The 56,969-nt window shown below is 71.5% G+C and carries 50 protein-coding genes (2 of these 50 running past the window's edge); 20 read left to right on the top strand and 30 right to left on the bottom strand.

Annotated features, from left to right (window positions below; genetic code table 11):
* The 11 genes in view from DFJ67_RS18125 to DFJ67_RS18075 are tightly spaced (at most 50 nt apart) and all read right to left on the bottom strand, a layout consistent with a single transcriptional unit that may run on beyond the window.
* Positions 1-502: the start of an FtsX-like permease family protein gene (locus tag DFJ67_RS18125; RefSeq protein WP_116069071.1), read on the bottom strand. Its footprint begins 2,510 nt before the window's first position; the window shows 502 of its 3,012 coding nt (coding positions 1-502); its start codon is at positions 500-502; the stop codon falls past the left edge of the window.
* The gene (locus tag DFJ67_RS18120; RefSeq protein WP_116069070.1) at positions 499-3,621 is read right to left on the bottom strand and encodes an FtsX-like permease family protein; all 3,123 of its coding nucleotides are present in this window, start codon (positions 3,619-3,621) and stop codon (positions 499-501) included. The genes DFJ67_RS18125 and DFJ67_RS18120 overlap by 4 nt, the downstream gene beginning before the upstream one ends.
* Before the next feature lie 7 nt (positions 3,622-3,628).
* Entirely contained in the window at positions 3,629-4,495 is an 867-nt protein-coding gene (locus DFJ67_RS18115; RefSeq protein WP_116069069.1) for an ABC transporter ATP-binding protein, read from the bottom strand.
* Between the two features lie 50 nt (positions 4,496-4,545).
* Positions 4,546-6,219, bottom strand: a complete 1,674-nt coding sequence (gene icmA, locus DFJ67_RS18110) for a coenzyme B12-dependent isobutyryl-CoA mutase large subunit (RefSeq protein ID WP_116069068.1) — start codon at positions 6,217-6,219, stop codon at positions 4,546-4,548.
* A 32-nt stretch (positions 6,220-6,251) separates the two neighbouring features.
* Entirely contained in the window at positions 6,252-6,779 is a 528-nt protein-coding gene (locus DFJ67_RS18105) for an Asp23/Gls24 family envelope stress response protein (RefSeq protein WP_116069067.1), read from the bottom strand.
* A gap of 33 nt (positions 6,780-6,812) precedes the next feature.
* Positions 6,813-7,487 (bottom strand): ATP-binding cassette domain-containing protein, encoded by a 675-nt coding sequence (locus DFJ67_RS18100; protein ID WP_116069066.1) that lies wholly within the window; start codon positions 7,485-7,487, stop codon positions 6,813-6,815.
* Complete coding sequence (locus DFJ67_RS18095) at positions 7,462-8,361, bottom strand: ABC transporter ATP-binding protein (RefSeq protein WP_116069065.1); 900 nt, start codon at positions 8,359-8,361, stop codon at positions 7,462-7,464. Before DFJ67_RS18095 ends, DFJ67_RS18100 begins: the two co-directional genes overlap by 26 nt.
* Positions 8,358-11,411, bottom strand: coding sequence for an FtsX-like permease family protein (locus tag DFJ67_RS18090; protein ID WP_147315537.1), 3,054 nt, complete (start codon positions 11,409-11,411; stop codon positions 8,358-8,360). Before DFJ67_RS18090 ends, DFJ67_RS18095 begins: the two co-directional genes overlap by 4 nt.
* Before the next feature lie 4 nt (positions 11,412-11,415).
* Positions 11,416-14,520 carry an FtsX-like permease family protein gene (locus DFJ67_RS18085; RefSeq protein WP_116069063.1) on the bottom strand — a complete coding sequence of 1,035 codons (3,105 nt, stop codon included), beginning with the start codon at positions 14,518-14,520 and terminating at the stop codon, positions 11,416-11,418.
* A 48-nt stretch (positions 14,521-14,568) separates the two neighbouring features.
* Positions 14,569-15,540 carry a methylmalonyl Co-A mutase-associated GTPase MeaB gene (meaB, locus tag DFJ67_RS18080; RefSeq protein ID WP_116069062.1) on the bottom strand — a complete coding sequence of 324 codons (972 nt, stop codon included), beginning with the start codon at positions 15,538-15,540 and terminating at the stop codon, positions 14,569-14,571.
* Positions 15,537-16,721 carry an acetyl-CoA C-acetyltransferase gene (locus DFJ67_RS18075; RefSeq protein ID WP_116069061.1) on the bottom strand — a complete coding sequence of 395 codons (1,185 nt, stop codon included), beginning with the start codon at positions 16,719-16,721 and terminating at the stop codon, positions 15,537-15,539. The genes meaB and DFJ67_RS18075 overlap by 4 nt, the downstream gene beginning before the upstream one ends.
* 66 nt (positions 16,722-16,787) lie before the next feature.
* On the opposite strand from DFJ67_RS18075, the gene mce reads away from it, so the two are divergent.
* Positions 16,788-17,258 (top strand): methylmalonyl-CoA epimerase, encoded by a 471-nt coding sequence (gene mce / locus DFJ67_RS18070; RefSeq protein WP_116069060.1) that lies wholly within the window; start codon positions 16,788-16,790, stop codon positions 17,256-17,258.
* Here mce and DFJ67_RS18065 read toward each other — a convergent pair.
* Positions 17,255-18,187 carry a TIGR03621 family F420-dependent LLM class oxidoreductase gene (locus tag DFJ67_RS18065; protein WP_116069059.1) on the bottom strand — a complete coding sequence of 311 codons (933 nt, stop codon included), beginning with the start codon at positions 18,185-18,187 and terminating at the stop codon, positions 17,255-17,257. The two genes, mce and DFJ67_RS18065, sit on opposite strands and share 4 nt — an antisense overlap.
* A gap of 181 nt (positions 18,188-18,368) precedes the next feature.
* On the opposite strand from DFJ67_RS18065, the gene ccrA reads away from it, so the two are divergent.
* The 6 genes from ccrA (at position 18,369) to DFJ67_RS18035 (ending at position 26,289) form a co-directional block, all read left to right on the top strand.
* Positions 18,369-19,718 carry a crotonyl-CoA carboxylase/reductase gene (ccrA, locus tag DFJ67_RS18060; RefSeq protein ID WP_116069058.1) on the top strand — a complete coding sequence of 450 codons (1,350 nt, stop codon included), beginning with the start codon at positions 18,369-18,371 and terminating at the stop codon, positions 19,716-19,718.
* A gap of 137 nt (positions 19,719-19,855) precedes the next feature.
* Positions 19,856-21,094 (top strand): coiled-coil domain-containing protein, encoded by a 1,239-nt coding sequence (locus DFJ67_RS18055; protein WP_116069057.1) that lies wholly within the window; start codon positions 19,856-19,858, stop codon positions 21,092-21,094.
* Positions 21,095-21,222: 128 nt separating this feature from the next.
* On the top strand, positions 21,223-22,515 hold the full coding sequence (locus tag DFJ67_RS18050; protein ID WP_116069056.1) for a coiled-coil domain-containing protein: 1,293 nt from the start codon (positions 21,223-21,225) through the stop codon (positions 22,513-22,515).
* A 71-nt stretch (positions 22,516-22,586) separates the two neighbouring features.
* Positions 22,587-23,945 carry a carbohydrate-binding domain-containing protein gene (locus tag DFJ67_RS18045; RefSeq protein WP_239097205.1) on the top strand — a complete coding sequence of 453 codons (1,359 nt, stop codon included), beginning with the start codon at positions 22,587-22,589 and terminating at the stop codon, positions 23,943-23,945.
* An 89-nt stretch (positions 23,946-24,034) separates the two neighbouring features.
* The gene (locus tag DFJ67_RS18040) at positions 24,035-25,183 is read left to right on the top strand and encodes an AI-2E family transporter (protein ID WP_409362919.1); all 1,149 of its coding nucleotides are present in this window, start codon (positions 24,035-24,037) and stop codon (positions 25,181-25,183) included.
* 119 nt (positions 25,184-25,302) lie between these two features.
* Positions 25,303-26,289 (top strand): hypothetical protein, encoded by a 987-nt coding sequence (locus DFJ67_RS18035; RefSeq protein ID WP_116069053.1) that lies wholly within the window; start codon positions 25,303-25,305, stop codon positions 26,287-26,289.
* A gap of 3 nt (positions 26,290-26,292) precedes the next feature.
* Here DFJ67_RS18035 and urtE read toward each other — a convergent pair whose 3' ends face one another.
* From urtE to urtA, 5 genes are read right to left on the bottom strand one after another with little or no spacing between them, the layout of a single operon-like run.
* Complete coding sequence (gene urtE / locus DFJ67_RS18030; protein WP_239097204.1) at positions 26,293-26,988, bottom strand: urea ABC transporter ATP-binding subunit UrtE; 696 nt, start codon at positions 26,986-26,988, stop codon at positions 26,293-26,295.
* A complete protein-coding gene (gene urtD / locus DFJ67_RS18025; protein WP_116069052.1) occupies positions 26,985-27,740 on the bottom strand; it encodes an urea ABC transporter ATP-binding protein UrtD in 756 nt (251 codons plus the stop codon). The genes urtE and urtD overlap by 4 nt, the downstream gene beginning before the upstream one ends.
* Positions 27,737-28,858, bottom strand: a complete 1,122-nt coding sequence (urtC, locus tag DFJ67_RS18020; RefSeq protein ID WP_116069051.1) for an urea ABC transporter permease subunit UrtC — start codon at positions 28,856-28,858, stop codon at positions 27,737-27,739. The genes urtD and urtC overlap by 4 nt, the downstream gene beginning before the upstream one ends.
* Positions 28,855-29,742, bottom strand: a complete 888-nt coding sequence (gene urtB / locus DFJ67_RS18015; RefSeq protein WP_116076347.1) for an urea ABC transporter permease subunit UrtB — start codon at positions 29,740-29,742, stop codon at positions 28,855-28,857. The genes urtC and urtB overlap by 4 nt, the downstream gene beginning before the upstream one ends.
* On the bottom strand, positions 29,742-30,992 hold the full coding sequence (urtA, locus tag DFJ67_RS18010) for an urea ABC transporter substrate-binding protein (RefSeq protein WP_116069050.1): 1,251 nt from the start codon (positions 30,990-30,992) through the stop codon (positions 29,742-29,744). The genes urtB and urtA overlap by 1 nt, the downstream gene beginning before the upstream one ends.
* Positions 30,993-31,168: 176 nt before the next feature.
* Between urtA and DFJ67_RS18005 the strand changes: the two genes are divergently transcribed.
* Positions 31,169-31,711 carry a GNAT family N-acetyltransferase gene (locus tag DFJ67_RS18005; protein ID WP_116069049.1) on the top strand — a complete coding sequence of 181 codons (543 nt, stop codon included), beginning with the start codon at positions 31,169-31,171 and terminating at the stop codon, positions 31,709-31,711.
* 4 nt (positions 31,712-31,715) lie between these two features.
* On the opposite strand, the gene DFJ67_RS18000 is transcribed toward DFJ67_RS18005, so the two are convergent.
* From DFJ67_RS18000 to DFJ67_RS17985, 4 genes are read right to left on the bottom strand one after another with little or no spacing between them, the layout of a single operon-like run.
* Positions 31,716-33,263, bottom strand: coding sequence for a lipopolysaccharide biosynthesis protein (locus DFJ67_RS18000; RefSeq protein ID WP_116069048.1), 1,548 nt, complete (start codon positions 33,261-33,263; stop codon positions 31,716-31,718).
* Positions 33,264-34,160 carry a glycosyltransferase family 2 protein gene (locus tag DFJ67_RS17995; protein WP_116069047.1) on the bottom strand — a complete coding sequence of 299 codons (897 nt, stop codon included), beginning with the start codon at positions 34,158-34,160 and terminating at the stop codon, positions 33,264-33,266. It lies immediately after the preceding gene.
* Positions 34,160-35,338, bottom strand: a complete 1,179-nt coding sequence (locus tag DFJ67_RS17990) for a class I SAM-dependent methyltransferase (protein WP_116069046.1) — start codon at positions 35,336-35,338, stop codon at positions 34,160-34,162. Before DFJ67_RS17990 ends, DFJ67_RS17995 begins: the two co-directional genes overlap by 1 nt.
* Positions 35,326-36,354, bottom strand: coding sequence for an NAD-dependent epimerase/dehydratase family protein (locus tag DFJ67_RS17985; protein ID WP_116069045.1), 1,029 nt, complete (start codon positions 36,352-36,354; stop codon positions 35,326-35,328). The genes DFJ67_RS17990 and DFJ67_RS17985 overlap by 13 nt, the downstream gene beginning before the upstream one ends.
* 196 nt (positions 36,355-36,550) lie before the next feature.
* On the opposite strand from DFJ67_RS17985, the gene DFJ67_RS17980 reads away from it, so the two are divergent.
* From DFJ67_RS17980 to DFJ67_RS17960, 5 genes are read left to right on the top strand one after another with little or no spacing between them, the layout of a single operon-like run.
* A complete protein-coding gene (locus tag DFJ67_RS17980; RefSeq protein WP_116069044.1) occupies positions 36,551-37,780 on the top strand; it encodes a class I SAM-dependent methyltransferase in 1,230 nt (409 codons plus the stop codon).
* The gene (locus DFJ67_RS17975; protein ID WP_116069043.1) at positions 37,780-38,595 is read left to right on the top strand and encodes a glycosyltransferase family protein; all 816 of its coding nucleotides are present in this window, start codon (positions 37,780-37,782) and stop codon (positions 38,593-38,595) included. Before DFJ67_RS17980 ends, DFJ67_RS17975 begins: the two co-directional genes overlap by 1 nt.
* A 5-nt stretch (positions 38,596-38,600) precedes the next feature.
* Positions 38,601-39,227 carry a PIG-L deacetylase family protein gene (locus tag DFJ67_RS17970; protein ID WP_116076345.1) on the top strand — a complete coding sequence of 209 codons (627 nt, stop codon included), beginning with the start codon at positions 38,601-38,603 and terminating at the stop codon, positions 39,225-39,227.
* Between the two features lie 38 nt (positions 39,228-39,265).
* Positions 39,266-40,492 carry a polysaccharide pyruvyl transferase family protein gene (locus tag DFJ67_RS17965; protein WP_116069042.1) on the top strand — a complete coding sequence of 409 codons (1,227 nt, stop codon included), beginning with the start codon at positions 39,266-39,268 and terminating at the stop codon, positions 40,490-40,492.
* Complete coding sequence (locus DFJ67_RS17960) at positions 40,489-41,742, top strand: Coenzyme F420 hydrogenase/dehydrogenase, beta subunit C-terminal domain (protein WP_116069041.1); 1,254 nt, start codon at positions 40,489-40,491, stop codon at positions 41,740-41,742. Before DFJ67_RS17965 ends, DFJ67_RS17960 begins: the two co-directional genes overlap by 4 nt.
* On the opposite strand, the gene DFJ67_RS17955 is transcribed toward DFJ67_RS17960, so the two are convergent.
* Positions 41,726-42,481, bottom strand: coding sequence for an NAD-dependent epimerase/dehydratase family protein (locus DFJ67_RS17955; RefSeq protein ID WP_116069040.1), 756 nt, complete (start codon positions 42,479-42,481; stop codon positions 41,726-41,728). The genes DFJ67_RS17960 and DFJ67_RS17955 overlap by 17 nt on opposite strands.
* Before the next feature lie 21 nt (positions 42,482-42,502).
* The gene (locus DFJ67_RS17950) at positions 42,503-42,796 is read right to left on the bottom strand and encodes a hypothetical protein (protein WP_116069039.1); all 294 of its coding nucleotides are present in this window, start codon (positions 42,794-42,796) and stop codon (positions 42,503-42,505) included.
* 73 nt (positions 42,797-42,869) lie between these two features.
* Here DFJ67_RS17950 and DFJ67_RS17945 point away from each other — a divergent pair, with 73 nt between their 5' ends.
* Positions 42,870-45,557 (top strand): helix-turn-helix transcriptional regulator, encoded by a 2,688-nt coding sequence (locus DFJ67_RS17945; protein WP_116076344.1) that lies wholly within the window; start codon positions 42,870-42,872, stop codon positions 45,555-45,557.
* Positions 45,558-45,635: 78 nt separating this feature from the next.
* Positions 45,636-46,496 (top strand): SDR family NAD(P)-dependent oxidoreductase, encoded by an 861-nt coding sequence (locus DFJ67_RS17940; RefSeq protein ID WP_203783616.1) that lies wholly within the window; start codon positions 45,636-45,638, stop codon positions 46,494-46,496.
* Here DFJ67_RS17940 and DFJ67_RS17935 read toward each other — a convergent pair.
* Positions 46,478-46,834 (bottom strand): winged helix-turn-helix transcriptional regulator, encoded by a 357-nt coding sequence (locus DFJ67_RS17935; RefSeq protein ID WP_116069037.1) that lies wholly within the window; start codon positions 46,832-46,834, stop codon positions 46,478-46,480. The two genes, DFJ67_RS17940 and DFJ67_RS17935, sit on opposite strands and share 19 nt — an antisense overlap.
* 102 nt (positions 46,835-46,936) lie before the next feature.
* On the opposite strand from DFJ67_RS17935, the gene DFJ67_RS17930 reads away from it, so the two are divergent.
* Positions 46,937-47,740, top strand: a complete 804-nt coding sequence (locus tag DFJ67_RS17930) for an NAD(P)H-binding protein (RefSeq protein ID WP_116069036.1) — start codon at positions 46,937-46,939, stop codon at positions 47,738-47,740.
* Here DFJ67_RS17930 and DFJ67_RS17925 read toward each other — a convergent pair.
* On the bottom strand, positions 47,735-48,520 hold the full coding sequence (locus tag DFJ67_RS17925) for a GNAT family N-acetyltransferase (RefSeq protein WP_116069035.1): 786 nt from the start codon (positions 48,518-48,520) through the stop codon (positions 47,735-47,737). The genes DFJ67_RS17930 and DFJ67_RS17925 overlap by 6 nt on opposite strands.
* A 48-nt stretch (positions 48,521-48,568) precedes the next feature.
* Positions 48,569-49,072, bottom strand: coding sequence for a CGNR zinc finger domain-containing protein (locus DFJ67_RS17920; protein ID WP_116069034.1), 504 nt, complete (start codon positions 49,070-49,072; stop codon positions 48,569-48,571).
* Between the two features lie 33 nt (positions 49,073-49,105).
* Between DFJ67_RS17920 and DFJ67_RS17915 the strand changes: the two genes are divergently transcribed.
* Positions 49,106-49,969, top strand: a complete 864-nt coding sequence (locus tag DFJ67_RS17915) for an alpha/beta fold hydrolase (protein ID WP_116069033.1) — start codon at positions 49,106-49,108, stop codon at positions 49,967-49,969.
* Between the two features lie 22 nt (positions 49,970-49,991).
* Here DFJ67_RS17915 and DFJ67_RS17910 read toward each other — a convergent pair whose 3' ends face one another.
* The 4 genes from DFJ67_RS17910 to DFJ67_RS17895 are packed head-to-tail and all read right to left on the bottom strand — an operon-like array spanning position 49,992 to position 54,266.
* Complete coding sequence (locus DFJ67_RS17910; RefSeq protein WP_116069032.1) at positions 49,992-51,218, bottom strand: cellulase-like family protein; 1,227 nt, start codon at positions 51,216-51,218, stop codon at positions 49,992-49,994.
* Positions 51,215-52,054, bottom strand: a complete 840-nt coding sequence (locus DFJ67_RS17905; protein WP_116069031.1) for a carbohydrate ABC transporter permease — start codon at positions 52,052-52,054, stop codon at positions 51,215-51,217. Before DFJ67_RS17905 ends, DFJ67_RS17910 begins: the two co-directional genes overlap by 4 nt.
* Positions 52,054-52,992 carry a carbohydrate ABC transporter permease gene (locus DFJ67_RS17900; protein ID WP_239097203.1) on the bottom strand — a complete coding sequence of 313 codons (939 nt, stop codon included), beginning with the start codon at positions 52,990-52,992 and terminating at the stop codon, positions 52,054-52,056. The genes DFJ67_RS17905 and DFJ67_RS17900 overlap by 1 nt, the downstream gene beginning before the upstream one ends.
* Positions 52,989-54,266 carry an ABC transporter substrate-binding protein gene (locus DFJ67_RS17895; RefSeq protein ID WP_116069030.1) on the bottom strand — a complete coding sequence of 426 codons (1,278 nt, stop codon included), beginning with the start codon at positions 54,264-54,266 and terminating at the stop codon, positions 52,989-52,991. Before DFJ67_RS17895 ends, DFJ67_RS17900 begins: the two co-directional genes overlap by 4 nt.
* Before the next feature lie 162 nt (positions 54,267-54,428).
* On the opposite strand from DFJ67_RS17895, the gene DFJ67_RS17890 reads away from it, so the two are divergent.
* The 3 genes in view from DFJ67_RS17890 to dgoD are tightly spaced (at most 35 nt apart) and all read left to right on the top strand, a layout consistent with a single transcriptional unit that may run on beyond the window.
* Entirely contained in the window at positions 54,429-55,178 is a 750-nt protein-coding gene (locus DFJ67_RS17890; RefSeq protein WP_116069029.1) for an SDR family NAD(P)-dependent oxidoreductase, read from the top strand.
* Positions 55,179-55,213: 35 nt separating this feature from the next.
* The gene (locus DFJ67_RS17885; RefSeq protein WP_116069028.1) at positions 55,214-55,933 is read left to right on the top strand and encodes a FadR/GntR family transcriptional regulator; all 720 of its coding nucleotides are present in this window, start codon (positions 55,214-55,216) and stop codon (positions 55,931-55,933) included.
* On the top strand, positions 55,914-56,969 hold the 5' portion of the coding sequence (gene dgoD / locus DFJ67_RS17880; RefSeq protein ID WP_116069027.1) for a galactonate dehydratase. 93 nt of this gene lie beyond the right edge of the window; the window shows 1,056 of its 1,149 coding nt (coding positions 1-1,056); its start codon is at positions 55,914-55,916; the stop codon falls past the right edge of the window. The genes DFJ67_RS17885 and dgoD overlap by 20 nt, the downstream gene beginning before the upstream one ends.

Raw genomic sequence — 56,969 nt, 5'->3', positions numbered from 1 at the left:
AGGACACCCATCTGCGGGTGGCGTCGTCGTAGGTGGCCCAGCTCAGGGTCACCGACTGGCCGGGTGCCACGCCGAGGCGGTGCGCGGTCGACTCGCCGACGATTACCTCGCCGGCGGCCATCAGGCAGCGGCCCGCGACGATCTCCAGGTGCTCGCAGGCGCTGTCGCGGAATGTCATCCAGGAGATCTCGCCGCTCGCGGGCTCCAGGCCGAGCACCGGCAGGACGGCGGTCAGCACGGTGTTGAACCGGGGCAGGTCGGCCAGGTCGTTGGCGAGCGCGTCGAACCGGTCGCGCTGGGTGCTGTCGATCGCGCCGGTGAGGGCGACGGTGCGGGCGGCCGGGGGCGTGTTGGCCACCTCGGCGACGGTCGCCGCCCGGTCGACGGCGGCGGTGTAGGCCGGGCCGGCCACCGCGGCGGCCGTCGCGAGCGCGCTGAGCAGCACGACCAGCGCCGCCTGAAAGCGCCGGGCGGTGAGCATCAGAGCGACCAGGGCGATCACGCGGACTCCTCTGACCCGGCGTTGACGACGGCCCGCACGAGCAGCACCGCGGCGGCCGCACCGGCGGCGCCCACGACCACCACCGCGGCCAGGGTGGCCAGGCCGAGCGGCCCGTACTGCGGGCCGACTGCGACCGGCAGCACATCCCAGCCGTCGACGAACAGCGGGATCGGCCGGCGGGTCACCGCCTGGGCGAGCGCGCTCGCGCCGGCACCGAGCAGCACCGCCGCGGCCGCGAGCCCGCCGTAGCCACCCCAGGCGACCCGGCGGACCACCTTGGGTGGCAGGCCCTGCGCGCGCAGCGCGGCCAACTCGCCGGCCCGCTCCGGTCGCTCCACCGCGGCCACGACGATGAAGGCGCCGGCGGCGAGCAGCAGCCCGGCGATCGCGGCGACGACTTGGAAGCGCAGTGCGGCCGGCGGCGCTTCGCGGTCGAACCGGTCGGTCAGCCCGGCGGCGGTCTCATCGGAGATGACGGTCAGCCCGCCGGCCCGGAGCCGGTCGAGGATGTCGGGCGCGGCATCGGACGTGAGCCAGACCTGCGGATTGTCGCCAACACCCGGATTCTCGGCGATCCGATCGGCGTATTCGAGGTCCATCAGGTAGCCGAACCGGGTGGCGACCGGCAGTGTGCGGGCGCTGGCGACGGCGCGGAACGGCACCGGGTCACCGCCGAAGACCGGCAATCGCGCGTCACCGGCCGGCGGCAGCGAGGCGCTACTGGTGGTGACCACGGGCAGCGGTGCCGGCCCGTCGACCACCCAGACCCGGGTCGCCCGGTCGGACTCGCGCGCCGCGCGGACCGCGGTGATGGTGAGCGAGCCGCCGGCGGCGGTCAGGTTGGGGCCGACGGTGGTCTCGCCGACTCCGGCACGCCAGCGGCCGACATCGCCGAGCACCGCGGCCGGCACGACCGGGCCGGCGGCGCCGGCGAGCCCGAAGACGGTGACCGTCGCGCCCGGCTCGGGAACGGCCGAGCGGCCGGCGAAGTTGCGGGCCGCCGGCTCGAAACCGACCAGCCGGCAGCTGCCAGCGCAGCCCCGCACGGTGGCGCGGTAGCTCGCGCGCGGACCGGTGATCGGGCCGAACTGGACGGTGACCTGGTCGCCGGCGGCGGTGGCCAGATGGAGCAGGAAGAACAGCGGGTCGGTCGGCGGCGCGGCGGCGCCACCCGCGGACCCGCCGGTGTCGTCACCGGCGCTGAGGGGGGCCAGCGGCGCCGGCACCATCCGGGCCTCGGCCTCGAGGGTCAGTTCGCCGTCGCTGACCGACAGCGGCGCCGGGGCGGCGGGGTGGAGCAGGGCCGCGATCGTGGACAGCGGCGGGCCGCCGTACACCGGTTGCCAGTCGGCGACCGCCGCGAAGCGCGCCGAGTCGACGGCGAGCAGCACCGTCGCGGGCCCGTTGCTGGTGCGGACGACCGCCATCGCCTGCCGGCCACCCGGGTCGGCGGCGCGCACGGCCGCGACGAGTTGGGCCCGGCTGCGGGCCTGCACGGTGACCACCCGGTCGGCGCCGAGTTCGTGCCGGGCGCGTTCGACCCGGCTGTCGGTCGCCGCGCTCCAGCCGCCGACCGCCGTGCCGAGCAGCGCGACGGCGATCACCAGCAGCGCGAACACCCGGTGGGTGCCGGGCCGGCGGGCGAGTTGGATAGCGCCGAGGGCGGCCGGCACCCGACCGGAGCGCAGCGCGCTCCGGCCGACGCGGCCGGCCAGCGGGGTGAGCAGGCGGGCGGCGGCGAGCGCGACGAGGACCGCGACCAGGGCCGGCGCCAGCAGCGCGAGGCCAGTGGTGTCGTCGTCGTCGACCGCGGTCGCATAGCTCTGGTAGAGACCGGCCGCGGCGATCAGCACGACGACCAAGTCGACCACCTCGGCCCGCCAGCCACGGCGCCGGGACGGCACGTGCCGGAGCAGGTCGGTGACCGGGGTCCGCATGCCGCCGGCGTCGGCGGCCACGGCCGCGAGCACCGCGCCGAACAGGGCGGCCAGCGCGGCGATGCCGGACATGATCGCGGCCGAGCCGCTGTTTCTCACGTCGCCGGCGACCAGTCGGGCGACGCCGAGGCCGAGGCCGGTGCCGGCCACCGCGCCCACCACCATGGGGACGGCGCTCTGCGCGATCGCGAGATACCAGAGCCGCCAGCGGGCGGCGCCGCGCAGCTTGAGCAGGCCGATGTCGGGGCGGCGCTGCTCGGCGGTGTGCCGGACCGCGAAGAAGAGGCCGAACCAACACAGGACCAGCAGTTGTACGGCGGCCACGCCGACCCCGAGCGCGACCAGGTCACGTTCGTGGTCGATCCGGCCGGCCAGCGTGACCGCGTCGGTCGTGGCCCGCCAGACGCCGTTGTCCCGCGCGACCGGCGCCAGGTCGGCCCGCAACCCCTCGATGTCGTCGAGGAACAGCTGCTCCGGCAGGCGCAGGTGGTAGTCGGCCGTGATCTCCTTGATCGGCAGTTGGGCGATCGTGTCGGAGGCGACGAAGGCCGGGTCGCCGGGGCCGTCGGCGCCCGGGTCGAGCGCCGACGAGCCACCGAAGTCGGTCAGCGCCCAGTATTTTCCGAGCGGGTCCTTCAGCTGGTAGGTGCCGACGACCTGGTAGGGCACCGGCTCCAGCGAGGAGAGCGTGAAGTCGACCTCGTCGCCGGGGCCGACCTGAAGCGCCTGCGCGGTGCGGCGGCTGAGCAACAGCTCGCGGGCCGCGCGCGGGCAGGCGCCCTCGACCTCGAGGTGGTCGCACATCTCGTCGCGGTAGACCAGCCGCAGGTTGACCCGGGCCAGGTCGGAGGTGATGGCGCCGGACTCGCGCATGGACACCGTCGTCTCGGCGCCCGGGACCTTGACCACGCCGCCGGCCTGCTGCCTGACGTCGTCGACCACCTCGGCGCCGCTGTGCACGGTGCCACCGGGCGCGGTCGCACCCTCGACCCGGCCGGCGACCCGCACCACGAGCTCGCTGGACTGGGCGCCCCCGACGTCGGCCACCGCGACCGAGCGTTCGGCGGCGCGGACATACCAGGGCGCTGCGGCCGCGACGGCGACAGCCAGCCCGGTGAGCACCAGCACGGTGGCGGCCTGTGCGCGGCGGGACCGCAGCGCGCCGCGAATGACACCCGACATGCGGGCGCTACGCCGCGTCGCCGGTGTGGGACTCCGGGATCTGGGCAGCGCCGCCAGGAACGAGCGTGACGGAGCCGTCAGCCTGATCGACAGTGAACAGGGTGCCGGGCGGGAAGTGGCCGAGGATGTCGGGCGGGAGCTGCACGGTGCCGTCGCCGGCGACCACGGCGAAGTCCTGGCCGCCGCGGCCCTCGGCGCCGACCCGCCCGTCGCGGATGGTGACCGCGCGGCCGAGGCGGGCGCCGACCTCGGCGTCGTGGGTGACCACGACGACGGTGGTGCCGCGCTCGGCGTTGACGGTCTCGAGCGCGTCGAGCACCTCGTCGCGGCCGTGCGAGTCGAGCTGGCTGGTGGGCTCGTCGACCAGCAGCAGCCCGGGCGACGCGGCGATGCCGACGGCGAGGGCGGCGCGCTGGCGGGCACCGGGCGGCAGGTCGGTCAGCTTGGCGGCGCCCCGGCCGGTCAGGCCGACCAGGTCGAGGATCCGCTCCGGGTCTTCGAGCTCGATGCCCTCGGTGCGGGCGGCCCGGCGCTGGGCGAGCCAGACGTTGCGCTCGAGGGAGGCGTATGGCAGCAGGTTGCGGGCCGCGCCCTGGAGCACCACGCCGATCTGGGTGCCGCGCAGCCGGGAGATCTCGGCGTCACTGAGCTTGCCCAGGTCGAAGGTGCCGACGTTGACCCGGCCGGCCGACGGCCGCATCAGCCCCGCGAGGAGCGCGACCAGCGTGGACTTGCCGGAACCCGACGGGCCGACCAGCGCCAGCATTTCGCCCGGGCCGATCGACAGGTCGACGCCGGAGAGCGCGACGACGTCGCCCGCCTCGGCACGGTAGATGTGCACCACCCGGCGGCATGCGACTGCTAGACCTGACACGGGTACTGCCTACCACCTCGTCGATGATCGCGCAGCCCCGTGATCACTGGTTAGAACCGGGCGGGCTCCCGGTAGACGCCCCACTCGGCCCGCAGCACGTCGCAGATCTCGCCCAGGGTCGCCTCGACGCGCACCGCGTCCAGCATGGACGGGATCATGTTGTCGCTGGTGCGGGCCACGTCGACCATCCGCTTGAGGGCCGCGTCGACCACCGCCTGGTCGCGACCGGCCTTGCGCCGGGCCAGCGTCGCCTTCTGGTCGATCTCGACCTCGTGCGAGACGCGCAGGATGTCGAGCTCCTTGGCGACCGTGCTGGTGGCCGTGTTGACCCCCACGATCTTCTTCTCGCCCTTTTCCAGCGCCCGCTGGTAGGTGAACGCCGAGTCGGCGATCGCCGAGGTGAACCAGCCGTCTTCGATGCCGCGCAGGATGCCCGAGGTGATGGTGCCGTCGGAGCCCAGCTCGCGGATCCGCTCGAAGATCTTCTCGGCCTCGGCCTCCATCGCGTCGGTGAGCGCCTCGACATACCAGGAGCCGCCCAGCGGGTCGGCCACGTTGGTCACGCCGGTCTCCTCCATCAGCACCATCTGGGTGCGCAGGGCGATCTCGGCCGACTCGTCGGTGGGCAGCGCCAGGGTCTCGTCGAGCGCGTTGGTGTGCAGCGAGTTGGTGCCGCCGAGAACGGCGGCCAGAGCCTCGACAGCCGTGCGTACGACGTTGTTGACCGGCTGCTGCGCGGTCAGCGAGACACCGGCGGTCTGGGTGTGGAAGCGCAGCCAGAGCGCTCGCTCGTCGGTCGCGCCGTAGACGTCGCGCAGCCAGCGGGCCCAGATCCGCCGGGCGGCCCGGAACTTGGCGATCTCTTCGAAGAAGTCGACGTGCGAGTCGAAGAAGAACGAGAGCCCCGGCGCGAAGGTGTTGACGTCGAGGCCGCGGGACAGGCCCAGCTCGACGTAGCCGAAGCCGTCGGCGAGCGTGTAGGCCAGCTCCTGCGCGGCGGTCGAGCCGGCCTCGCGGATGTGGTAGCCGGAGACCGACAGCGGCTTGTAGCGCGGGATCTCGCGGGCGCAGTATTCCATCAGGTCGCCGATCAGCCGCAGGTGCGGCTCGGGCTCGAAGAGCCACTCCTTCTGGGCGATGTATTCCTTGAAGATGTCGGTCTGCAGCGTGCCGTCCAGTTTGGACAGGTCGGCACCCTGGCGCTCGGCGGCGACCAGATACATGCAGAAGACCGGCACCGCCGGGCCGGAGATGGTCATCGACGTGGTGACCGACGCCAGGTCGATGCCCTCGAACAGCACGTCCATGTCGTCGGCCGAGTCGATGGCCACGCCGCAGTGCCCGACCTCGCCCAGCGCCTGGGTGTCGTCGGAGTCGCGGCCCATCAGGGTCGGCATGTCGAACGCGACCGACAGCCCGCCGCCGCCGGAACCCAGGATCATCTTGTAGCGCTCGTTGGTCTGCCGGGCGTTGCCGAAGCCGGCGAACTGCCGGATGGTCCAGGTGCGGCCGCGGTAGCCGGTCGGGTAGAGACCCCGGGTGTAGGGGAACTCGCCGGGCCAGCCGATCTTGTCGAAGCCGGGCACCTCGACACCGGGCGGCGGGCCGTAGACCGGCTCGACCGGCATCCCGGACAGCGTGGTGAAGTCGGCGTCACGCTTGCGGGCGGCGTCGTAGCGGGCCTGCCAGCGCGCCCGGCCGGCGGCGATCTCCTCGGCGTCCATTCGGCCAGTCTAGAGGTTCACCTGAACGATCGCTAAGCCTCCGCCACGTGCACGTCGTCGACCTTGATGTTCACCTCGGTCACCTGGAGGCTGAGCATCTTCTCGACCGCGGCGATCACCTCGGCCCGCACGGCTTCGGTCACCGTGCGTACGACCTGCCCGTACTCGATAACGAGGGTGATCTCGACCGTGGCCTGCTCGCCCTCCAGCCGGACCGAGACGCCGCGGTCGGAGTCGTCGTCGAGGCCGACCCGCTCCTTCAGGCCCGCGAACACCCGGGCGACATCGCCACCGAGGTCGTGCACCCCCGGAACGCCACGCGCCGCGATCCCGGCGATCTTCTCGACCACCTCGTCGGCGATCGTCGTCGCGCCGCGCTCGGCGGTCAACGAGCCCTCGTTGCGGAGCCGCTCTACGACCGCCGAGGCGACCCGGCCGGAGACGGCCGTGGCGCGCTCGACGGCGTCACCGATCTTGTCAGCGGCGCCGTTGCTCTCCGGACGCTGCGCGGGCACGTGGACCTGGGCCGCCACGTCGGACTCGGGGGTGACATCGCTCATGGCCGGCACCCTAACCCCGCCCCGCCAGGGTTGTCAGTGACCAACAGGTGACGGCCCGCGGACCAACTCGGCCCGGCCATCGACGAGGTGCAGCTCCGCGTCGCAGGCCGCCGCGGCCTCCGGGTCGTGTGTCGCGAACACGACCGCCGCGCCCCGGAACGCCTCCTCGCGGAGCAGGTCGATGACCTTCTGCCGGTTGGTCGCGTCGAGCTCGCTGGTGATCTCGTCGGCCAGCACCACGTCGCCGTGCAGCGCCAGCCCGCGGGCGATCGCGGTGCGCTGCTGCTGGCCGCCGGAGAGCTCCTCGACGAGCTGGTCGGACTGCCCGGCCAGGCCCAGCCGCTCGAGCGCCTCGGCGCTGCGCCGGCGGGCCTCCGGCGGCGCGACGCCACCGGCGATCAGCGCGACCTGCACGTTCTCGGCGGCGGTCAGGATCGCGGCCAGGCCGTTGTCCTGCGGCACCAGCACGATCTGCTGCGCCACCGCGAAGTCGCGGTCGCGGATCGCCGCGCCGTCGACCGTCACGCTGCCCACCGACGGGCGGAGCAGGCCGGCCATGGTCCACAGCAGCGTGGTCTTGCCCGCGCCGGACGGCCCGGTCACCGCCAGCACCTGGCCCGGTGTCGCGACCGCGGACACGCCGGTCAGCACGGGCTCGCCGGCGCCGTAGGCGACGGTCACCTCATCGACGACGATGGTCCTGCTCATCGGTTCCCCCTTCAATCGCCGGCACGAGCCGGATGGTGCCGTCGTCATCGGACGCGATCTTGACAAGCGTGCCCGGCGGAAGCCGGTCGAGCAGCTCCGCCGGAAGGTGCACGCTACCGTCGCGACCCACCACGGAGTAGTCCTCACCGCGCCGCCCCTCGGCGCCGACCCGGCCGTCGCGGATGGTCACCGTGCGGCCGAGGGCCGCGCCGACCGCCATGTCGTGGGTGACCACGACGACCGTGGTGCCGGCCTCGTGCAGCCGGTGCAGCACGGCCAGCACCTCGTCGCGGGAATGCTCGTCGAGCTGGTTGGTCGGCTCGTCGAGCAGCAACAGCCCAGGTCGGGCCGCGCCCGCGACGGCGAAGGCCAGCCGCTGCCGCTCACCGGGCGACAGGTCCCCTGGCACGGCACGCCGGCGGCCGAGCAGCCCGACGTCGTCGAGGATGACCGCCGGGTCCGGCGGGCGCCGGCCGAGCCCGCGCGCCGCGCGCTGCGCGAACCGCACGTTCTGCTCGCAGGTCAGATAGGGCAGCAGGTTGCGGCTGCTGCCCTGCAACGCGACGCCGACATCGACGGCGCGCAGCCGCTGCACGTCGGCGGCGCTGGCCCGCACGAGGTCGAGCTCGCCGACCTGGAGCCGGCCGGCCGACGGGCGCAGCACGCCGGACATCAGCGAGAGCAGCGTCGACTTGCCGGCGCCGGACGGGCCGACCAGCGCGACCGCCTCCCCCGGCGCGATGTCGAGGTCGACGCCGGCCAGCGCGACCACGTCATAGCCCTCGAGCCGGTAGATCAACACCACGCCACGGCAGGTGACGCCGAAGGGCACGAAGCCAGTCTCCGCGTCCAGCGTGTCAACCCGTGCGCTCATCGCGCACCTCCTCGGATTCGGCGGAGCACCACGGCGGCGATCGCCAGTGCGAGCATCAGAAACAGCAGCGAGCCGGGCAGCCACCAGCCGCCCAGCCGGTAAGCCTGGTCGCTGCCGTCGATATTGACCAGGGCGATGGCCGGCAGCACGACGGCCGCGCCGCCCACCCCCGCGACGATCCCGGCCACCACCGGGAAGCCCAGGACCAACACGTTCTCCCGGTTGGCCGCGCGGCGCAGCACCCCGGCGGCCACGCCGGTGATCCGCAATGCCCGGATCTGTTCGCGGCGCCAGGGCGCGGTGACGCCGGCGTCGAGGACCAGCGCGCCGAGTGCGAGCAACAGCGCGACCAGGCCCGCGAAGAGGTAGAGCCGCAGGGCCAGCGCGGGTGCGGCCCGGCCGAGTTGGGTCACCCGGGTCGACCGGTTCTCGATCAGCGTCGCCGGGATGCCCTCGGCGGCCAGTCGCGCGCCGAGGTCGGCCGGTGCCGCACTGGTGGCCCAGACCTCGTAGGAGAGTTGGTCGCCGAGCAGCCCGGCCGACCGCTCGGCGCGGGACACCAGGGCGGCACCGTCGAAGAGCAGCGCGCGGTTGCCGACCCGGGGCAACAACGGGACCCGATCGACCACGCGTACGTCGTCGGGCAGCTTGCCGAACACCGGGAACGAGAACTCGGCGGCGTTCCGGTCGTCGGCGGGGCTCGGGCCGGCCAGCGCCACCGGGGCGTCCTTGACCACGTCGCCGTACTGCGCCAGCACGTCGGAACTGCTCTCGCTGGTGACGTCGAGGGTGAGCCCGGCGTCGCCGGCCGTGGTCGTGAGGGTCTGGCCGACCGGCGGGTTCCCGACCGGCCGCCAGGCGTCCGCGCTGCTGAGCGAGGCGTCGAGCGGTTGCCCGTCCAGCTCGATCCGGTCGACCGTCAGCGTCACCGCACCGGGCGTGTTGTCGGCACCGAGACGGCGCACCTGGAGGCCGAGCAGCCGGCACTCGGCGACACAGCTCAGCTCACCGGCGTACGCCGCGGGTCCGGTCTTCAGGAGACCCAGGGGGATCGCCCGGGGTGCGGCATCGGGTTCGCCGACCACGATGCCGAGGCCCATCGGCCGATCCGCCGACTGGTTCAGCTTGGTGACCGTCGCTCGCACCTCGAGCCGGCCGGTGTGCAGCGGGACCGGCGGTGCGCCCTGGTCGCCCAGGTCGATGGCCAGGGCGGCGACCTGCGCCGGTGTCTTGTCAGGGAAGCGCGAGACCGCGGCCATCCGGTCAAGTTGCACGCCGACCAGTTCGACGTAGTCGCCGGCGTAGCTCTGTCGGCTGCGCACCACGGCCATGAGTTGCTTGCCGGTCGGGTCGATCCGTTCGACAGCGGCCGGCACCGCCCGGGGCTCCTCCGCGCTGACCACGTAGACCCGGTCGGCGCCCAGGTCGGCGTCGGCGGTCCGGGTCCGGTTGGCCGACGAGACATCCCAGATCGTCGCCGCGAACGTGAGCAGCGCCAGCGCGACGGTCAGCACCGCAACGAGCCGGGCGCTCTCCGGCCGGCGACCGACCTGGGCCGCGGCGAGCATCGCGGGCAGCCGGCCGCGCCGGGTGGCGGTGACCAGTCGCCGCCGAGCCACGAGACCGAGCAGCCGGGCGGTGAGGAGGCCGGCCAGGAGCGCGACGAGGGCCGGCGCCGCGTAGCCCAGCGTCGCTTTCTGACCGCGGCCGCCGAAGAGGAGTTGGTAGAGGGCGGCGACCGCGAGGGCGGCGACGATCGCCTCTATCACCGCGGTGCGCCGGCCCGAGCGGTGTGGCACCCGGCGCAACAGGGTCACGATCGTGGCGCGGACGGTCTGGCGGGCGCCGAGCACCGCGGCCACTGCCGCGCCGAGCAGGGCACCGAGCCCGACGGCGTAGGCGGGCCAGCCGACCCGGACGTCGACGCCGGGAGCGAGGAACGTGTCAGCGGCCAGCTTGGTGAGCCCGATGCCGAGCAGCACGCCGAACGGCGCGGCCACGGTGATCAACAACAGCGGCTCGCCGATCGCGAACCGGGTGATGCCACCGACGCTGAGCCCGCGCAGCTTGCCGACCGCGATCTCGGCCCGCCGGTCGTCGGTGACCGCGGCGATCACCAGGAACAGCACGAACCAGCAGAGGACGACCAGCGGCAGGGCCACGGTCGGCACCGCGGCGTTGACCGCCGCCCGCTGGTCGGCCGCGACGCGCAAGCTGGGCAGCAGGCCCACCAGCAGTGCGACCTGGTCGATCGCGTGGGTCTCGCTGAGCGTCTGCGACTCGCGGGTCAACTCGGGCACCGCGGCCAGCCGCACCTTCCCCGCGACCAGCGGATAGTCCACAGTGGCCACCGGCAGGCCGCGCGGGACGGTCACCACCCGGTCCTCGCTGCCGGTGAACAGCTCGTCGATGATCCGGGTGCCGTCTTCGAGCACGTTGTTCAGCGAGCCGGGAAAGAACCCGGTCGTCTCCCAGTAGGGGTCGGTCGGGTCGCCGATCCGGTAGACGCCGACCACGGTGAAAGTCGGATCGACGGGCGTCGGCTGGCCCGCGACGGCGCGGGTCAACCCCCCGTTGGCCCGCAGCGCCAGCACCTCGTCGATCCGCACGCCGAGCGAACCGGCGGCGCGGTCGCTGACCATCACCTCGCCGGCACCCGGGCAACGCCCCGACGTGATCGTGACGTGCTCGCAGGCGCCGGGCCGGAAGACCAGCTTGCCCCGGTTCTTCGCCTTGCCGACCAGGTTGATGACGTCAGCGGTGGAGTATTGCGGTGCGCCGAGCACCGCGGCGACCGCAGGCGTCGTGGTCAGTTGCGCGTCGACGGCCTTCCGCACGTCTTCGGCCAGCAGCCCGCTCCGCGTCCCGCTGCGGGCGTGCAGCCCGGCCACGATCGGCGGCGCGGCGGCGACCGTGTCGGTCAACACCGACTGCGCGGCGGCCGTCGAATACAGCGGCACCAGCACCGCGGCGGCGATCGCGATCGTCGACAGCAGCACGACGAGAAGCGACCGGCCCAACCGCGAACGGATGCCCCGCAGGGTCACCATGCGGTCACCGCGCACCTCCCCGGATGCGGCGGAGCACCAGGCCGGCGATCGTCAGCGCGACCACCAGGAACAGCAGCGAGCCGGGCAGCCACCAGCCGCCGAGCCGGTAGGCCTGGTTGGTGCCGTCGATGTTGACCAGCGCGATGGCCGGCAGCACCAGCGCCGCGCCGCCCACCCCCGCGATGATCCCGGCCACCACCGGGAAGCCGAGCACCATCAGGTTCTCCCGATTGGCCATGCCACGCAGCACCCGGGCCGGCACGCCGGTGATCCGCAACCCTCGGGTCTGCTCGCGGCGCCAGGGCGCGGTGACGCCCGCGTCGAGGACCAGCGCGCCCAAGGCGAGCAGCAGCCCGACCAGGCCCGCGAACAAATAGAGCCGCAGGGCCAGCGCCGGCGCGGCCCGGCCGAGCTCGGCCAGCCGGGTCGACCGGTTCTCGGTGAGCGTCACCGGCGTGCCCTCGGCGGCCAGTCGCGCGCCGAGGTCGGCCGGCGCGTCGGCGGTCGCCCAGACCTCGTAGGAGAGCTCGTCGAGGAGCAGGCCCGCCGACCGCTCGGCCCGGGACACCAGGGCGGCGCCGTCGAAGAGCAGCGCATGGTCACCGACCCGGGGCAACAGCGGGACCCGATCGACCACGCGTACGTCGTCAGGTGCCTTGCCGAGCATCGGGAACGAGAACTCGCTGGCGTCCTTGTCGTCGGCCGGGCTCGGGCCGGCCAGCGCTACCGGGGCGTCCTTGACCACGTCGGCGTACTGGGCCAGCACGTCGGAACTGCTCTCACTGGTCACGTCGAGGGTGAGCCCGGCGTCGTCGGCCGAGGTCGTGAGGGTCTGCCCGACCGGCGGCGAGGCGACCGGCCGCCACGCGTCGGCCTTCGTGAGCGAGGCGTCGAGCGGTTGGCCGTCGATCTCGATCCCGTCGACCCGCACCGTTGCCGCACCGGGGGTGTTGTCGCCGCCGAACCGGCGCACCTGAAGGCCCAGCAGCCGGCAGTCGGCGACACAGGTCAGGTCACCGGCGTACGACGCGGGACCGGTCTTGAGCCGGCCGAGATCGATCGCCCGGGGCGCCGCACCGGGTTCGCCGACCACGATGCCGAGGCCCATCGGCCGGTCCGCCGACTGGTTCAGCTTGGTGACGGTCGCCCGCACCACGACGCGGCCCGGATGCAGCGGCACCGGCGGCGCACCGCGGTCACCGAGCTCGGCGGCCAGGGCGGCGACCTGGGCCTTGTTCTTGTCGGGGAAGCGCGCGACCGCGGCCATCCGGTCGGATTGCACGCCGATCAGGTCGACGTAGTCGCCGGCGTAGCTCTGCCGGCTCCGGACCACGGCCATGAGCTGCTTGCCGCTCGGGTCGATCCGTTCGACGGCGGCCCGCGCCGCGCCCGGCTCCGACGCGGTGACCACGTAGACCCGGTCCGCGCCCAGGTCGGCGTCGGCGGTCCGGGTCCGGTTGGCCGACGAGACGTCCCAGATCGTCGCCGCGAACGTGAGCAGCGCGAGCGCCACGGTCAGCACCGCGACCAGCCGGGCGCTCTCCGGCCGGCGACCTACCTGGGCCGCGGCGAGCATCGCGGGGAGCCGGCCGCGCCGGGTGGCCCGGGCCAGCCGCTGCTTGGCCACCACGCTCAGCAGCCGCCCGGTGAGCAGGCCCGCGAGGAGGGCGACCAGAGCGGGGGCCGCGTAGCCGAGCGTCGCCCGTTGCCCGTCGCCGCCGAACAGCAACTGGTAGAGGGCGGCCACGGCGAGGGCGGCGACGATCGCCTCGGCCACGGCCGTGCGCCGGCCCGACCGGTGCGGCACCCGGCGCAACAGCGACGCGATGGTGGCCCGGACGGTCTGGCGGGCGCCGAGCACCGCGGCCACGACCGCGCCGACCAGGGCACCGAGCCCGACCGCGAAGGCCGACCAGCCGACCTGGACGTCGACGCCGGGAGCGAGGAACGCATCAGCGGCCAGCTTGGTAAGGCCGATGCCCAAGAGCACGCCGAGCGGCGCGGCCACGGCGATGAGCAGCAGCGGCTCACCGATCGCGAACCGGGTGATGCCACCCACGCTCAGGCCGCGCAGCTTGCCGACCGCGATCTCGGCCCGCCGGTCGTCGGTCACCGCGGCGATCACCAGGAACAGCACGAACCAGCACAGGACCACGAGCGGCAGCGCCACGGTCGGTACCCCGGCGGTGATCGCGGCCCGTTGCTTCTCCGCGTCGCGCAGGCTGGGCAGCAGGCCGATCATCAGCGCGACCCGGTCGACCTCGTTGCGCTCGCTGAGCGACTCGAGCTCGCGGGTGAGTTCGGGAACGTTGCGGAGGCGGACCTTCTCCGCCACCAGCGGGTAGTCGACGGTGGCGAACGGCCGGCCGTGCGGGATCGTCAACACGGCGTCTTCGCCACCGGTGAACGCCTCGTCGACGATGTGGGTGCCGTCTTCGAGGATGTTCGTCGGGGCGCCGCGGAAGAAGCCCGAGGTCTCCCAGTAGGGATCGGTCGGGTCGCCGATCCGGTAGAGGCCGACCACGGTGAAGGTGGGGTCGACCGTCGGCGGCTCGCCAAGGTAGGCCCGCGTCGCTCCCCCATCGGCGGTCACCGGCACCTTTTCGCCGACCCGCAACCCGAGCGCCTCGGCGGTCCGGTCGCTGACCATCAGCTCGCCGGGCCCCGGGCACTGCCCTTCGGTGATCGTGAGGTGGTCGCAGACACCGGGTCGGAACACCAACCGGCCCTGGTTCTTGGTCTTGACGACCAGGTTGACCAGGTCGCCGGTGGTGGACAGCGGCTCGCCGAGCACGGCGGCAACGGCGGGCGCCCCGGCGAGGGCACCGTCGATCGCTGCCCGCACATCTTTCGCGTGCAACCCCCGCTGTTGGACGTTCTGCACCTGCAACCCGGCCGCGATGGGCGGCGCGGCGCTGCGGGCGTTGAGCCCGGCCACGATCGGCGGCGCGGCGGCGACCGTGTCGGTCAGCACCGACTGGGCCGCGGCCGATGAATACAGCGGCACGAGCACGGCTGCCCCGATCGCGACCGTCGACAGCACGACGACGAGAATCGAGCGTACGAACCGTGATCGGATGCCGCGCAGCGCCACGACCAGACCGGACACTGGATCACCTCCGGGGTACGTAACGCGCGACGTTGCCCCGAAGGTTGCTCAGTTCTTGGGATCGAGTGTGGCCAGCAGCCGCTCGGCGGCGGCGTAGGGCGACAGCTCCCCCGCGGCGACCGAGGTGGCCAGCTCTTTCAATGTCGTACCGTCGCGGAAGGAGGCCATCCGGGCGCGGAGCACGCCAAGCGTGATCGCCTCGACCTCGGCGGCGGCCCGCTTCTCCCGGCGCTTGCGCAACTCGCCGTGCTCGACCAGCCAGGCGCGGTGTTTGTCGATCGCGGCGGCGATGTCGCCGATCCCCTCGGCCTTGCTGGCGACGCTGCGCACCACCTGCGGCCGCCAGTCGCCCGGCCCCCGCTCGCCGAGCCCGATCATGCCCTGGATGTCGCGGTAGGTGTTGTCGGCACCGTCGCGGTCGGCCTTGTTGACCACGAACACGTCGGCGATCTCCAGGATGCCGGCCTTGACCGCCTGGATCGCGTCGCCCATGCCGGGTGCGAGCAGCACGAGCGTGGTGTCGGCCAGCGACGCCACCTCGACCTCGGCCTGGCCGACGCCGACGGTCTCGACCAGCACGACGTCGCAGCCGGCGCCTTCCAGCACCCGCACGGCCTGCGGCGTCGCGGCGGCGAGCCCGCCCAGGTGCCCGCGCGACGACATCGACCGGATGTAGACGCCCGGGTCGGTGGCGTGGTCCTGCATCCGCACCCGGTCGCCGAGGATCGCGCCGCCGGTGAACGGGCTGGACGGGTCGACGGCCAGCACGCCCACCCGGTGCCCCTGCTTGCGCAGCTCACGGACCAGCTCGTTGGTGGTCGTCGACTTGCCCACGCCGGGCGACCCGGTCAGGCCGATGACCTGGGCCTGACCGGTGTGCGGTGCGAGCGCGGCAGCGATCTCCGGAAGAAGTTCGTCGCCGTTTTCGACCAGGGTGATCAGCCGGGCGACCGCGCGGTGATCACCCGCGCGCGCCTGCTCGACCAGCTCGGGAACGCTCCTGCTGCGCCGAAGACTCATGCCTTGGGAACGGTGATGATCAGGGCGTCGCCCTGGCCACCGCCACCGCACAGGGCCGCCGCGCCGGTGCCGCCACCGCGCCGCTTGAGCTCCAGCGCGAGGGTGAGCGCCAGTCGGGCGCCGCTCATGCCGATCGGGTGGCCGAGCGCGATCGCGCCGCCGTTGACGTTGACGATCTCGTCGGTGACGCCCAGCTCCCGCATCGAGTGGATGCCGACCTGCGCGAAGGCCTCGTTGATCTCGATGAGGTCGAGGTCGGCGACGGTCAGGCCCTGCTTGTCGAGCGCCTTCTTGATCGCGTTGGACGGCTGCGCGTGCAGCGAGTTGTCGGGGCCGGCCACCATGCCGTGCGCACCGATCTCGGCGAGCCAGGTCAGCCCGAGCTCGGCGGCCTTGGCCTGGCTCATCACGACCACCGCGGCCGCACCGTCGGAGATCGGCGAGGAACTGCCGGCGGTGATCGTGCCGTCACTCAGGAACGCCGGCCGCAGCTTGCCGAGCGACTCGGAGGTCGACTCGGGCCGGATGCCCTCGTCTTCCTCGATCACGATCGGCTCGCCCCGGCGCTGCGGGATCTCGATGGCGACGATCTCCTCGGCCAGATTGCCGTTCTTCTGCGCCGCGGCGGCCCGCTGGTGGCTGCGGGCGGAGAACTCGTCCTGCTCCTCGCGGCCGATGTTCAGCTTGAGCCCCAGCCGGTCGGTCGACTCACCCATGCTGACCTGGTCGAACGCGTCAGTGAGCCCGTCGAGCGCCATGTGGTCCTTGACGGTGACGTCGCCGTATTTGTAGCCACCACGCTGGCCGAGCATCAGGTGCGGCGCGTTGGTCATCGACTCCATGCCGCCGGCCACCACGATCTCGGCCTCACCGGCGCGGATGAGCTGGTCGGCCAGGGCGATGGCGTCGAGGCCGGAGAGGCAGACCTTGTTGATCGTCAGCGAGGGGGTCGACATCGGGATGCCGGCGGCGACCGCGGCCTGGCGGGCCGGCATCTGCCCGGCGCCGGCCTGGAGCACCTGGCCCATGATCACGTAGTCGACCTGCTCGGGTGCCACCCCGGCCCGCTCCAGCGCCGCCTTGATCGCGATGCCGCCCAGCTTCGTGGCCGGGAAGTCCTTGAGGTTGCCCAACAGCCGGCCCATCGGCGTCCGCGCGCCGCCAACGATCACGCTCGTCATGTCGTTTACCTCTCAGAACAGGGTGTCGACCGGTCACCTTAGCGATCGTTAGGCCAGAATATCGCCATGGGCCAGGACGCCGCCGCGAAGCACGCTGACGAGTCTGTCACTCCGGATGTGGGCCTGCTCCGCATCGACCATGTCGGAGTGGCGGTGGCCGACCTTGACGCGGCCATCGAGTTCTACTCCCGGGTTTTCGGGATGACGTGTGTCCACGTTGAGGAAAACCAGGACCAGGGCGTACGCGAGGCGATGATGTCGGTTGGGCCGACTCCCGCCGGCGGTTGCGTACAACTGCTAGCGCCCTTGTCACCGACTTCGGCGATCGCCAAGTTCCTCGACCGGTCGGGCCCCGGCGTGCAGCAGGTGGCCTACACGGTGCGCGACGTCGAGGCGGCCGCTGCGGCCCTGCGGTCCCGTGGCATGCGGCTCCTTTACGACGCTCCGCGGCGCGGCACCGCCGGCTCCCGGATCAACTTCGTGCACCCCAAAGACGCCGGCGGTGTGCTGGTCGAGTTGGTCGAGCCCCCGCGCTAGCCCAGCCGCGCCACGATCGGCGCCGCGGCGGCCAGGTTGCTGCCGAGGTGGAAATAGCTGATCCCGAACCGCTCACGCACCTCGATCAGCTTGTCGACACACTCGTCGACGGTGCCGTGCAAAACCGCGGGCGAGGCGGCGAGCTGCTCGGGTGACGCCTCCCGGGCCTGGCTCGACGTCGACCCGTGCGTCTCGCCCCCGACGGTGACCCGCACGTCGAGCATCGTCATCTGAAACTCCAGCGCGCCCGGATCGTCGGCGGCGGCGCGCGCCCAGCCCACCTTGGTGGCGATCCGCTCGGCGGTCATGTCGGCCATCGCGGCAGCCAGCCCACCGCCGGCGGTCAACCGCGGGTTGATCCCCACGATGTCGGCGGCCCGCCCGGCCAGCTCGAGCACCTTGCGACTCCCCCCGCCGACCAGAATCGGCGGCCGCGGCTTTGTGGCCGGCTTGGGTAGCCCGTCGAGGTCGGTGACCTGGTAGTGCGCGCCTTTGAACGTGAGGGGCACGGCGCGGAACAACCCCGTGATCACCTCGATCGACTCGCCGAGCCGCTCGATCCGCTCGCCGGGCGGGTCGAAGGTGAGCCCGGCGGCCTCGTGCTCGCTCTGCTTCCAGCCTGCACCGAGCCCGATCTCCACCCGCCCGCCGCCCGAGAACACGTCGAGGTTGGCCATCGACTTGTGCAGCAGCACGGGATGCCGGAAGTCATTGCAGAACACGAGCGCGAGCACCTTGAGCGTGGAGGTCGCCTCGGTGGCCACGGTCATCGCCACGATCGGATCCATCGCCCAGCCGTCAGTGAAGTGGTCGGAGACGGAAACGGAGCTGAACCCCATCCCCTCCAGCCGGCGAATCTGGTCGCGCCACTCCGCAGGCGTGCGGTTGAGACCAGGCATAGAAGCGGTGAAGCGAAACGCCTTCGGCATGCCGCCGACCCTAGTGGCATTTCCAGGCTTTGCTCTGCACCCCTGTAGGAAGCGCCCGCCGGGTTGGGCGCTTCCTACAGGGGTGCAGAGCAAAGCTGGTTTCACGAACCGGGTCCGGGCCGGGGCTTACGTGCGTAACGTCCGGAACACCAGGTTTGTCCCGGGAGCGCGGAGGTTCGCGGTGCGCGACATCGTCGAAACGATCATGGCCGCCGAAGGGTCCACTTCGCCTGATCTGTCGGCGCTCGGGCGCATACCCGTGCCGCCTACCTACCGCGGTGTCGTGGTTCGGGCCGACGAGACCGGGATGTTCGAGGGGCTGGCGACCAGCGACAAGGACCCGCGCAAGTCGCTGCACATCCAGGACGTGCCGACACCCGAGTTGGCGCCCGGTGAGGCCCTGGTCGCGGTCATGGCCAGCGCCATCAACTACAACACCGTGTGGACCAGCATCTTCGAACCCGTGCCGACGTTCGCGTTCCTGCGCCGTTACGGCAAGCTCTCCGCGATCACCAAGCGGCACGAGCTGCCCTACCAGGTGGTGGGTTCCGATGCTGCCGGCGTCGTGCTCCGGGTGGGTGCGGGCGTCTCGAAGTGGCGGCCCGGCGACGAGGTGGTCGCGCACTGCCTGTCGGTCGAGCTGGAGGAAGCCGAGGGGCACGACGACACCATGCTCGACCCGGAGCAGCGGATCTGGGGCTTCGAGACCAACTTCGGCGGCCTCGCCGAGCTGGCCGTGGTGAAGGCCAACCAGCTCATGCCCAAGCCGCGGCACCTCACCTGGGAGGAGGCGGCCTGCCCGGGGCTGGTCAACTCGACCGCTTACCGGCAGCTCGTCTCGCACCACGGCGCCGCGATGAAGCAGGGTGACGTGGTGCTCATCTGGGGCGCCTCCGGCGGGCTCGGTGGGTACGCCACCCAGTACGTCCTCAACGGCGGTGGCACGCCCGTCTGTGTGGTGTCCTCGCCGGAGAAGGCCGAGCTGTGCCGCCGGATGGGCGCCGAACTCGTCATCGACCGTGCCGCCGAGGGCTTCCGGTTCTGGTCCGACGAACACACCCAGAACCCGGGCGAGTGGAAGCGGCTGGGTGAGCTGATCCGGTCGCTGACGGGTGGGCGCGACCCCGACATCGTGTTCGAGCATCCGGGGCGAGAGACCTTCGGAGCCAGCGTGTACGTCGCTCGGCGCGGCGGGACGATCGTCACCTGCGCGTCGACGAGTGGTTTTCAGCACGAGTTCGACAACCGCTATCTGTGGATGAACCTGAAGCGGATCATCGGCAGCCACTTCGCCAACTATCGCGAGGCGTGGGAAGCGAATCGACTCATCTCTTCGGCTCGAATCCACCCCACCCTCTCCCGCGTCTATCCGCTGGAGCAGACCGGGCAGGCGACCCTCGACGTACAACGCAACAGGCACCAGGGAAAGGTCGGCGTCCGCTGCCTCGCACCGGCCGAAGGGCTGGGCGTTCGTGATCCTGAGCTGCGCGCACGGCACGAAGATGCGATCAACCGGTTCCGGGGGGAATAGCCGACTCGCCGTTTGTCCACGATCGGCGGAATTTCCTATGTCGACGGCCAACACTGGTAAGATGACCATGCTTTGTCGGGCGACAACGGCCGCACCACCCTTGCGCTGCCCCTGGGTAGGTCTGCCAGGATGTCCCAATGCCCCAGCAGCAGTCCTCCCTTGGCTTCTTCGAGAACGCTAACTCGACGGAAGAGTTCACCGTCGCTCTGCGCGGCTACGACCGCAGGCAGGTCGACGACACCCTCGCGCGTCTTCAGAACCGCCTCGCCGCCGCCGAGAAGGAGCGCGCCGACGCGGAGCAGAAGACCAATGACGCGCAGCGCCGCCTGCGCCAGGCCGAGCAGCGGCTCGGCGCACTCGAGCAGAAGCTGAACGACACCAACAAGCAGCTCGAGGAGAACAACCGGCCCACGCTCTCCGGTCTGGGCACCCGGGTCGAGCAGATCCTGCGCCTCGCCGAAGAGCAGGCCAACGACCACCGCGGCGAAGCCAAGCGCGAGTCCGAGGGCATCCTCTCCGCGGCCCGGCTCGAGGCCCGCGAGATCACCGACAAGGCCCGTGCCGAGGCCGCGGCCATGAAGGCCACCGCCGAGCGCGAGGCCGGCAGCCTGCGCACGGCCGCCGAGCGCGAGGCCGCCGAGGTCCGGGTTCAGGCCCGCCGCGAGGCCGACACGCTGCGTGCCGACGCCGACCGGGAGACCAAGCAGCTCCGCACGGTGACCGCCCACGAGGTCGCCGAGCTCAAGTCGACCGTGGAGCGTGAGGTCGCCACCCTGCGGGCCACCGCCGAGCGCGAGATCACCCAGCTCCGGGCCAAGGCCGGCCGCGAGGCCGAGGAGAAGCGCGCCGAGGCGACCAAGATGCTCTCCGACGCCCGCGACAAGCGCGACAAGGACCTGCAGGCCCTCGCGCTCGAGCTCGCCGAGCGCCGCGAGAAGTCGGAGCGCGAAGAGTCCGAGCGGCACGCCGCCCAGGTCGCGCAGACCCAGAAGCTGGTCGCCGAGGCCGAGGAGCGCGCCCGCGCCGCCGAAGACCGCGCCAAGGAGATCGAGCAGCGCGCCGAGGCGCGCCGGGTCGAGTCCGAGCGCACCGCGGCCGAGACGGTCGACCGGGCCCGCGCCGCGGCCGACAAGAACCTCAAGGAAGCCCAGTCCGAGGCGCACCGCCACCTCACCGAGGCGCGCAACGAGGCCGAGATCACGACCAACACCGCCCGGCGCGAGGTCGAAGACCTCACCCGCCAGAAAGACGCGGTCACGGCGCAGCTCGGCCAGATGCTCTCGGGTCTCGCCGGCATCGTCCCCTCGGTGACGGCACCGAAGCAGGAGGCCAAGAAGGACAAGGACGCCGACGACAAGTCAGCGGCCAACGCCTGAGGCGGCCGCCGGCTGGGGCTAACGGCACGCAGTGTCAGGCCGCATCGCGATCTCGCGGTGCGGCCTGACGCCGTGTGAGGCGTCGTCTAATATTGGTCGAAACGGGGCGTCGGTGTGAGGATGTGACCATGTCCAATGGCGCGGAACTGTTCGCTATGGGCGACGTCTCCTCTCCTCATTTCGAGTCCGCGCTCCGCGGCTACGACCGTCGCCAGGTCGAGCGCTATGTCGCGCAGGCCGAGCAGGAGATCGCCGCGCTGCTGACCGAGCGCGAAGACCGCTTCGCCCAGATCCACACGCTTTCCGCGCAGGTCGAGCAGCTCCAGGTCGAGCTGGCCGCGGTGCGCCGCGAGTCGGCGACGATCGACGTCGTGCGGTTCCGCCACCTCGGCCCGCGGGTCGAGCAGATCCTCGCGCTCGCCGAGGAGCAGGCCGACGAGATCCGCGCCGACGCGCACCGCTCGGTGCAGACCCAGCGCGACGAGGCCGACAACCTGATCGACGAGGCACGCGGGCACGCTGCCGCGGCGATCCGCGACTTCGAGCTCGCCCTCACCGCGCGCCGCGCCGAAGAGGAGAAGGTCGACGCCGGCCGCCGGGCCGAGGTCGAGGCGCAGCTCGCGGCCACTCACGCCGAGATCCACCGGTTGCACGGCGAGGCCGGCCAGATCCTGGCCACCGCCCGCCGCGAGGCCGACACCAACCGCGCCGAGGTCGATCGCGACCTCGCCGGGCAGCGCGCCGCCGCCGAACGCGAGGTCGCCGCCCTGCGCGCCGAGACCGAGCGGCTCACCACCGAGCAGCGCACCGCGGTCGAGCGCGAGACGGCCGAGCAGCGGGCGGCGCTGGAGCGCCAGGGCGCCGAGCAGCGGGCCGCGCTCGAGCAGTCGAAGACGACCGGGCAGGCCGCGATCGACCAGGAGCTCGCCGACCGGCGGGCCAACCTGGAGCGGGAGATCCGCGAGCGGCAGACCAGCGCCGAGCAGGACTACACGACCCGCAGCGCGACCGCCGAGCGTGAGCTGACCCAGTGGCGCACCGGCGTCGAGCAGCAGGTGACCGCCGAGCGGGTGGAGGCCGAGCGCTACGCGGTCGAGCTGCGCCGGCAGGCCGAGGAGCACGCGGCCGCGATCGGCCGGCAGCAAGACGAGGAGACCGCCCGGCTGGCCGAGATCCAGCAGGAGACCGAGCTGGCCCGCAAGCAGCTCGCCGAGGTCCAGGCCGAGCTGGCCGCGGCACAGCAGTCGCTGGCCGAGCAGCAGCCGGCCGAAGAACAGCCGGCCGAAGCGCAGCCGGCCGAAGCACAGCCGGCCGAAGCACAGCCGGAGGCTGACTCACCCAACGGCAAGAGCAACGGCGCCGCGCTCAGCGCGACCGTCGATGCCGGCGAGCGGAAGAGCCGTACCCTCGCCGCCGACTAATCGGCCACGATCACGACAGCTCGTGTCCACTTCGGGTCCCTAACATGCCGGTTGTCCATGGACAACCATGCATGGAGGAACCGACAATGCGGGTCAGTAGGACCAGGCTGGCGTTCGCGATGGTCATCGCGAGCGTCCTGTCGACGGCGGTAACCGCCCCGGCCCACGCGGCCGAACCGCCCCAGTTCACCGTTGTCAACGGCGCCCTGCGCACGGCGACCGGCATGCCCAAGCCGGCATCCGGGGTGCACGCCTCGCTGTGGGGCAACACGAGCTACGCCACCACGATGATCACCGGCTCCGGCCGGGTGCAGATCGGCGCGATCGGCGACAACTGCCAGGGCTGGCCGACGGTGCAGGTCACCGTCGACGGCACGGTGGTCGGCAGCACGACGATCGTCAGCGCGACGCAGTACGGCACCTATCCGGTCGGGCCGGCGTTGGCGGCCGGCACACACGCGGTGAAAATCCAGTTCGTCAACGACTTCAGCTCGTCGGCGTGTGACCGCAACGTGCACATCTCGTACGCCAAAATGGAAAATGTCGTCACTGACACGAAGTTCACCTTCGCCGTCATGCCCGACACCCAGCAGGAGGTGTTGAACGCCTCCGACACTCGGTTCCTCAACCGCACCAACTGGCTGGTCAACAACCGCTCGGCGCTCGACCTGCGGTTCGTCGCCTCGTCCGGCGACGTGGTCAACTGGGACACGCCCGATCACTCGCAGTATGTGGTCGCCCGCAACGCGATGCGCCCGGTGGAGACCGCGGGCATCCCCTACTCCCTCGCGATCGGCAACCACGACACCCAGGCGACCGGCGTCGGCGGTTCGGCCCGCGACCCGGCGCACACGCGCGAGCTGGTCCGCGACACCACCGTCTTCAACAGCTACTTCACCGCGGGCCAGTATCGCGCGGTCAGCGGCCAGTTCGAGGCCGGCAAGGTCGACAACAACTACTCGACCTTCTCGGCCGGCGGCGCGCAGTGGCTGGTGCTGACGCTCGAGCTGTGGCCGCGGGTCGAGGCGGTCAACTGGGCCAAGAACGTCGTGGCCGCCAACCCGCACAGCAACGTCATCGTCGTCACGCACGACTTTATCGACGGCAACGGCAACATCGAGCAGAGCGCGTCATACGGCGCGACCAGCCCGCAGTATCTCTTCGACAACCTGATCAAGCAGTACGCCAACATCCGGTTCGTGTTCTCCGGTCACGTCGGCGTCGCCGGCAGCCGGGTCGACACCGGGGTGCACGGCAACAAGATCTACTCGTTCCTACAGACGTTCCACTCGAACACCACCAACCCGGTGCGCCTGGTCGAGATCGACACGGCCGCCGAGTCGCTGCACACCTGGATCTACGGGCCATTCAACAACCAGACCTTCACCGAGTACGACAGGACGATCTCGGGTATCGGCGTCGTACGCTGATCGCTCGAGCCTGAGCCGGTGCGGCGGTCGCACGACCGTCGCACCGGTCTTGTAACGTGCCGGGCCTGGCGGGTGGAAAGGGGTGCCAGGTGAGCAGCGTCGATGATCCGACTCCGACGACCGACGAACCCGACGGCCTGGTGGCCGAGGCAGAGCCGGTCCCGAAGCCGCGCACGGCCGAAGACGACGAGTCGCCCTTCGGCCAGCCGGGCCGGCCGTTCCGGCGCAGCCCGTTCCTGCTGGGTTTGTTCGGCGGGCTCGGGCTGGTCCTGGCCTACGCGAGCTATCTGGCCGTCCGCAACGCCTTCAGCATCCTGATCCTGATCTTCATCGCGCTGTTCCTGGCCATCGGCCTCAACCCGGCGGTGGTCCGGCTGCGCAAGTGGGGCGTCCCGCGCGGCGGCGCGGTGACCATCGTCGCGCTCGCGCTGGTGCTCGTGCTGGGCGGCGCGATCGGCGCGCTGGTGCCCCCGCTGGTCACGCAGGTGGGCGACTTCATCGCGGCGGCGCCCGGCTACATCGAGACGCTGCAACGCAACGCCACCATCAACGACCTGGTCGGCCAGTTCGACCTGGTCGAGCGGGCCAAGTCGCTGGCCAGCCCGGAGACCTTCAGCCGGGCGCTGGGCGGCGTCTTCGGCGGTGCCAAGCTGATCTTCGGCACCCTGTTCCAGGTGCTCACCGTGCTGGTGCTGACCATCTATTTCATGGCGTCGTTCGACAAGATGAAGAGCGCCGCCTACGCACTCGTGCCACGGTCCCGCCGTGGCCGGGTCCAGCTGCTTACCGACGAGATCCTCGCCAAGGTCGGCGCCTACATCGTCGGCGCCCTGGCGATCGCGGTCCTGGCCGGCATCAGCGCCTTCGTGTTCGCGATGATCGTCGGCCTGGCCTACCCGTTCGCGCTCGCCGTGGTGGTCGCGGTCTGTGACCTGATCCCGCAGATCGGCGCGACCATCGGCGCGGTGATCGTCACGGTTGTCGCGTTCGCCGACTCGCTGACGATCGGCATCGCGGCCGCGGTGTTCTTCCTCGTCTACCAGCAGGTGGAGAACTACCTGATCTACCCGAAGGTGATGCGCAAGTCGGTGAAGGTCAGCGACGTGGCCGCGATCGTGGCGGCGCTGGTCGGCGTCGGCCTGTTCGGCGTGCTCGGCGCGCTGGTCGCGATCCCGGCGGTGGCGGCCGTCCAGCTCATCGTCCGCGAAGTGGTAATGCCCAGGCAGGAAGCCCGCTAGTTATCCACAACGGAGCCGCGCTGGGGTTGTGACCTCGCGACCGCGCCTTGTAACGTCGGGACGTTCGCAGCCCGGCGGCGCCGTCATCGGTGCCGTGCCGCGCGACATCTGGGGGAATCGTGTCCAACACCGCCGTCGGCGTCGCGCGGGTGCGTGGCCCGGAAGACCCCCCGCCCAGGCCGTCCTGGCGCAAGCGCTGGCGCCTCCCGATCGCGATCGCCCTCGGCGTGCTGTCCGTCCTGCTGATCGGTGCTCTGGTGGCCACCTGGGTCCTGCCGTCCGACGAGACAGTGGCACCGGCCACCGGTGCCAGCGCCGCCGGGGCGTCGCCCGGCGCGTTGGTCGACGCCAACGGCGCGATCCCGACGGCCTGGCCCGACGCCGGCAACACGGGTGTGCCCAAGGGCACCGCGCTGACCAAGGCCGAGAGCCTCGACCTGGTCACCGACGGCGAGGTGGTGACCGGCCTCGACATCGAGGGCTGCGTCGACGTGCACGCCCGCAACGTGACGATCCGCCAGTCGCGCATCACCTGCGACCGCAAGACCTGGGCGATCCGCACCTTCGACACCACGGAAAACCTGGTCGTCGAAGATGTCGAGATCGACGGCAGCGGCGTCAACTCGACGGCCGTCTGCTGCGACAACTACACGCTGCGCCGGGTCAACGTGCACAACGTCGTCGACGGACCGCGGCTGGGCAACAAGACGACCGTGGTCGACTCGTGGATCCACGACCTGGCCCGCCTCGACGACTCGCACAACGACGCGCTCCAGACGACCGGCGGCACCGCCATCGTGGTCAAGCACAACCGCCTGGAGCCCTACAACAAGGCGGCCAACGACCCGCTCAACGCCTGCATCATGCTCGGCTCGACCACGTCTCCGGTGGTGCGCGACCTGGTCGTCGAAGACAACTATTGCAACGGCGGCAACTATTCGGTCGGCATCCGCGACGACCTGAAGGCCCAGGCGGTCACGTTCCGCCGCAACGTCTTCGGCCGCGACTTCCGCTACGGCGTGGTCGCACACCCCGACCTGCCGGGCATCTCCTGGGCCGACACCAACGTCTACGCCGACGACAAACGGCCCGTCACCGACCGCTGACGCTCACACCGCCAGCGCCGCCCGCACCGACGCCTCCGCTTCCTGGCCGCCCGCACCCTGCGAGGTGACCCGGCCCGACTCCAGCACGTAATAGCGGTCGGCGGCCCGCACGGCGAAGCCCACGTGCTGCTCGACCAGCAGGAACGAGATGCCGTTGGCCCGGCTGATCTCCAGGATCGCCCGCTCGATCTCGGCCACCACCGACGGCTGGATGCCCTCGGTCGGTTCGTCGAGCAGCAACAGCCGCGGCCCGGTGACGAGTGCGCGGGCGATCGCGAGTTGCTGGCGCTGCCCGCCGGAGAGCAGGCCGGCCCGCCGCGACATCAGCGGGCCCAGCGCCGGAAACAGGTCGACGGCGTCGGCCATCGCCGACAGCCCGCCACGCCGGGTGTCGGCGACCAGCCGCAGATTCTCCGCCGTCGTCAGGTGCGGGAAGCACTGCTGGCCCTGCGGCACGTAGCCCATCCCCCGGGCCACCCGCTCGTGCGGCGCCAGCCGGGTGACGTCGGCGCCGGCGAACGTGACCGTGCCGTGCCGCGGGCGCAGCAGGCCGATCGCGGTGCGCAGCAGGGTGCTCTTGCCCGCGCCGTTGTGCCCCATCAGCGCCGAGATCCGGCCGTCGGGGACCGCGACGGACACTCCATGCAGGACAGAGGTACGCCCGTACCCCGAGGAGACGTCGGCGATCTCCAGCATCATCCGGCACCTCCGGCCGTCGCCGTGACCGGCGAGCTGCCCAGGTAGACCTCCTGCACGCGGGGATCCGCCTGCACCTGCGCCACCGTCCCCTCGCTCAGCACCCGGCCCGCGTGCAGCACCGTGACCGTGCGGGCGAAGCTGCGCATGAAGTCCATGTCGTGCTCGATGACCACGACAGTGCGGTCGGCGCTGATCGACGCCAGCAGCGCACCGGTCGCGTCCCGTTCCTCGTGGCTCATCCCGGCCACCGGCTCGTCGAGCAGGAGCAGGTCGACGTTTTGGACGAGCAGCATGCCGATCTCCAGCCACTGCTTGTGGCCGTGTGCGAGGGTGCCGGCCAGCGCGTCCCGGCGGCCGGTCAGCCCGACCGTCTCGAGTGCCCGCTCGACCGCTTCCGGCACGACCCGCCGGCGGCGCAGCACCGTCCACGCGCCGCGTCCGGCTCCCGCCGCGATGTCGAGGTTCTGAAGCACCGACAGGTTCTCGAACACCGACGACGTCTGGAAGGTGCGGCCGACTCCCAACCGCGCGATCCGGTGCACCGGCCGACCGAGCAGCTCGTGGCCGGCGAAGGTGACCGAACCGGTCGCCCTGACCAACCCGGTGACGGCGTCGACCAGGGTGGTCTTGCCCGCGCCGTTGGGCCCGATCAGAAACCTGATGTCGCCCGGCGCCACGGTCAGGTCGACCCCGTCGACGGCCACGAACCCGTCGAAGCTCACCCGCAGCCCACGGATCTCCAGCCCGGTCACGTGGTGACCTCCTCTCCCCGGTCGCGGCGCCAGCGCCGGGCCAGGGCCGGCAGCGATGCCAGCCCGCCCGGCAGGAACGCGACGACGACCACGAACAACAGCCCTTGCAGGTAGGTCCACGCCGCCGGGAACTCCTCGGACAGGCTGGTCCGGGCCCAGGCCACCGCGACCGCGCCGAGGACCGGCCCGAGCAGCACCGCCCGGCCACCGACGGCGACACCGACCACGAACTCGATCGACGGCACGACGCCGATCAGGGCCGGGTTGATGATGCCGACGGCCGGCACGAACAGCGCACCGGCGAGGCCGGCCATGCCGGCGGCCACCACATAAGCGACGAGCTTGACGTTCGCCGGGTTGTGGCCCAGGAACCGCACCCGCTCCTCGCCGTCGCGCACCGCGACCAGCAGCTCGCCGTATCGGCTGCGCATCAGCTGCCGCGCCAGGGCGAGCAGCAGGAGCAGGCCGGCGGCGACGATGAAATAGACCATCCGCTGGTTGACCGGGTCGTCCAGGTCGTACCCGAAGAAGCCCTGGAAGTCGGTCAGGCCGTTGGTGCCGCCGGTGGTGCCCTGCTGGCCGATCAGGAAGATCACCAGCGCGGCGGCCAGTGCCTGGCTGAGGATCGCGAAGTAGGCGCCGCGGACCCGGCGGCGGAACACCAGCGAGCCGAGCAGGAACGCGATCAGCATCGGCAGCAGCACGGTCGCCGGCAGCGCGAACCAGGGGTTCGCGAACGGTCGCCACCACCACGGCAACGCGTCGAGCTGGCCGTAGAGCTGCATGAAGTCGGGCATCTGGCCCGGCCCGGCGTCGGCGAGCTTCATATGCATCGCCATGGCATAGCCGCCGAGGCCGAAGAAGACGCCCTGGCCGAGGGTGAGCAGGCCGCCGCGACCCCACGCGAGGCCGATGCCCACGGCGACCATCGCGACGCAGAGGTATTTGGCGAGCAGGCTCAACCGGAAGTCGGACAGGACCGCCGGCGCGAGCGCGAACAGCAGCAGTGCGCCGGCCGCGAAGCCGATCGCGGCCCGGACCGGCGCGCTGAGCTCCCGCCGCCGCGGTGGCGCGGGCGGCAGTGTCGCGGTGGTCGGCCGGTCGGCGGTCGCGGTCATGCCAGGCTCCGGGTGCGCAGCGTGAACAGGCCCTGCGGACGCCACTGGAGGAACGCGACGATCGCCACGAAGACGATCACCTTGGCGACGCTGAGCGTGGTGGTGTATTCCACAAGGGACTGGAGAGTGCCGAGCACGAAGGCGACGATGACACTGCCCTTGAGCTGACCGATGCCGCCGACGACGACCACCAGGAACGCGTCGATGATGACGTTGGTGCCCATCGTCGGGCCGATCGGGCCGAGCAGGGTCAGCGCCACCCCGGCGACGCCGGCCAGGCCCGACCCGATGAAGAAGGTGAGCCGGTCGACCCGCGCCGTCGGGATGCCGGACACCGCGGCGAGGTCGCGGTTCTGCACCACCGCGCGGATCCGCCGGCCCAGCGGGGTGAGCCGCAGCACCAGCGTCAGCACCACCACCGCGAGGATGGCCAGACCCAGGATGAACAGCCGGTTGGTCGACAGCGCGAGGTCACCGAACACCGGGATGTTGCCGGTGAGCCAGTCCGGCGCCCGGGTCTGCACGTTGGGCGCGCCGAAGATGTCGCGGGCCAACTGCTGGAGGATCAGCGCCACGCCCCAGGTCACCAGCAGGGTGTCCAGCGGGCGGGCGTAGAGGCGGCGGATCAGCAGGTATTCCAGGGCCGCACCCATCGCGCCGGCGACCAGGAACGCCACCGGCAGGGCGACCAGCAGCGACAGCCCAGCGCTGGCGAGCCCGCCCTGTAGGACGTAGACCGTGTAGGCACCGGCCATGATGAACTCGCCGTGCGCCATGTTGATGACGCCCATCTGGCCGAACGTCAGCGACAGGCCCAGCGCGATCAGCAGCAACACCGCCCCGATGCTGACGCCGGTGAAGAGTTGACTGACGATGACGGTCATCAGGACAGGCCCGTCGCCCACGGGTAGCCCTTGAGGTAGGGGTCCGGCTTGAGCGGCGAGCCGGAGTTCCACACCTCGGTGATCAGGCCGTCGGCGCCGACCTTGCCGATCCGCGCGGTCTTGTAGATGTGCTGGGTCGGCCCGTCCACCTTCACCGATCCCTCGGGCGCGTCGTAGGTGACCCCGTCGGCGGCGGCCTTGACCTTCTCGACCTCGAACGAGCCGGCCTTCTCGACCATCGCCTTCCACAGATAGACCGATACGTACGCGGCCTCCATGGGGTCGCTGGTCGGCTTGTCGGCGCCGTACTTCGCCTTGTAGGCGGCGACGAACTTCTGGTTGGCCGCGCCGGGAGTGGTCTGGTAGTAGTTCCACGCGGTCAGTTGGTCGGCGAGATACTGCGTGCCGATGCTCTTGACCTCTTCCTCGGCGATCGACACGGAGACCACCGGCATGCCGGCCGCGGTCAGCCCGGCCGACTTGTATTCCTTGAAGAAGGCCACGTTGCTGTCGCCGTTGAGCGTGTTGAAGACGGCGGCGGCCTTGGACGCCTTGACCTTGTTGACGATCGTGCCGAACTCGGTGGAGCCCAGCGGCGCGTAGTCCTCACCGAGCACGGTCATCCCGTTCGCTTCGGCGTACGCCTTGATGATCTTGTTGGCGGTCCGCGGGAAGACGTAGTCGCTGCCCACCAGGTAGACCGTCGACTTGCCCTGCGACTTGAGATAGTCGAGCCCCGGCACGATCTGCTGGTTGGTCGTCGCCCCGGTGTAGAAGATGTAGGGCGACTGCTCGAGCCCCTCATACTGCACGGGGTAGAACAGCAGCGACTTGTTCTCCTCGAACACCGGCTTGACCGCCTTGCGGCTGGCCGAGGTCCAGCAGCCGAACACGGCGGCGACGCCGTTCTCCTTGATGAGCTTCTCGGCCTTCTCGGCGAAGGTCGGCCAGTCCGACGCTCCGTCCTCGCTGATGGGCTCGATCTTCTTCTTCAGCACCCCACCGGCCGCGTTGATCTCGTCGACAGCGAGCAGGATGGCGTCGCGGACGGTGACCTCGCTGATCGCCATGGTGCCGGACAGCGAGTTGAGCAGGCCTACCTTGACGGTGTCGCCGGAGGTGTCCACGCTGGCCCCAGCGGTTGACTCATTCTGGCCGGTCTTGCTGCCACAGCCGGCCAGAGCCAGCGTCGCGGTGAGGAACACTGCCAACGCGCCGGACGTACGCCGGCGCCCATGATCAGCAAGCATCGATCCTCCATGCGTCAACGGGAATCAATATCGTCGGGCCTGGCCGTTGCCCAGCCGTTTCCCCGTCGTTGACCGACCGTTTCCGGCAGATCGACGCTCGGTTAGCAACGCACGCTCCCTTGTCGACTCCCCGCGCTCGTGGTTAGGTAAGGCTCACCAAACCTTGAGGAGCGACCATGACGTCCGGCTGCCTCGAAGAGGAACTCCCGGGCCTGGGCACCCTTCGCCTACACCGCCTGGACCCGGTGGCCGACCTGGACCTGATCTACGGATGGGTCACCGAACCCCGGGCGTTCTTCTGGGGCATGACCGCACACTCCCCCGGCCTCGTCCAGGAGATCTACGAGTTCCTCGACGGCCTCGACACCCACCACGCCTACCTGATGCGGCTCGGCGACACCCCGGTCGGCATCTTCCAGACCTACGAGCCGGCGGCCGACCCGATCGGCGAGCACTACCCGGTCCGCGAGGGCGACTTCGGCATCCACCTGTTCCTCGCCCCGGCTGACCCACCGATCCCCGGGTTCACGGCCGCGGTCGCGGGCGCCCTGCTGCGCTTCGCCTTCGCGCGGCCCGGGGTGCGGCGGATCCTGGTCGAACCCGACGCGCGCAACGACCGTGCCCTGACCCGCTGGCGCCGCCTGGGCTTCGTCTTCGGCGACCAGGTGCGGACCCCGGAGAAGACCGCGCAGCTCGCTTTCCTCGAACGGGAGCGGTGAGGGGCTAAGCCGCGTGCCGGCCGGTGTGTGGGTGGCTCAGCGGGATCCAGTCGAGGCGGGCGCCGAGCTTCTTGCGGACCAGCAGACGGAGGCGGCGGTCGGTCAACCAGAGCACCACGCCGGACAGGGCTGCGGCGACCGCGCCGTAGGCGACCAGCGCCAGCAACGGTGGCCCGACCGAGATGGCCAGGGCGTCGAAGAGCAGCGGTGTCCCCGCCGCGACCAACCCGGCCAGGACCGACGGGATCGTCGGTGCCAGGAAGCGCGGGATCGAGCCGCCCACCGCGCGTTTGACGGTGACCCAGACCGAAGCCGCGTTCATCACGATCTGCATGCTGATGGCGGCCAGGGCGATGGCCGTTGCCTGGCGAGCCGCCGACGAGCCGTGCAGCAGCGTGCCGACCCCGGCGAACACCACGACGCCCAAAATGCCGCGGGTCCACAGGATCGCGGCCAGCTTGGCCGGCTGGCCGATGGCCTGTAGGGCCGGGCCGAGCAGCACGCCGTAGGCGTTGAGCGCGCCGTAGCCGCACAGCAGCGCCAGCGGCACCTCGGTGCCGGCCCACTGCGGGCCGAGGAAGTCGACCAGCGGGCCGGCCGCCGCGACCAGCACGCCGAGCAGCGGCAGGCCGGTCAGGGCGCCCAGGTGCTGGAGCGTGGTCAGATGCCGGATGAACGCGTCGCGGTCTTTCTGCAGCCGCGACAGCGACGGCAGCGCCACCTGTTGCAGCGAGCGCACCGTCACGTCGACCAGCATGTCGGGCAGGCGGGCCGCCAAGCGGTAGATGCCGGTCGCGATCGGGCCGAAGAACAGGCCGGTGAAGATGATGTCGGCCTTCGAGCTCAGCATCGAGCCCAGGCCGGCGTTGGCGGAATGGACCGAAAACTTCCACAGGTCGCGGATCGCGCCGAGCTGGAACCGGCGGGACGGGCGCCACGGGCAGACCGTCCAGAGCACCACCAGGCCGACGAACGCGTTCACCAGCGACTGCGCGACCAGCGCCCACACGCCGGCGCCCATCAGGGCCAGCACCACGCCGACCACACCGCTGACCACCGAGGCGCTCAGGGTGCGCAGCGCGACCGAACGGAACTGGAGGTCTCGCCGCAGCACCGCCTCCGGCACGATGGTCAGCGCCTGCATCAGCACCAGCGGCGACAGCGACAGGCAGACGACGGTGAGCTGTGGCTCCCGGTTGACCAGGGCCCAGACCGGGCTGAGCGCGGCCACGGCGCCGCACACGACGACACCCGAGATGACCATGACACCGAACGCGGCGTCGAGGTGCTCGGGCGTCAGCTTGTCGCGCTGCACGATCGCCGAGACCAGGCCCTGCTGGAGGATCGTCTGCGCGACCGTGATGAAGACCGTGGCCATCGCGACGACGCCGAACTCGCTCGGGCCGAGCAGCTTCGCCAGCACGAACGTGACCAGCACGGTGGCGCCGACCCGGCCAGCGGTGAGCACGTACGACCAACCGATCGCGCTGCCGACGCCGGGCTTCTTCGCGGCCGGCGCGGCGGTCGGCTCAGCGGGCGGTGCGGTTACCACCTACGCGCCGCTCTCGGTCAGCGTCGGCATCGGGCGGCCGGTCAGCCGCCGCCGCAACGCGCCGAGCCGCACCCGGCCGCGGCGCGCGAACCAGGTGCCGAGGAACGCGGCCGAGTTGGTGAGCCCGCCGGGGTGGCCGCGCAGCGCCCGCGCCGTCTGGCGGAGCATGTTGGTGCGCGGCGAGCGGGTCGCCTTCCCGTTGCCGGACGGCGCGAACCACGCGGTCGCCGACGCGGCGCTGTTGCCCGCCTGCCGGGTCGACGCGCCGTGCACCCGGCGCAGGAACAGCGGCTCCGGCACCTCGTGGATCTCGCCGATCGCCGCGACCTCCGCCATCAGCGTGTAGTCGGACGACAGGAACGGCCGGATCAGGCCCGTGCGGCGCAGCGCGTCGAGCCGGAACACGCCGAAATGGGCGTGGCACAGGCTGATGTTGTTGGCCAGCCCGGAAAGTCGCTTCCAGGCCCGCGCGTCCCGCAGGTCGAGCTTGTCGGCATACGCGCCGATCGGCGCGCCTTCCTCATCGATCAGAACCGTCTTCGGGTAGGCGAGCACCGCCCGCGGCCCAGCGGCGTCGAGCGCGGCGACACAGGCGGAAAGAAAACCCGGGCGGCAGATGTCGTCGTAGGCCGCCCACTTGAACAGTTCCCCCGACGCGAGCTCGACCACCTTGCCGAAGTTGGCGTGCCCCCCGAGGTTCTGCTCGTTGCGCCACAACCGGATCCGCGGCTCGGCCACCGCGTAGCGCTGGCAGATCTCCCAGGTCTCGTCGGTCGAGGCGTTGTCGCTGATGACGATCTCGAAGTCGCGGTAGTCCTGCGCCCGCAGCGCGTCGAGCGCCACCGGCAGGTAGCGGGCCGCGTTGTAGACCGGCACGCCGACCGTGAGCCGGGGCATCACGCCACCAGCAACTCGGCGTCGACGCCGAGGGCACGCAGGGATTCGCCGATCTCGCCGCGGTAGGCCGGGTTGGTGATGATGACGGTGCGGGTGCCCAGCCCGGCCAGCGTCGCCGGCGCGGTGACCTCGTGTCCCGTCACGGGCAGGAACCTACCCCACTTGCGTGCGTTGACGTCGACCACGGCCGCCAGCTTGCCGTCGGGGTCGGCGAGGTGCAGGAACTGCACGCCACGGGAGCCGGCGCCCCAGAGCACGGGGTGGTCGCCGGCGGCGATCCGGTCGGCGATCAGCGTGCGCCACTTGTCGCGCTCGGCGAAGTGCCGGGTGGCGAAGCCACGGATCGCTTCGAGCTGCCGGGACACCGCCTCGGCCCCGGGCAGCGGTGCGGTCGACGCGGGCGGCCCGGACACGTTGACCGAGAACTCCACGAACCGGAACATTCCCTGGAACAGCGGCCCGGTCTCTTCCACCCGCCAGCCGGCCCGCTCGACGATCCGGCGCAGCGAGTAGGCGTCGAAGTAGGAGACGTGCGGGTAGATGACCTCCCAGCCCGCGGTGGCCATGTCGTAACAGGCGTCCGGCACCTCGATGTATCCGCGCACCGGCCGGTCGCCGGCCAGCCGGCGCAGCGCCACCAGGAACTCGAACGGGTCGTCGATGTGCTCGAACCAGTGCCGCGACGTGACGAAGTCGAACTCCGGCGTCGTCTCGTCGAGCGGCGCGTGTCCACTATGGAACTCGGCGCCGGACGGGTCGGGTCCTTCGGCGCCGGCATACATGGCGTCGTAACCGATGCCGCGCGCGCCGGCGACGTGACACAGCTCACGGAGGAACTCGCCCTGCCCGCAACCGATGTCGAGCACGGTCGCGCCGCGCAGCGGGTAGCGGTCGACCAGGTGCTTGACCAGCTCGGCGGAGAACGACTGGAACGCCGGCGAGTGGTGCAGGTTGGTGTCCATCGTCGTGTCGTAGTGCAGCAGCGCCGGCTCGAACTCGACGTTGCGCACGTAGGCGCAGGACGGGCAGTAGGACAGCGCCATCCGGCCCAGCGGTGAGGCCAACGCCTCGTCGCGGCTGGCCCAGTGCACGCCGCAGAAGACCGGGATCGTGCCGAGGTCGGCGAACGGCACCAACTCGCCGTCGCCACAGGCGGCACAGCGGGTCACGACGTCCACCGGAGCTGCTCGTCGATCCGGCCGGCGGCCAGCAGCGCGCGGATCTTCTTGAGCCGCTGGTAGGCCTCGCCGGTGAACGCGTCGATGGTCAGGCCGTGCCGGCGGTATTCCTCGACCAGTTGCTCGACGCCCTTGCGCACCGTCCATGCTGGACGGAACCCGGGCACCTCGGCGGCGATCCGCTCGCAGCTCACCCGGTAGTTGCGGGAGTCGGCCGAAGCGCCGCCGGCGAACGTGACGGTCGAGCCGACGACCACGTCGCGGACGATCTCGGCCACGTCGCGGATGAGGTAGTTCTCACCGGTCTGCCCGATGTTGTAGGCCCGGTTGTGCACCACGTCACGCGGCGCCTCCAGCAGCGCCAGGAACGCCGCGGAGATGTCTTCCACGTGCACCAGCGGCCGCCAGGCGGTGCCGTCGGAGAGCAGCCGCACCTCGCCGGTGAGCAGCGCGTGCGCGGTCAGGTCGTTGACCACCAGGTCGCCGCGCAGGCGCGGGGAGAAACCGTAAGCCGTGGCGTTGCGCAGGTAGACCGGGGAGAAGTCGTCGTCGGCGAGCTCGGCCAGGCCCTGCTCGGAGAGGATCTTCGACTCGCCGTAGGGGGTCACCGGCGCGAAGCCGGCCTCCTCGTCGAGCGGCCGGTCGTCGAGGCCGGCGCCGTAGAGCGAGCACGACGACGAGAACAGGAACCGACCAACGCCCGCGGCCTTGGCGGCCTTGGCCAGCCGGACGGTCGACCGGTGGTTGATGTCATAGGTCAGATCGGGGTTGAGGTTGCCGATCGGGTCGTTGCACAGCGCGGCTAGGTGCAACACCGCGTCGTAGCCCCGCAGGTGGTCGGGCTCGACGTCGCGCAGGTCGACCCGCAGGGCCGGCACGGCGGGCGGCGGCGGGCCGAGCACGCCGTCGGCGTAGAGGCTGATGTCGAGGCCGGTGACGTCGTGCCCCGCGGCCCGCAGCAGCGGCACCAGCACGCTGCCGATGTATCCGTCATGGCCGGTCACGAGTGTGCGCATGGTGAAGCTCCGCAGCGTTGTCCGGGGTGAGAATCGCGAGTCTACGGAGGGCTCGGCGGGACGGTCCGGACTAGTGTCGGACTTCTTACTCCACGCCCCATGGCCATGGGCCACCTGGCTAGCGTCTCGACCGGGCGCGGGCCGGGGCCGACTGTCCGCGCTGACCGGTGTTGGCTCGAAATCGGGGTACCTGCTCATGACCACTGCCGTTTGTCGCCTCTGTGCGACGGAGTTGACCGAAACGTTCGTCGACCTGGGCATGTCCCCGCTGTGCGAGAGCTACCTTCCGGCCGCACGGCTGGACAGCGCGGAGACGTTCTACCCGCTACATGTCCGCCTCTGCCCCAGTTGTCTGCTGGTGCAGCTGCCCGCATACGTCGCGGGCGAAGACATCTTCTCCGATTACGCCTACTTCTCGTCATACTCGGACTCGTGGGTGGCGCACGCCAAGCGCTACGCCGACACGATGGCCGAGCAACTCGGGCTGGGCGCGGAGAGTCTGGTCACCGAGGTCGCCAGCAACGACGGCTACCTGTTGCAGCACTTCGTCGCGCGCGGCGTGCCGGTGCTCGGCATCGAGCCGGCGAGCAACATCGCCGAAGTCGCGCGGGGCAAGGGCATCCGCACGGAGAACGAGTTCCTCGGCCCGGAGACGGGTGCGGCACTGGCGGCGCGCTACGGCCGGGCCGACCTGGTCGCCGGCAACAACGTCTACGCCCACGTGCCCGACCTGGTCGGCTTCACCGCCGGCCTGGCCGCGCTGGTCAAGCCCGAGGGCCTGGTGACGCTCGAGTTCCCGCACCTGCTCCGGCTGATCGAACGCCGGCAATACGACACGATCTACCACGAGCACTACCAATACCTCTCGCTGCTGACCGCGCAGCGGGCCCTGGCCACCGCCGGCCTCGTGGTGGTCGACGTCGAGGAACTGTCGACGCACGGCGGGTCGCTGCGGGTGCACGCCCGGCACGGCGCCGCGGCCGGTGAGCCGTCCAGCAACGTCAAGTCGGTGCTCGACGCCGAGGCCGAGGCCGGCCTGCACACCGTCGACGGCCACAAGGGCTTCGCCGAGGCGGTCTTCGACATCAAGCGCGACCTGCTCGACTTCCTGCTCACCGCGCGGGCCGAGGGTCGCCGGGTGGTCGGCTACGGCGCACCGGGCAAGGGCAACACGCTGCTCAACCACTGCGGCATCCGGGCGGATCTGCTCGAATACACCGTTGATCGCAGCCCGCACAAACAGGGCATGTTCCTGCCGGGCACGCATATCCCCATCCACGCGCCCGAGCGGATCGCGCAGGACCGGCCCGACTACGTGCTGGTGCTGCCGTGGAACCTGCGCACCGAGATCTCGGCCCAACTGGCCTACGTGCGAGAGTGGGGCGGCCGGCTGGTCTTCCCGATCCCGGACCTCGAGGTGGTGTGATGAAGGTCGTCCTCTTCTGCGGCGGCCTGGGCATGCGGATGCGCGAAGACGCCCAGTCCGCACCGAAGCCCATGGCGATGATCGGTGACCGCCCGTTGCTGTGGCACGTGATGCGCTACTACGCCCACTTCGGGCACACCGACTTCGTGCTGTGCCTCGGCTACGGCGCGGCCGCGGTGAAGGACTACTTCCTGCACTACGACGAGACGCTCTCCAACGACTTCACGCTCGCCATGAGCGACCGCGACCTGCGCCTGTTCTCGTCCGACATCACCGACTGGAACATCACGTTCATCGACACGGGGCTCAACTCGACCATCGGCGAGCGGCTGATGCGGGTCCGGCCCCACGTCGAGAACGAGCCGGTGTTCCTGGCCAACTACGCCGACACGCTGACCAACGCGCCGCTCGACGAGATGGTCCGGCGGTTCGAGGCCAGCGACGCGGTCGCCAGCCTGCTGGCCGTGCCGGTGCAGTCGACCCACCACGTGCTCGACATCGAGGGCGGCGACCGGGTCTCCGGCATCCGCCCGGTCAACGAGCTCATGCAGTGGGAAAACGGTGGCTACTTCGTCCTCCGCCCGGAGATCTTCGACTTCATGCGCGAGGGTGAAGAGCTGGTGCCACACGCCCTGGAGCGGTTGATGCCGAGTGGCCGGGTGATCGCCCAGCGCTACAAGGGTTTCTGGCGCGCGGCCGACACCTTCAAGGACCGGGCCGAGCTCGAGCAGCTCTACTACTCGGCGCGCTGCCCGTGGATGCTGTGGGACACCAACCGCACCGGCGGCTCGCTCGCGCCGGCGCTGATCTCCTGACGACGATGCTTTCCTTCGCGTTGGCCGGCGTCCGCCGGATCGTCCTGTTCGGCGCACACCCCGACGACATCGAGATCGGCGCGGGCGGCCTGTTGCTGACCCTCCCGCCCGATGTCGAGGTGCGCTACGTGCTGCTGAGCGGCACGCCCGACCGGCAGGCCGAGGCGCGCGCCGCCGCGGCCGCCTTCCTGCCCGGCGCCCGGATCACGTTCGACCTGCACGACCTGCCCGACGGCCGCGGCCCCGCGCACTGGAACCAGGCGAAAGACGTCGTCCAGGCGGCCGCCGCCGACGGTGCCGACCTCGTGGTCGCGCCGGCCAAGGACGACGCGCACCAGGACCACCGGCTGCTCGCCGAGCTGGTGCCGACCGCGTTCCGGGACGCGGTGGTGCTGCACTACGAGATCCCGAAATGGGACGGCGATCTTGGCCGGCGTAACGTCTACGTGCCGCTGCCCGACGAGCGCGCCCGCCGCAAGGTGGAGTTGCTGCACGCCAACTTCCCGTCACAGAAGGACCGCGACTGGTGGGACGACGAGGTCTTCCTCGGCTTGGCCCGGTTGCGCGGGATGGAATGCCGGTCGCGGTATGCCGAGGCATACACCTGTGAGAAAGCGGTGATGTCGCTGTGAGCGTCAGGGCGTGTCTGTTCGGTGTTCCAGGGTCCACATTGAACCTTGGCGTCGGTGCGTTGCGGGCGGCCACCATCGGCGCGTTCCTGGCCCGCGAGCCGGGCGCCCGGATGACGGTCTTCGACGACGGCTGGGGCGAACGCCCCGGCACCGCCTATGTGCACGGCGAGCCGGTGCCGATCACGCTGTCCGGCGCCCGGCACTCGCGCCGCTACCACAAGCCCGAGTCCTATGTGAACATGCGGGTCAGCGCCGCCCTCGGCGGCCTGGGCAACAGCGGCGTCTCCGCGATCGACGGCGCCGACGTGGTGCTCGACGTCAGCGGCGGCGACAGCTTCAGCGACATCTACGGCGAGCACCGGTTCCGCACGGTCGCCTGGCCCAAGAAGCTCGCCCTGCTGCGCAAGCGCAAGCTGGTGCTGCTGCCGCAGACCTACGGCCCGTTCAAGATCCCCCGGATCCGCGCGGAGGCGACCAACCTGGCCCGCGGCGCGGCGATGGCCTGGGCCCGCGACCCCGACAGCTACGCCGCGCTCAAAGAGTTGCTCGGCGCCGACTTCGACCCCCGGCGACACCGCGAGGGCGTCGACGTGGCGTTCGGCCTCGAACCGCGTGCCCCCGAGGGTGCCGCGTTCGACCAGCTCGCGGCCTGGTTCGCGGCCGCCGACGGCCCGGTGATGGGCATCAACGTCAGCGGGCTGATGTCGCGGGCCGAGGGGATCGCCCAGTTCCGGCTGGCCGGCGACGGCGGCCGGGTGGCCCGGCAGATCTGCGAGCGGGTGCTCGACGAGCCCGACACCCGGGTGATCATCGTGCCGCACGTGCTCGCCGCCGGCGGCACCGACGACGACACCGCGACCAGCGAGGCGCTGCGTGCCGACCTGGCCAGCAAATACGGCGACCGGATCGCGATCACGCCGCGCGGGCTCGACCCGCACCAGACCAAGTGGGTGATCAGCCGCACCGCGTGGTTCTGCGGCATGCGGATGCACGCCACGATCGCGGCGCTCTCTTCGGCCGTGCCGGCGGCGATCCTGGCCTACAGCCTCAAGGCTCGTGGGGTGTTCGCCACGGTCGGGCAGGAGCGGCACGTGGCCGACGCCCGCACGCTCGGCGACGACGAGTTGCTCGACACGCTCTGGAAGTCGTGGTCCAACCGGTCGGCCGCCGCGGCCGAACTCGCGGAGAGCGTGCCGGTGGCCGTGCGGCGCGCGGGCGAGCAGATGGACGAGATCGTGGCGCTGGCCAAGGAAGGTGCGGCATGAAGGAGCCGCGCGACGTCCACGACGTCGCCGCCGGGAAGATGTGCACCGGCTGCGGGGTGTGCGCCTACCTGGCACCCGACGAGGTGAAGATGGGCGACGTCCTCGAATACGGACGCCGCCCGCTGCCGCTGCTGCCGGTGCGCGGTCCGGGCGCGGCCGAGGCGCTGAAGTGCTGCCCGGGCGTGAAGCTCGAGCACGACTCCGGCGCGGCCGGGCCCGGCGAATACGCCGACCTGCGCGCGGCCTGGGGTCCGGTGCTCCGGGTCTACGAGGGCTACGCGGCCGACCCGGAGATCCGTTTCGCGGGTTCCAGCGGTGGCGTGGCGACGGCCCTGTCGGCGTTCCTCATCGAGCAGGAGGGGATGACCGGCGCGCTGCACATCGGCGCGCGGGCCGACGTCCCCTACCTCAACGAGGCCCGGCTGTCCCGCAGCCGCGACGAGTTGCTGGCCAACGCGGGCTCCCGCTACGCACCGGCGAGCCCGTGTGAGCGCCTCGACCTGGTCGAGGCCGGCGAGACGCCGTCGGTGTTCATCGGCAAGCCCTGTGACGTGGCGGCGGTCTCGATGGCCCGGCGCGAGCGGCCGGAACTCGACCGCAAGGTCGGCCTGACCATCGCGGTGTTCTGCGCCGGCACCCCGTCGACCCAGGGCACGCTGGAGATGCTCAAGGTGATGGGGGTCGACGACCCGTCGACCATCTCGCACGTGGCCTACCGCGGCAACGGCTGGCCCGGCGAGGCCCGCACCGCCGTCCCCGGCGACTCGGCCGAGCGCACCCTGACCTACGAGCAGTCCTGGGGCGACATCCTCCAGAAGCACCGCCAGTGGCGCTGCTACCTGTGTGCCGACCACACCGGCGAGTTCGCCGACGTCGCGGTCGGCGACCCGTGGTACCGCCCGACGGCGGGCGACCCCGGCCGTTCGTTGGTCCTCGCCCGCACCGAGCGCGGCCTCAAGCTGATCGAGGCCGCGATCGCCGCCGGCGCGCTCGTCCTCGAGCAGGTCGGCCCGGAGCTGCTGCCGGCGTCGCAGCCCAACCTGCTGCGCGCCCGCGGCGCGGTCTGGGGCCGGATGGTGACGCTGCGAGCGGCGGGCCTGATGACACCGCGCACCCGGCACCTCCCGATGGCCCGGATGTGGCGGGAAAACCTGTCGACGAAGGAGAAGCTCCAGTCGACGGTCGGCACGGTCCGCCGGATCCGCCGCAAGCGGTTGCGCGACGCCGCCGACCTCACGCCGATGGAGTAAGACCCTCGACATAGGACGGATACGCCGGCTTCCAGCCCAACTCCTGCTCGGCCTTCGCGTTGGAAACCCGCATCGAGGTGTCGATCGCGAAGGTCGCCACGTAGGGCGCGGCCAACCGGAACAGCCAGGCCGGCAACCGGGGCGGCGCGGGAGTGCCATACGCGGCGGCCATCGCGGTGAACAGGTCGGCCCACGACGCCGGGCGGTCGTCGACGATGTTGTCCCGCACGGAGGCGAGGGCGGCCACCGTCGCGGCGGCCGCGTCGTCGTGGTGGATCCAGCCGAGCAGGCCGCCGCGGCTGACCGCGAGCCGGCGCCGGGCCAGCAGCGCCCGCTTCTCGGCCGGGTCGCCGCCGTAGAACATCCCGTAGCGCAGCGCGATCCCGACCGGTGCGGTGAACGCCTGCTGTTCGGTGGAGCGCATCGCGGCCAGGTGCGGGTCGCATCCATCTCCCTGCGGCTGCCCGAAGGGGTCATCCTCGGTGAGGACGCGGTCGCCGTGGTCGCGGTAGCCGTACCCCAGAATGATCGATTGGGTGATGAACCGGGCGGCGCCGAGGCTTTCCGCGGCCGCGAGCAGGTTGGCCGTGCCGACCTCGCGCAGCCGGTCGGTGGGCACCATCCCGCGGTGCCGGGTCGGTGCCGCCCGCAGCGCGGTGAGTTCGTGCACCACCGCGTCGGCGGCCAGGCCGTCGACCGCGCGGAGCAGGCTCGACCGGTCGAGCGCGTCGCCGACCACCGGCGAGGAACACCTTCATGGTCAGACTTCTTCCATCTCTTCCACTTCGGACAGGTCGTCGAGGTGCCGGCGCAACTCGGCCTCGGCGACCGCGCCGTCCGGCGCCTGGGCGGCCAGCACGGTCGCGGTGTGCCGGATCAGGCGGGCGTGCTCGTCGAGCCGCGCCGACGCCCGCAGCACCGCGCAGACTTCCAGTGAGACGCTGAAGGCGAGGCTGGCCGCGGCCAGCATCGTGCCGGCGGCCGGCGCCGCGGAGAGCGCCCGCAGCCGACCGAGGTCGCCGTTCAGGTCCGGGCACAGGGTAGAACCAGACATTCCGCCACGATAGGCAGCCGTCCCGGTGACCCGAATCCGTCGGATGACCGGTCACGGCGATAGGTTGAAGGTCGTGCTGGTTGGAAGGGCCGCCGAGCTCGCCGAGATCGACCGGCTGCTCGCCGCCGCCAGGTCCGGGCGCAGCGCCGCGCTGCTGCTCCAGGGCGAGGCGGGCAGCGGCAAGACCACCCTGCTCGGCCGGGCCGCGACGGCCGCCCGCGCGCAGGACCTACCGGTGCTGCGCTGCGCCGGCGTCGAGTCGGAGGCCGAACTCCCGTTCGCCGGCCTGCACATGCTGTTGCGCGGCACCCTCGACCGGCTCGACTCGCTCCCCGCACCGCAGGAGGCCGCGCTGCGGGCGGCGTTCGGCCTGGCCGAGGCGCCCGGTGTCGACCGGTTTCTGGCCGGTCTGGCCACCCTGACCCTGCTGTCCGAGGCCGCCCCGCTGGTCTGTCTCGTCGACGATCTGCAATGGCTCGACGCCGCTTCGGTGGAAGCCGTGCTCTTCGCGGCGCGCCGGCTCGACGCCGAGGGCGTGGTGCTGCTGCTGGCGGCCCGCAACGACGCGCCGGCCACCGGCTTGCCCACCCGGCAACTGCATCGGCTGTCCGCTGCCGACGGGGCCGCGCTGCTTGACGCGTATGCGCCGGACCTGCCGACCGCGACCCGCGACCGCCTGCTCACCGAGGCCGACGGCAACCCGCTCGCGCTGATCGAGTTGGCCCGCGCCGCCGGCACACCAGACGGCCACGGCGGCAACGGCGGTGGCCGGGTGGTGGCGAGCTTCGGCGCCCAGGTCGACCGCCTGCCGGACGCGACCCGCCGGCTGCTGCTGGTGACCGCGGCCGACGACACCGGCGAGCCACGGGTGGTCTTCGGCGCCGCCGAGCGGCTGGGCGCGGGCGTGGCCGACCTGGCGCCCGCCGAGGCCGCCGACCTGGTGCGGCTCGCCGACGGAACGGTGGCGTTCCGGCATCCGCTGATCCGCACCGCGGTCTACGGCCGGGCGGCGACGGTCGACCGGCTCGCCGCGCACCGGGCGCTCGCCGGCGCGCTGACCGCCCCCGAGGAACGCGACCGCCGCGCCTGGCACCTGGCCGCCGCCGCCACCGGGTTCGACCCCGACGCCGCGGTCGCGCTCGACGAGGCGGCCAACCGGGCCGGGCTGCGGGGCGGCTACGCGGCGAGTGCCGCGGCGCACGAACGGGCCGCCCGGTTGACCGCGGATCCCACCGAGCGGGCCCGGCGACTGGCGGCGGCCGCCACCCGGGCCCGCGATGCCGGTCAGCTCGATCGGGCCGCGGCGCTCGCCGCCGAGGTGGCCGACCTGCCCACCGACCCCGCCACGGCGGCGATGACGGCCTGGGTGCGGGCCAAGGTCGAGTTCGAACAGGGTACGCCGGCCCGAGCGTCCACAATGGTCACCGACGGTGCCGCGCTGATCCACGGGAGCGATCCCGACCGGGCGGCCCAGATGCTGATCGAGACGATGCGGATGGCCTACTTCGCCGACCGGCCACCGGATCTGACCCGGCCGGTCGAGCTGATCCGCACACTGCGACTGCCGCCCGACGACCCGCTGCGCCCGCTGATGTCGGCCAGCGCCACCCTGGGCGAGCTGCTGGCCGGCCGGACCGCGGCGCCGCTCGGGCCCGCGGTCCGCGCGGTCCAGGCCGAGCTGATCAGCCCGGCGATCGCCGGCACCCGGGCCCATGTGGCCTTCCTGCACCTGTTCGTCGGCGCCGACGAGGAGGCCTACGAGCTCAGCGGTCGGCTGCTCGCCGAGGGCCGGGACCGGGGGCTGATCGGCGGGCTGCCGCACCTGCTGCTCAACCACGCGATGGCGGCCCTCGCGCTCGGCCGGCTGCGCGAGGGCGAACGCAGCGGCCTGGAGGGCGTCCGGATCGCCGAGGAGACCGGCCAGGAGCACTCGGCCGGCAACCTGCGCACGCTGGTCAGCCGGATCTACGCGCTGACCGGCGACGAGGAACGCTGCACCGAGTGGGCCGGTGCGGCCCTGCGGCAAGGCGGCGAGCGGCACCAGGCCAACGCCGCGCTGGCCGCCCTCGCACTGGCCACCATGGACGTGGCCGCCGGGCGTTACCCGGCGGCGCTGGAGCGCTTCGAGGCGGTGCCGGAGCGGCTGCGTACCCACCTTGGTTTCGCCTATCTGGCACCGCCCGACTGGATCGAGGCCGCGGTCCGGGCCGGCGCACCGGAGCGCGCCGCGCCGATCCTCGATCGCTATGCCCGCTGGGTCGGGCACCAGGCCGGCCCGATGGTCGCGGCGCTGCTCGAGCGCAGCCGGGCCCTGCTCGCCGACGACGCCGAGCCGGGCTATCAACGCGCGCTGGCGCTGCTGCGCGACGCCAACCGGCCGCTCGCGCTGGCCCGCACCCAGTTGCTCTATGGCGAGTGGCTACGCCGGGTCCGCCGCCGCGCCGAGGCCCGCGACCCGCTGCGCGCCGCGTTGCGGGTGTTCGACGAGTCCGGCGCCCGCCCGTTCGCCGAACGCGCCCGCGCCGAGCTGCGGGCGACCGGCGAGACGCTGCCGGCCGCGGCCGACCGGGCCAGCCTGCTCACCCGGCTCACCCCGCAGGAGTTGCAGGTGGCCCGGCTGGCCGCCAGCGGGCTCAGCAACCGCGACATCGGCGCGCAGCTGTTCCTCAGCCCGCGCACGGTCGGCTACCACCTCTACAAGATCTTCCCCAAGCTCGGCATCGCGGATCGCCACCAGCTCACGGGCATCGACCTGAGCTGACTCGACCAGTCACCTGACAGATTCGACGCCCGGCCACGGCGGCGCAGGCTGACTCGCATGGAATGCGGGAAACCCCACGTGGTGGTCACTGGCGCGTCGACCGGGATCGGCCGCGCCACGGCAGAGCGGCTCGCCGGATCGGGCTGGCACGTGTTCGCGGGCGTGCGGCGGGAGGCCGATGCGGCCAGGCTGGCCGCCGGGGCGATCACGCCACTGATCCTCGACGTGACGCGGGAAGACCAGGTCAAGGCCGCCGTCGTGGCGGTGGAGCAGCATGTCGGCCCGGCCGGGTTGGCGGGCCTGGTCGACAACGCCGGCATCGGGGTGACCTGGCCGCTGGAGTTGCTGCCGCTGGAGGCGTTGCGGCAGCAGTTCGAGGTCAACGTCGTCGGGCAGGTCGCGGTGACCCAGGGCTTCCTGCCGCTGCTGCGCCGGGCCCGCGGGCGGATCGTGGTGATCGGCTCGATCGGCGACCGGATGAACCTCCCGTTCGGCGGCCCGCTGGGTGCGTCGAAGTCGGCCCTGGGCGCGCTGACGGAATCGCTCCGGCAGGAGTTGGCGCCGTTCGGGGTGCGGGTCGTGCTGTTGGCGCCGGCGAGCATCCACACCGAGGCGGTCGACAAGGTCGAGCAGGGCGCGCACCAGGCGGTGGCGTCGTTCCCACCGGACCTGCGCGACCTCTATGCCGACACCTATCTCGGGATGGTCGCCCGCGCGCTGGCCCGCGAGCGGGCCGGCAGCCCGCCGGACGTGGTCGCCGCGGTGGTGGCCAAGGCGTTGTCGGCTCGCCGCCCGCGCGCCCGCTATCTGGCCGGCAAGGACGCGCGGCTGCTGGCCACGATCGGCCGCTGGCTGCCGATCCGCGCCCAGGACGCGCTGCGCCGCCGGATCTTCCACCTGCCCGCGCCGGGGTCGCTGACTCAGCGCGGCCCGTCGTAGGCGCCCCGGGCCTCCTCGACCTCGCCGAGGTGGGTGGTGGCCCACTCGGACAGATGCGCGAACAGCGGCGCGAGGGTGCGCCCGAGATCGCTGATCTCGTATTCCACCCGCGGCGGGATCTCCGCGTGGTAGGTGCGCACGACGAGGCCGTCGCGTTCGAGTTGGCGCAGCCGCTGGGTGAGCACCTTCGGCGTGATCGAGGCGATCCCGCGTTCGAGCTCGACGAAACGCTGGCGCCCGTAGTAGTGCAGGCTCCACAGGATCGGCGTGGTCCACCGGCTGAAGACGATGTCGACGACGGGCGAGATCGGGCAGGCCTGCTCCGGTGCGAGTGCCACGGGGAAGTCACTTTCCTCTAGGTACCTACTATCAACGCGATGTTAGCGTCGCCCGGTCGCCGAGCACGAGGCCCGGCCGACAACAACATCGGGGAGCTTTCGATGATCGTGGTGACCGGAGCAACGGGTAACGTCGGCCGTTCGCTGGTGCGGGCGTTGACAGAAGCGGGCGAGCAGGTGATGCCGGTGTCCACCGCAGTGGCCGACCTCTTCCGGCCGGAGACACTCAAGCCGGCGGTCGACGGCGCGACCGCCCTGTTCCTGCTCGTTCCCGGCGCGGGGGCCGGGCTGCCCATCGACGACATCGTCGACGTCGCCAAGGCCGGCGGGGTCGAGCGGATCGTGCTGCTCTCCTCGCAGGCGGTGGGCACCCGGCCGGATTCTGTGTCCTACGCGCCACTGCGGGCCATCGAGGAGGCCATCGCCGGCTCCGGTCTGGTGTGGACGGTCCTGCGGTCGGCGGGGCACGCGTCCAACGCGTACGCCTGGGCGGGTTCGATCCAGGCCGAGCACACCGTGGCCGCGCCCTTCGGCGACGTGGGCCTGCCGGTCGTCGACCCGGCCGACCTGGCCGAGGTCGCCGCCACGGTGCTGCGCAGCGACCAGCACGGCGGCCGGATCTACGAGCTGACCGGGCCGGAGCCGGTGACGCCCCGGGCCCAGGCCGAGGCCATCGCCGCCGCGCTGGGCGAGCCGATCCGGTTCGTCGACCTGACCCGCGACGAGGCGCGTGCCCGGATGCTGCGGTTCATGCCCGAGCCGGTGGTCGACGGCACCCTGGCCATCCTCGGCACGCCGACGGAGGCCGAACAACGGGTCAGCCCGCACGTGGCGGCGTTGCTGGGCCGCGCCGCGGGCACCTTCGCCGGGTGGGCGCGGCGCAACGCGGCGGCGTTCAGGCTATGAAGGCTTCCACAGGTAGGGCGTCGTGGCGGTCACTGGTTGCAGGCCGAGCCGTTGCAGGATCGGGCTGCTGTTGTCGGACGCGTCGACCTGGAGATATTTGATTCCCCGGTCGACGGCGATCCGGGCGCGGTGTGCGACGAGAGCGCGGTAGATGCCCTTTCGCCGCCACCGCGTCAGGGTCGACCCGCCCCAGAGCGCCGCGAACTCGGTGCCGGGGAAGACCACCAGCCACGCGGCCGAAACGACCTCGCCGGCTGCCTCGGCCACCAGGATGACGATGTTGTCCGGCGCCGACCGGATCCGGTCGTGCAGGTCGTCGGCCAGCCACGACAGGTCTTCGCCCCACACCTCGGACTCCAAGGCCCCGATCTTGCGCAGGTCGGCCAGCTCGGTGGTGGCGCGGATGGTGACGCCGTCGGGAGCGGTGCCGGCCTGGGTCAGATCGGCGGCCAGCCCGATCACCACCGTCTCGGTGGAGTCGGCCGTGAACCCGGCCAGCCGCAGCCGCTCGGGGAGATCCGGCCGGTCGTGGCCGTAGGTCTTCCACTCGACCGCCCGGCCATTCGTCACGGCGCGGTCGCGCACCCGACCGATGAGGGCGTCGAGTTGCTCGACGCTCACCCCGTCGAGATCGGGTGCGAAGACCAGCCCGCGCCCCGGAGTGGCGACCTGTAGGACAGGCCCGTCCTGCACGGCCTCCCAGGACGCCGGCATCCGGGCGGCAACCGTGCCGCGCACCTGTTGGTCGTGGAGAGCCAGTAGCTCGTCGCGTGTCATCATCACGCCGGAGCATGCCAACGGCGCGCCCGACCGGCAATCCGTTTTTGCCTAACCGCGGCCTCGTTGGTAGTGCCGGCGAGCCTTCATCCGGTTGCCACAGACGGCCATCGAGCACCAGCGCGCGGTGTTGGTCTTGCTGCGGTCGTGCAGGAAGAGCTGGCATTCGTCGTTGGCGCAGGGCCGCAGCCGGCCGGGGCTTTCCTTGGCGAGGGCATCCCAGGTGAGCACGGCGCGCACGGCCAGGTCGCGGTCGGCGGGGACGTTGGGACGCCAGGTGATGCCGGCGTCGGTCACCTCGGGCTCGAGCGACACACCGGCCATGAGCGGGGCCAGCGTGGCGGGCGGTTGCGCACCGCGCACGACGGCCTGCAACGCGGACCGCACCGCCCGGACCTGCTCCCGCTCGCCGCGGGTGCCACGCCCGCCGAGGTCACGGAGCCACTCGCGCGCCGCTGCCGGGTCGGCAAGTTCGTCAGCCGGCTGACCGTCGACGACCGGGGTGCTGTTGAGGATCGCGAGCAGCACGTCGGCGTCCGACCGTATCTCCGGCATGGCATTTCCTAACCCTTACGGGGGGGTTAGATCATGACCACGATCCATCATCGGTACGCGAACGTCGACGGCCGGACGCTCTTCTACCGCGAATCCGGGCCGGTGAACGCTCCGGCAGTCGTGCTGCTGCACGGCTTTCCGACCAGCTCGTTCATGTTCCGCGACCTGATCCCGCTGCTCGCCGAGCACTATCACGTGATCGCGCCGGACCATCTCGGCTTCGGCTTCTCCGACGCACCGCCGGTCGAGGAGGTCGACTACACGTTCGACCGGCTGGCCGACCTGACCGCCGGGCTGCTCGACACGCTGGGCGTCGACCGCTACGCCATGTATGTCCAGGACTACGGCGCACCCATCGGCTGGCGGCTCGCGTTGGCCCGGCCGGCCGCGGTGACGGCGATCATCACCCAGAACGGCAACGGGTACGAGGCGGGCTTCGTCGACGAGTTCTGGGCGCCGGTGCGCGCCTACTGGCACGACCCGTCGCCGACCACCGAGGCGGGCGTACGCCAGGCGTTGACGCTCGACGCGATCCGCTGGCAATACCTGCACGGCGTAGCCGACGAGAGCGTCGTCAGCCCCGACACGTGGGAGCACGACCTCGCCCTGGTCTCCCGACCCGGCAACGACCGGATCCAGCTCGAGCTGTTCGCCGACTACGCCAACAACCTGCCGCTCTACCCGAAGCTGCACGACTACCTGCGCGAAAGCCAGGTGCCGGTGCTCGCAGTGTGGGGCCGCAACGACGGAATCTTCGCCCCGGCCGGCGCCCAGGCGTTCGCCGACGACGTCAAGGACGCCGAGGTCCACCTGGTCGACGGCGGCCATTTCCTGCTGGAGAGCCACCTCGAAACCGTGGCCGCCCACATCACCAGGTTCCTGGCGAAGATCAGCTGAGCGGCTCAACTCGATCACATGTTCAGCGGTTCTCCCGGAACTCGGCGTTGAGCCGGCGCTGCAACGCCACGTCCTGCCACATCGGATGGTGCGGCGCCGCGTTGGAGCAGACCACCGTGCCCCACGCGCCGAGGTCGCGGGCGGTGCGCATCGCCTGCGCGCAGATCTCGGCACCGACCGGGCCTTCCTCGAAGCCGGCGTGCAGCGGCGTGTAGCCGACCCAGCCCTCGCCGAACACCAGCGGGATGCCGCGCGCGGCCGCGTGGTCGGCCGCGACCGACAGCCAGGTGTCCATCGTCTGCCGCATCGCCTGCCGGTGCTCGCCGTAGCGGTCGTAGAGCCAGCGGTCCCACTTGTCGGGGTCGCACCAGTCGTGCGCGTAGATCTCGCGGTGCGGCACGATGGTCGCCTCGCTCTTCCACGACGCGGGCGGGCGCCAGTCGTCGAGCTTCGGCGCGTCGTCGCGGAGCAACTCGGCGAATGCCCGCTCCTGCGGGAAGGGCCGGCTCGGGTCGCGGAGGGCGAACTCGTCGTAGAGCTGGCCCAGCACCCCATACACGTAGGGGTGGAAGACCGCGACGTCCATGTTGCGCGGCAGGCCGCGCATCTCGCCCACCGGCACCCGGGCGTAGTTGACCGTCACCGGCACGTCCGGGTGCCGTTGCTTGAACCGGTCGATCCCGCGTTCGAGCGACGCCCGCATCCCGACGACGCCCTCGCCGCCGTGCAGCCCGCTGAATTGCACCTCGTTGTGCAACTCGACGAACGCGACCACGTCGTCCAGGCCCGCCGCGCGCAGGAAGTCGATCAGGTCGGCGTGCGCGTCGGCCAGCGCGACGGTGCGGTCCTCCCGCGGCACCGCCCGCATCGCCCGGTGCCAGGCGTCGTCGACCCCGAACGACGGCGATTGCTGGTATTCCCAGCTCGACACGATGATCCGGCAGTCGTGCGCCTTGGCCTGGCGGAACAGCTCGAGCAGGTGGGCCCGGCCGTCGACCGGCGGGCCGTCCGGCACGTCGTACCACCGGGTGCGCTGGCCGAACTCGCCGCCGAGCCCGGTGAACCGCAAGGCCGACGTGTCGAGCCCGGAGCCGAACAGCAGGTAGGGCATCGCGCAGATGCGGATCGTGTCGTAGCCCCGGTCGACCGCCTGCCGGAACGCCTCGCCGAGGTCGGCGAACGGCTGGCCCGGCCCGGTGCGGGTATACCAGGTGAAGTCCCACAACGAGATGGTCATCGGTCTGGTCATTTGTTCGATCCCATCAACAGGCCGGAGACGAAATGCCGTTGGAAGGCGAAGAACACGATCGCGGTGGGTACGGCCGCGATCACCGAGGCGGCCGCGACCACGTTCCAGTTGCTCACGTAGCCGCCTTGGAGGTTGAGCAGCGCCGCGGTGACCGGCAGCTTCGCCTCGGTGCGCAGCACGGTGATCGCCCAGATCAGGTCGTTGAAGATCCAGGTGGTGGCCAGCGCGCCGAGGGCGGCCAACGAGGGCCGGCACAGCGGCATGATGATCCGGCCGTAGATCTGCACCGGGCCGGCGCCGTCCATCCGGGCCGCCTCGGTCAGCTCCCCCGGGATCGACCGCATGAAGCCGTGCAGCACGAAGGTGTAGAAGCCGAGCCCGAAGCCGACGTGGATGGCGACGAGCGCGACCAGGGTGTCGTAGATGCCGAGCGACTCCATCACCCGCGACACCGGGATCAGCAGGATCTGCGGCGGCAACAGGTTGCCGGCGAGCATCGTGAGCAGGATCGCCCGCCGGCCCGGGATGGCGAACCGGCTCAACGCGTAGGCCGCCCACGACGCGAGCAGCAGGCTGAGCAGCACCGCCGGCACCGTGACCTGCACGCTGGTCCACAGCGCCCGGCCCATCGTGCCGCGGCCCAGCGCCTCGCGGAACCCGTCGAGGCTCAGCGAGACCGGCCAGGCCGCGGTGCCCCGGGCGGCGATGTCGTCGAACGAGCGGAACGCCAGCACCAGCACGAACACCATCGGCGCCACCCAGAGCAGGGTGAGCGGCGCCATCACCGCGTGGAATCCCCAACCGCGGCGCCGCTTTCGGATCGACGCGGTGGTCATCAGGCGACCTCTTCCTTCGTGGCCCGCACCAGGTAGGTGATGATGAAGATCAGGGCGAGCGCGAAGATCACCACGGCGATCGCGGACGCGTAACCGAGGTTCAGGAACGTGAAGCCCTGCTGGAACATGTAGGTGCTGAGCAGCTCCGACGAGTGGTAGGGGCCGCCCTGGGTCATCGCCCAGACGATGTCGAACGTACGCAGCGAGTCGATCACCGTGACCGCGAAGACCACCGTGTTGACGCCGCGCAACTGCGGCCAGGTGACGAACCGGAAGCGCTGCCAGGCGGTCGCGCCGTCGACCGCGGCCGCGTCGTCGAGCGTCGGGTCGGTGCCCTTGAGCCCGGCCAGGTAGAGCACCATCACGTAGCCGACCTGGCGCCAGACCGCGGCGATCAGCACCGCGTAGAGCGCGGTGTGCGGGTCGGCCAGCCATTGCCGTTCGACGCTTTCCAGGCCGACCGCGCCGAGCAACGTGTTGATCGTGCCGTCCGGCTGGTATTGCACCCGCCAGAACAGCCCGGTCACCGCCAGCGAGAACACCATCGGCAGGTAGATCGCGCTGCGGTAGAGGCCGACGCCCCGGCGGGGCCGGTTGAGCGCCAGGGCCAGCGCCAACCCGCCCAGCACGGAGAGCCCGCCGAAGCCGACGGCCCAGATGACGTTGTTCTTCAGCGCGCCGAGGAAGATGCCGTCGCTGAACAGGTCGCGGAAGTTGTCGAGCCCGACAGGCCGGGCCGCGCCCAGCCCGTTCCACTCGGTCAGCGACAGGTAGAAGCTGTTGACCGCCGGCCAGAACACCATGCCGACCTCGACCACCGCCGGGATCAACAGAAACACCCAGACAATTGGGGGTACGGCGCGCAGCCCCGACTTTCGCCGTCGTGGTGGCGCCATGCCGACCTCTTCCGGCCGGGGCGGCGCGGCTACCGCCGTCACGAGCCGAGGACCTTCTTCGCGGCGCCCTGCCATTCAGTAAGGATCTTGTTGACGTCGCCGGGCGAGTCGAGGAACTTGGTCAGCGCGGTGTCGGCGGTGGTCTGCAACTCGTCGCTCGAGTCCCGGTTGAAGAACTGGGTGATCGCCTTGCTCTCGTTGAGCAGCTTGATGCCCTTCTGCACCAGCGGCGCGAAGGTGGTCGTGTCGACGGCCTGCGAGGTGGGCAGGTTCGACGACTTGGCGAGCTGGATGAACTGCTGCTGCGCCGGGGCCGACGCGAGATAGCCGAGCAGTTCCTTGGCGCGCTGCGGGTTGCGCGACTTGGCGCTGGCGAAGTAGCCGTCGGTCGGCGCCTCCTCGGCGACCGGCACGCTCGGGTCGATGATCGGCACCCGGAAGAAGTCGAGGTCGTCGACGGCGTCGCTCGGCACCCCGGAGGTGATGAAGGCACCGATCAGATACATGCCGGCCTTCTTCGCGGTCAGCGGCGTGACCGCGTCCTGCCACGAGTAGGACCGGCCCTTGGGGTCGATGTATTCGACGAGTTGCCGATAGTGGTCCATCACCGTCTTGACCTCGGGGCCGTCGAACGGGTGCTTGCCGGACAGCAGCTCGCGGTGGAAGTCGGCACCGTTGATCCGCAGGTTGAGATAGTCGAACCAGCCGGAGGCGACCCACGGGGTCGAGCCGGTGCCCATGCTGATCGGCGCGACGCCCTTGCTCTTGATGGTCTTGCAGACCGCGATGAACTCGTCCCAGGTGGTCGGGACCTGCACGCCCCACTCCTGGAACGCCGACTTGCGGTAGAAGACGCCCCACCAGTAGTAGTTCGTCGGCACGAAGATCTGCTTACCGTCGGCAGTGGACAGTTCCTTGAGCGCGGGCGAGAAGCCGGCGCACGGGCCGCTGCCGGTCCACAGGTCGGAGACGTCGAGCAGGAAGCCCTTGCTGGCGTAGTCGCGGGCCACCGAGCCCGCATACCAGGTCAGCACGTCCGGCGGGTTGCCCGAGTTGAGGTAGGTGGGCAACTGGGCGCGGAACGTCTCGATCGCAATGGTGTTGAGCGTTACCTGGCTCTTGGAGTAGCCCTCGACCACCTTCGTGAGCGCGGCCTTTGGGTCGGGGTCGGAAAGAGACGACTGGAGGGTCAGCGTCGTGGAGGCGGCGCCGGCGCTTTCGTTACTCCCGGTAGCGCATGCACCGAGGAGCCCGGCCACACCGACACCGCCGATCCCGGCGAGGAACCCGCGGCGACTGAAGGGGGCAGAAACCATGCGAAGCCTCCGAATTTGCTATAGGCGCCTGGACCTTCGGTCGGCGCACTGCAACGGGGAGAACCAAGGGGGTTGTGTTTCCAAGAGGTTGCATCACTGTCGATTCGATGTCAACATATCTTCGTAATTAATGAAGACTTCGTTGCCTGGAGGAGTTGAGCGTTGACGGGTCGCTTCGCAGGTCGCACCGCCGTTGTCACGGGTGCGGCGAGGGGCATCGGTGCGGCATGTGCCCGCCGGCTGGCTTCGGAGGGTGCTGCCGTGGTGCTCGCCGACCTGCATGCCGCCGACGATGTGGTGGCCCAGATCCTGGCCGGCGGCGGGCGGGCCCGATCGGTGGTCGCCGACGTGTCCGGCGAGGCCGACTGGGACCAGGTCGCGGCTACTGCGCGTGACGAGTTCGGGCCGGTCAGCGTGCTGGTCAGCAATGCGGCCACTGTGGACGTCGCGGCCGCCGGCGAGACCAGTCTGGCCTCGTGGGAGCGGCAGATCGCGGTCAACCTCACCGGCACCTTCCTCGGCGTCAAGGCGCTGCTGCCCGACCTGACGGCACACGAGGGCAGCGTGGTCGTGGTGTCCTCTGTGCACGCTGTGGTCGGGCTGCCCGGCCGACCTGCCTACGCGGCGGCCAAAGGTGGCCTGGTGGCGCTGGCCCGGCAGCTCGCCGTCGAGTACGGTCCCGCTTTGCGGGTGAACACTGTCCTACCCGGACCGATCATGACGGCCGCGTGGGACTGGGTTTCCGCGGCCGACCGCGCCCGGAGCGTGGCCGAGACGGTCGCCGGCCGGTTCGGCACGCCCGACGAGGTGGCCGCCGCGGTGGCGTTCCTGGCCGCACCCGAGGCGGCCTTCGTGACCGGCACGAGCCTGGTCGTCGACGGCGGCTGGACCGCCACGAAGTCGTCGGCATGATCGCCCCTCCACCGCGTTCAGGGAGAGACAACGGGATGCACCACTACTCGGCGCGTGGCGTACACGGTCAGACGGTTGAGGTTCTGGCACAGCGGATCCTCACCGGCGAGCTTGCCGAGGGCGCGATCCTCGACCTGACCGCGCTCCAGGCCGAGTTCGACGTCAGCCTCACCGTGCTCCGCGAGGCGCTGCGGGTGCTCGCCGCCAAGGGCATGGTCGACGCCCGGCCCAAGCGCGGCACCTTCGTGCGCCCCCGCTCGTCCTGGAGCCTGCTCGACGGCGACGTGCTGCGCTGGCAGTTCGCCCGGTCACCCGGTCCCGGCCTCTTCGACGACCTCCACGAGCTGCGCAGCATCGTCGAACCCGGCGCGGCCAGCCTGGCCGCCGCCCGCGCCACCGACGACGACATCGCGGCCCTCGACGCGGCCCTGGCCGCCATGGCCGCCGCCGGCGCCGACCCGCTCGCCGCGGTGGCCGCCGACCTCGACTTCCACCGGGCGCTGCTCGCCGCCACCCACAACGAGCTGATCCAGCGCATGGAAGTGGTGATCGAGACGGGGCTGGCCGAACGCGACCGGATGGTGCACGGCGCGGGCGGGCCCCGCGATCCGGTGCCCAGCCACAAAGCCGTGGTCGACGGGATCCGGCGACACAACCCCGCACAGGCCGCGCGCGCCATGCGCAAGCTGCTCGACCAGGCCATCGAAGACGTGGTCCGGCTGGAGAGGACCCGGCGTGAAGATCGACAGGATTGAGACCTTCCTGGTGCCACCGCGCTGGCTGTTCTGCCGGGTGGAGACCGACGAGGGCCTGGTCGGCTGGGGTGAGCCGGTGGTCGAGGGCCGCGCGGAGGTGGTCCGGGCCGCGATCGACGTGCTCTCCGAATACCTGATCGGCGAAGACCCGCTGCGGATCGAACACCACTGGCAGGTGCTCACCAAGGGCGGCTTCTACCGGGGCGGTCCGGTGCTCTCCAGCGCCGTCGCCGGCCTCGACCAGGCACTGTGGGACATCGCGGGCCAGGCCTACGGCGCACCGGTGCACGCGCTGCTCGGCGGCGCGGTCCGGGACCGGGCCCGGGTGTACGCGTGGATCGGCGGCGACGAGCCCAGCGAGCTCGCCGACGCGATCGCCGAGCACGTCGCGGCCGGGATGACCGCGGTCAAGATGAACGCCAGCGGCCGCCTCTCGCCGGTGCCCACCAGCGGCGAGATCAACCGGATGGTCGAGCGGATCGGCGCCGCCCGCACCGCCCTCGGCGACGACCGCGACGTGGCGGTCGACCTGCACGGCCGGGCCAGCCTGCCGGCGGCCCGGATGATCCTGCCGGCCATCGCGCCGCTGCGGCCGCTGCTGGTCGAAGAGCCGCTGGTCCCGGAGCAGACCCACCTGCTCGGCGACCTGGTGCGCTGCGCGCCGGTCCCGGTGGCGACCGGGGAACGGATCTACGACCGGGCCGGCTTCCTGCCCGCGCTCCAGGCCGGCGTCAGCGTGGTGCAACCGGACCTCTCGCACGCCGGCGGCATCTCCGAGGTGCGCCGGATCGCGGCGCTCGCCGAGACCTACGGCGCCCTGTTCGCACCGCATTGCCCGCTCGGCCCGATCGCGCTGGCGGCCAGCCTCCAGGTCGCGTTCGCCACGCCCAATTTCCTGATCCAGGAGCAGAGCATGGGCATCCACTACCACCGCGGCAGCGCCGACCTGCTCGACTATGTGGCCGACCAGGCGCCGCTGCGGATCGTCGACGGGCACATCGCCCGCTGGGACGCGCCCGGCCTCGGCATCACCATC

The sequence above is a fragment of the Asanoa ferruginea genome, from assembly GCF_003387075.1.
GTDB lineage: Bacteria > Actinomycetota > Actinomycetes > Mycobacteriales > Micromonosporaceae > Asanoa > Asanoa ferruginea.
This window is presented reverse-complemented; position numbering and strand designations above follow the sequence as displayed.

Excerpts from the sequence above, each read along its gene's own strand:
- DFJ67_RS17970 (WP_116076345.1), top strand. The coding sequence starts at position 38,601 with ATGCTTTCCTTCGCGTTGGCCGGCGTCCGCCGGATCGTCCTGTTCGGC.
- DFJ67_RS17960 (WP_116069041.1), top strand. The coding sequence starts at position 40,489 with ATGAAGGAGCCGCGCGACGTCCACGACGTCGCCGCCGGGAAGATGTGC.
- DFJ67_RS18075 (WP_116069061.1), bottom strand. The coding sequence starts at position 16,721 with ATGACGAGCGTGATCGTTGGCGGCGCGCGGACGCCGATGGGCCGGCTG.
- urtA (WP_116069050.1), bottom strand. The coding sequence starts at position 30,992 with ATGCTTGCTGATCATGGGCGCCGGCGTACGTCCGGCGCGTTGGCAGTG.
- meaB (WP_116069062.1), bottom strand. The coding sequence starts at position 15,540 with ATGAGTCTTCGGCGCAGCAGGAGCGTTCCCGAGCTGGTCGAGCAGGCG.
- DFJ67_RS17895 (WP_116069030.1), bottom strand. The coding sequence starts at position 54,266 with ATGGTTTCTGCCCCCTTCAGTCGCCGCGGGTTCCTCGCCGGGATCGGC.
- DFJ67_RS18055 (WP_116069057.1), top strand. The coding sequence starts at position 19,856 with ATGCCCCAGCAGCAGTCCTCCCTTGGCTTCTTCGAGAACGCTAACTCG.
- DFJ67_RS17980 (WP_116069044.1), top strand. The coding sequence starts at position 36,551 with ATGACCACTGCCGTTTGTCGCCTCTGTGCGACGGAGTTGACCGAAACG.
- icmA (WP_116069068.1), bottom strand. The coding sequence starts at position 6,219 with ATGGACGCCGAGGAGATCGCCGCCGGCCGGGCGCGCTGGCAGGCCCGC.
- urtE (WP_239097204.1), bottom strand. The coding sequence starts at position 26,988 with ATGATGCTGGAGATCGCCGACGTCTCCTCGGGGTACGGGCGTACCTCT.
- DFJ67_RS17930 (WP_116069036.1), top strand. The coding sequence starts at position 46,937 with ATGATCGTGGTGACCGGAGCAACGGGTAACGTCGGCCGTTCGCTGGTG.
- DFJ67_RS17920 (WP_116069034.1), bottom strand. The coding sequence starts at position 49,072 with ATGCCGGAGATACGGTCGGACGCCGACGTGCTGCTCGCGATCCTCAAC.
- DFJ67_RS18120 (WP_116069070.1), bottom strand. The coding sequence starts at position 3,621 with ATGTCGGGTGTCATTCGCGGCGCGCTGCGGTCCCGCCGCGCACAGGCC.
- DFJ67_RS18095 (WP_116069065.1), bottom strand. The coding sequence starts at position 8,361 with ATGAGCGCACGGGTTGACACGCTGGACGCGGAGACTGGCTTCGTGCCC.
- DFJ67_RS17910 (WP_116069032.1), bottom strand. The coding sequence starts at position 51,218 with ATGACCAGACCGATGACCATCTCGTTGTGGGACTTCACCTGGTATACC.
- DFJ67_RS18050 (WP_116069056.1), top strand. The coding sequence starts at position 21,223 with ATGTCCAATGGCGCGGAACTGTTCGCTATGGGCGACGTCTCCTCTCCT.
- urtB (WP_116076347.1), bottom strand. The coding sequence starts at position 29,742 with ATGACCGTCATCGTCAGTCAACTCTTCACCGGCGTCAGCATCGGGGCG.
- DFJ67_RS18005 (WP_116069049.1), top strand. The coding sequence starts at position 31,169 with ATGACGTCCGGCTGCCTCGAAGAGGAACTCCCGGGCCTGGGCACCCTT.
- DFJ67_RS17985 (WP_116069045.1), bottom strand. The coding sequence starts at position 36,354 with ATGCGCACACTCGTGACCGGCCATGACGGATACATCGGCAGCGTGCTG.
- mce (WP_116069060.1), top strand. The coding sequence starts at position 16,788 with ATGGGCCAGGACGCCGCCGCGAAGCACGCTGACGAGTCTGTCACTCCG.
- DFJ67_RS17915 (WP_116069033.1), top strand. The coding sequence starts at position 49,106 with ATGACCACGATCCATCATCGGTACGCGAACGTCGACGGCCGGACGCTC.
- DFJ67_RS18090 (WP_147315537.1), bottom strand. The coding sequence starts at position 11,411 with ATGGTGACCCTGCGGGGCATCCGTTCGCGGTTGGGCCGGTCGCTTCTC.
- DFJ67_RS17975 (WP_116069043.1), top strand. The coding sequence starts at position 37,780 with ATGAAGGTCGTCCTCTTCTGCGGCGGCCTGGGCATGCGGATGCGCGAA.
- DFJ67_RS17925 (WP_116069035.1), bottom strand. The coding sequence starts at position 48,520 with ATGATGACACGCGACGAGCTACTGGCTCTCCACGACCAACAGGTGCGC.
- DFJ67_RS17885 (WP_116069028.1), top strand. The coding sequence starts at position 55,214 with ATGCACCACTACTCGGCGCGTGGCGTACACGGTCAGACGGTTGAGGTT.
- DFJ67_RS17995 (WP_116069047.1), bottom strand. The coding sequence starts at position 34,160 with ATGCCCCGGCTCACGGTCGGCGTGCCGGTCTACAACGCGGCCCGCTAC.
- DFJ67_RS17950 (WP_116069039.1), bottom strand. The coding sequence starts at position 42,796 with ATGTCTGGTTCTACCCTGTGCCCGGACCTGAACGGCGACCTCGGTCGG.
- DFJ67_RS18100 (WP_116069066.1), bottom strand. The coding sequence starts at position 7,487 with ATGAGCAGGACCATCGTCGTCGATGAGGTGACCGTCGCCTACGGCGCC.
- DFJ67_RS18105 (WP_116069067.1), bottom strand. The coding sequence starts at position 6,779 with ATGAGCGATGTCACCCCCGAGTCCGACGTGGCGGCCCAGGTCCACGTG.
- DFJ67_RS17905 (WP_116069031.1), bottom strand. The coding sequence starts at position 52,054 with ATGACCACCGCGTCGATCCGAAAGCGGCGCCGCGGTTGGGGATTCCAC.
- DFJ67_RS18045 (WP_239097205.1), top strand. The coding sequence starts at position 22,587 with ATGGAGGAACCGACAATGCGGGTCAGTAGGACCAGGCTGGCGTTCGCG.
- urtC (WP_116069051.1), bottom strand. The coding sequence starts at position 28,858 with ATGACCGCGACCGCCGACCGGCCGACCACCGCGACACTGCCGCCCGCG.
- DFJ67_RS18065 (WP_116069059.1), bottom strand. The coding sequence starts at position 18,187 with ATGCCGAAGGCGTTTCGCTTCACCGCTTCTATGCCTGGTCTCAACCGC.